This is a genomic window from Streptomyces sp. NPDC057280, from assembly GCF_042668605.1.
Taxonomy (GTDB): Bacteria; Actinomycetota; Actinomycetes; order Streptomycetales; family Streptomycetaceae; genus Streptomyces.
Window position 1 is genome coordinate 1 of the sequence record NZ_JBHUYR010000004.1, and the last position, 56,133, is coordinate 56,133.

A 56,133-nucleotide genomic window follows, 5' to 3' on the forward strand; every position below is an offset into this window, starting at 1 on the left:
AAACGCCCGGTTACATTCCGAACCCGGAAGCTAAGCCTTACAGCGCCGATGGTACTGCAGGGGGGACCCTGTGGGAGAGTAGGACGCCGCCGAACTCCTTTTACAGCTCCGGCTCTTGGGCATATGCCCAAGAGCCGGAGCTTTTTTGTGTTGAGGTAAGGTCAGGGGGCATCGTTGGCACGTTTCCCACAGGAGGCCCCCGGGTGGAGGTCCAGGAGACTCGCGTCCAGACGGATCGAGTCCTCACCATCCCCAACATCCTCAGCATGGCGCGGCTCGTTGGTGTGCCCCTCTTCCTGTGGTTGATCCTCAGGCCTGAGTTCGGAGGCCCCCAGAGTGATGGCTGGGCGCTTCTGGTGCTGGCCTTCAGTGGCGTCAGTGACTACCTGGACGGCAAGCTCGCCCGGCGCTGGAACCAGATCAGCAGCCTCGGCCGGCTTCTGGATCCCGCGGCAGACCGGCTCTACATTCTCTCGACTTTGGTCGGACTGACGTGGCGCGAGATTCTGCCGATCTGGTTGACCGCTGTACTTCTCGCGCGTGAGCTGGTTCTGCTGGTGATGGTGGGTATCCTCAGGCGCCACGGCTATCCGCCACCTCAGGTGAACTTCCTTGGCAAGGCCGCCACGTTCAACCTGATGTATGCCTTCCCCTTGCTGCTGCTCAGTGACGGAACTGGCTGGCTGCCGTCACTCGCTGCTATTTTCGGATGGGCGTTCGCAGGATGGGGTACAACCCTGTATTGGTGGGCAGGAGTCCTCTACGTGGTACAAGTCCGCCGCCTGGTTCGTGCGGACGCCATGGCCGATTGAACTCGCCGATGGGCGCAGTCTTAGTGTGCGATGGCCCGTGCTGGAAAAGTGCGGGACAATCTGGACGGGTGAAGTCGGCTAGACCGTCGTCTCTTGGAGGAGGACGCTTCCGACATGAAGGCCGTCGTGATGGCCGGAGGCGAAGGCACGCGCCTTCGCCCCATGACCTCGAGTATGCCCAAGCCGCTCCTGCCCGTGGCCAACCGCCCGATCATGGAGCACGTTCTGAGGTTGCTCAAAAGGCATGGGCTCAACGAGACCGTCGTTACTGTCCAGTTCCTGGCCTCCTTGGTCAAGAACTACTTCGGTGACGGCGAAGAGCTCGGAATGGAGCTCTCCTATGCCAATGAGGAGAAGCCACTCGGTACCGCCGGAAGCGTCAAGAACGCCGAAGAGGCGTTGAAGGACGATGCCTTCCTTGTCATCTCCGGCGATGCCCTGACGGACTTCGACCTCACCGAGCTGATCAATTTCCACAAGGAGAAGGGCGCGCTGGTCACCGTCTGTCTGACGCGCGTACCCAATCCGCTGGAATTCGGTATCACCATCGTCGACGAGGAAGGAAAGGTCGAGCGCTTCCTCGAGAAGCCGACCTGGGGGCAGGTCTTCTCCGACACGGTGAACACCGGTATCTACGTGATGGAGCCGGAGGTCTTCAACTATGTCGAGGCCGATGTGCCCGTCGACTGGTCCGGTGACGTCTTCCCGCAGCTGATGAAGGAAGGCAAGCCGATCTACGGCTTTGTCGCCGAGGGCTACTGGGAGGACGTCGGTACCCACGAGAGCTATGTGAAGGCCCAGGCCGACGTCCTGGAGGGCAAGGTCGACGTCGAGATCGACGGCTTCGAGCTCTCTCCCGGGGTGTGGGTCGCCGAGGGTGCGGAAGTGCATCCGGACGCCGTACTGCGGGGCCCTCTCTACATCGGGGACTACGCCAAGGTCGAGGCCGGCGTCGAGATCCGTGAGCACACCGTCGTGGGGTCCAACGTCGTCGTGAAGAGCGGGGCCTTCCTGCACAAGGCCGTTGTGCACGACAACGTCTATGTCGGGCAGCACAGCAATCTGCGTGGCTGTGTCGTCGGGAAGAACACCGACATCATGCGCGCGGCCCGGATCGAGGACGGCGCGGTCATCGGCGACGAGTGCCTCATCGGTGAAGAATCGATCGTTCAGGGCAATGTGCGGGTCTATCCGTTCAAGACCATCGAGGCCGGCGCCTTCGTCAACACCTCGGTGATCTGGGAATCCCGAGGGCAGGCGCATCTTTTCGGTGCCCGCGGGGTGTCAGGGATTCTGAACGTGGAGATCACCCCCGAGCTGGCCGTGCGTCTCGCCGGCGCGTATGCGACGACGCTGAAGAAGGGGTCGACGGTCACCACGGCCCGCGACCACTCGCGTGGTGCGCGTGCGCTGAAGAGGGCGGTCATCTCCGCGTTGCAGGCCAGCGCCATCGACGTACGAGATCTGGAGAACGTACCGCTGCCCGTTGCCCGGCAGCAGACCGCGCGGGGCAGTGCGGGCGGGATCATGATCCGGACGACGCCCGGGGTGCCGGATTCCGTCGACATCATGTTCTTCGACGGGCGCGGTGCCGACCTGTCGCAGGGCAGTCAGCGGAAGCTGGACCGGGTGTTCGCGCGGCAGGAGTACCGGCGAGCGTTCCCCGGTGAGATCGGGGATCTGCACTTCCCCGCGAGCGTCTTCGACTCGTACACCGGGTCGTTGCTGCGGAACGTCGACACGACGGGGATCGCCGAGTCGGGGCTGAAGGTCGTCGTCGATGCCTCGAACGGCAGTGCCGGGCTTGTGCTGCCCAGTCTGCTCGGGAAGCTCGGAGTGGACTCGCTGACCATCAACCCGGGGCTCGACGAGTCACGGCCCACGGAGACCGCCGATGTGCGGCGGTCCGGGCTGGTGCGGCTCGGGGAGATCGTGGCGTCGTCGCGGGCCGCGTTCGGGGTGCGGTTCGACCCGGTCGGCGAGCGGTTGTCGCTCGTCGACGAGAAGGGTCGGATCATCGAGGACGACCGGGCGCTGCTCGTCATGCTCGACCTGGTGGCCGCGGAGCGGCGCAGTGGGCGCGTGGCGCTGCCGGTGACCACCACCCGGATCGCCGAGCAGGTGGCGGCGTACCACGGGACGCAGGTGGAGTGGACGACCACGTCGCCCGACGACCTGACGCGGGTCGGGCGCGATGACTCGACCATCTTCGGTGGTGACGGCAAGGGCGCGTTCATCGTGCCAGAGTTCAGCAGTGTCTTCGACGGGACGGCGGCCTTCGTACGGCTGATCGGGCTTGTCGCGCGGACGCAGCTAACGCTCAGCCAGATCGACGCGCGGATTCCGCGGGCGCATGTGCTCAAGCGGGATCTGGCCACTCCCTGGGCGGTCAAGGGGCTCGTGATGCGCCGGGTCGTGGAGGCGGCCGGGGATCGCTTTGTCGACACGACCGACGGAGTGCGGGTCGTGGAGACCGACGGGCGGTGGGTCATGGTGCTGCCCGATCCCGCCGAGGCGGTCACTCATCTGTGGGCGGAAGGGCCCGACGACGCCTCTGCTCAGGCACTGCTGGACGAGTGGGCGGCGGTCGTGGACAGCGCCGGTCGCTGATACAGCCAGCACGCGTGCGTGCCGGACAAGTGTCCCCAAGGGGGCCAGTCCGGCACGCCGGTGGGGCCGTTCGGAGGTACTGGTCGCGACGTGCGACGATGTGCGGCATGCCGCAGCAGCCCCCCGTTCGGAGCACACCTACGCGTCCCTCGCGTCCGGACGCGTCCATGTCGCTGCTCACCAACGTCATGGACCACAGCCTCGACGACGGCTATGCCGAGGCGGCCGCCCGGAAGAAGGCCGCGGGCGAGGGGGGTCTGCCCAAGACGCTGCGGGCGAAGCTCGGGCTTGCCGCCGGCCTGGTGCTGGCGGCGCTCGTCGTGACCGTCGGAGCGGCGCAGGCGCGCGTCGCGGCTCCCGTCGTCGCCAAGGAGCGCGAGGAGCTGATCGACCGCATCGACCAGGAGACGGACGCGGCCGACCAGCTGGAGGGCACGGTCGACGACCTGCGCGACGACGTGAGCGCCATGCAGCGCGCGGCGCTCAGGGACAGCGGCGGCAGTGGGCAGGCGGACCTGGTCGGCATTCTGTCGGGCGCCACGGCCGTGCGCGGACCTGGTGTGAAGCTGGTCGTGGACGACGCCAAGGAGGCCACCACCGGTGGTGACGGCGACCCGCGTGAGACCTCCGGGTTCTCCGACACCGGCCGGGTCCGGGACCGGGACATGCAGCGCGTGGTCAACGGGCTGTGGGAATCGGGCGCGGAGGCCGTCTCCATCAACGGACAGCGGCTGACGGCGCTGTCGGCGATCAGGGCCGCCGGTGACGCGATACTGGTCGACAACAGGCCGCTGGTGCCGCCGTACACGGTGCTCGCGGTGGGGGACGGGCAGCGGCTGAGCACCCGGTTCCAGAACAGCGCCGACGGGCTGTATCTGAACGCCCTGCAGGAGAACTACGGCATCCGGACGGGCATCTCCGTGGAGGGGGATCTCCGGCTGCCCGCAGCAACGAGTGTGATCGTACGTACAGCACAGCCGAGAACTGAGAAGGGCACATCGTGATCGCCGTACTGGGCCTCGTCGTGGGAGTCGTGGCCGGCCTGTTGGTCCGGCCTGAGGTTCCGGCGGTCGTCGAGCCTTATCTGCCGATCGCCGTCGTGGCGGCGCTCGACGCCGTCTTCGGTGGTCTGCGGGCCATGCTCGACGGGATCTTCGACGACAAGGTCTTCGTGGTGTCGTTCCTGTCCAACGTGGTCGTCGCCGCGCTGATCGTGTTCCTGGGCGACAAGTTGGGCGTGGGGGCCCAGCTGTCCACCGGTGTGGTGGTCGTCCTCGGTATCCGCATCTTCTCGAACGCCGCGGCGATCCGCCGGCACGTCTTCCGGGCGTGAGGCCGATGAGCGACCAGGACGGTACGCCGGAGAACAGGCTGCGCAAGGAACTGCCGGAGGAGACGCCCGCGACGGCGCCGGAGGCGGTCCCGACGGCCGAGAAGAGCGAGAAGGCCGAGCAGGACGAGAGGGCCGAGCAGGACGAGAAGCCCGGGGCGACCGGACGCCAGCGGCTCGTCCAGGGGCTGTGGCCGCCGCGTGTCACGCGTGCCCAACTGATCGTCGCCGTGCTGCTGTTCGGCCTCGGATTCGGGCTGGCCGTGCAGGTGGCGTCGAACAGCGACGGCGACAGCGCGCTGCGCGGTGCCCGGCAGGAAGATCTTGTTCGCATTCTCGATGAACTGGATGACCGTACTCAGCGTCTTGAGGACGAGAAGGCGGGCCTCGAGAAGCAGCGTGACGAGTTGGAGAACAGCTCGGACCAGGCGGAGGAGGCCCGCAAGCAGACGCTGGAGAAGGAGCGGCAACTCGGCATCCTGGCGGGCACGGTGGCCGCGCAGGGGCCGGGTATCACGATGACCATCGACGACACGAAGGGGACGGTCGAGGCGGACATGCTGCTCGACGCGATCCAGGAGCTGCGCGCGGCCGGTGCCGAGGCGATCCAGGTGAACGGGGTGCGGGTGGTCGCCGGCACGTATCTGACCGATTCCGGCAACAGCGTGAGCGTCGACGGGAACAAGATCAACGCCCCCTATCGTTTCAAGGTCATCGGCAAGCCGCAGGACCTGGAACCGGCGCTCAACATTCCTGGAGGCGTGGTGCAGACTCTGGAGAAGGAGCAGGCCACGGTCACCGTCGAGCGGTCTACCAAGATCGTCGTGGACGCCTTGCGAGCCGCGAAGCAGCCTGACTACGCTCGGTCGTCCTCCCGGTGAACCGGGGGTGCATGAGGGACGTCCGGCCAGGGCATGAGGTTGCGGGGGGTCGGCGCACCGATTGGGTGGTGCGTGGTGGAAACTGTCTGGTGGATACGGACGTTGTCAGGATGTCCGGGTCGGCCGGTGTATGCAATCAGGGTTCGTCCTGCCCCACGGGCGGGTCTGTTTCGGTCAAGGGGAATCGCCCGTGAAGTTGTTTGCGAAGTTGTTCGGCAAGAGCGCGCGAGAGGGTAGCGACAATGCGAACGCCACCGCTCGTCATCGCGCACAGCCAGACGCGGAGGGCCAGCGCCCCCTGTTCCGGGACCAGGTGGGCGGCGTTCCGGGAGGTCAGGGCGCGCCGTCTGTTGACCCTGCGCAGTCCGGCGGCATAGGTTTCGGGCAACCGTCAACCTCGAGTACGGGTGGAGAGTTTTCCATGTCGGCCCTGGTGTGTACGAGGTGCGGTAACCGCAACGCGGAGAACAGCCGCTTCTGCTCCAACTGCGGTGCGCCGCTGCGCGGTGCGCCCGAGCGTCCGTCCGAGACGACCTCCACCATCTCCATCTCCGGTCTCGAGGCCTACGACGCCGAGGCGACCGGTCAGACGCAGCTGCCGACGCTCTCCCCGGAGGCGCAGGCGGCCGTGGACGCGCTGCCGCAGGGTTCCGCGCTCCTGGTCGTGCGTCGTGGACCGAACTCGGGCAGCCGCTTCCTGCTGGACGGCGATCTGACCACGGCGGGGCGTCATCCGCAGAGCGACATCTTCCTCGACGACGTGACGGTGTCGCGTCGTCATGTGGAGTTCCGTCGACAGCAGGACGGTTCGTTCACGGTGGGTGACGTCGGCAGCCTCAACGGCACGTACGTGAACCGCGAGCGGATCGACACGGTGCCGCTGCACAACGGGGACGAGGTACAGATCGGCAAGTACCGGCTGGTCTTCTACGCGAGCCAGCGGGGCTACTGACCCCGTCAGGGAAGGTCCATGCTTCAAACACCGAGCGGCGGTGCCGGTCATGGCACCGCCGCCGCGGACAGTGGGCTGATGAGCATCGGCACGGTGCTCAATGTGCTGCGCGACGAGTTCCCCGAAGTCACCATCTCCAAGATCCGCTTCCTGGAGTCCGAGGGGCTCATCGAGCCGCAGCGGACCCCCTCGGGGTACCGCAAGTTCAGCGCGGGCGATGTCGAGCGGCTCGGGAATGTGCTGAGGATGCAGCGGGACCACTATCTGCCGCTGAAGGTGATCCGGGAGCATCTGGACGCCATGGAGCGTGGTGAGGCCGTGGCGCTGCCCGTGGTGGGGCGCCAGCGGGACGGAGAAACGCTTCAGGAGCCCTGGGAGGCTCCCACGGCCGCGCGGATCGGCCGGTCCGAGCTGCTGGCCGCCGCCGAGATCGGCGAGCAGGAGCTCGAGGAGTGGGAGTCGTACGGACTCATCGCCCCGCTGCCGGACGGGGCGTACGACGCCGAGGCGGTCACCGTGGCGGCGCTCGTCCTCGAGCTGGGGCGGTTCGGGATCGAGCCGCGGCATCTGCGCGCCATGAAGGCCGCCGCCGATCGTGAGGCGGGGCTGGTGGACCAGGTGGTGGCCCCGCTGAAGCGCCACCGCAATCCGCAGACCCGGGCGCACGCCGAGGCCCGTACGAAGGAACTGGCGGGGCTGACGGTGAAGCTGCACGCGGCCCTGGTGCAGACCGCCCTCGGTGTACGGCTGCCCTGAAGGGCGCGGACGCCGGATCGGGCCCCCGTTTCCTGCCCGACTACCCAAACGTCCCGGGCACGGCCTAGGGTTGCTGTGTGAACGAGCTCGATGTCGTAGGTGTCCGGGTCGAAATGCCCTCCAACCAACCGATCGTGCTCCTGCGCGAAGTGGGAGGCGACCGCTACCTCCCCATCTGGATCGGGCCGGGGGAGGCGACGGCGATCGCTTTCGCCCAGCAGGGCATGGCCCCCGCACGGCCGCTGACCCACGACCTGTTCAAGGACGTGCTGGAGGCGGTCGGCCAGGAGCTCACCGAAGTGCGCATCACGGATCTGCGTGAGGGCGTCTTCTACGCGGAGCTGGTCTTCGCCAGCGGCGTGGAGGTGAGCGCCCGGCCGTCCGATGCCATAGCGCTGGCCCTGCGCACCGGAACGCCGATCTACGGCAGCGACGGTGTGCTCGACGACGCCGGGATCGCGATCCCGGACGAGCAGGAGGACGAGGTGGAGAAGTTCCGCGAGTTCCTCGACCAGATCTCGCCCGAGGACTTCGGCACCAGCAGCCAGTGAGACGGGGCCGGCCCGGCGGACTCGCCGTCCGTGACGGGTCGGCTGTGTCCGGTCACCACGGAAATGCCGGCATTTGCCACCGGCGTGTGAGAGCGTCCTACGGCCCGCCCCGAGCGCATTCGGCTAGCCTTTCCCCGCGGTGGGGTGCGGGAAACCACTCCTAGGGTGATTATCACTCGGCGTGCCGAGTGTGGCGATCGTTGACGCACCCCGGGTGACTGCCTACCGTCGAGAAGGCAGGTCAAGGACGGAGGTCGGCGTGAGAAGCAGCGGCGACGGTACGGCTGGGGGTGCCCCCGGACGGAGTCTCGGGGCTAGCGGTCCGTACCCTCCCCCAAGCTCTCAACTGCGTTCGAGTTGGGGGGACCCCCATCACAGCAACGCGGCCGATCACGCTCCGCAGCGACCGGCGGCCGTGCCGAGCAGCGGAGGGGCGACGTCCATGGCGTCCGAGCAGATCGGCTACCGCGGTCCGACGGCCTGTGCGGCCGCCGGCATCACCTACCGGCAACTCGACTACTGGGCGCGCACCGGGCTCGTCGAGCCGAGCGTGCGGCCCGCCTACGGGTCGGGGACGCAGCGCCTTTACAGCTTCCGGGACGTCGTCGTCCTGAAGGTCGTCAAGCGCTTCCTCGACACCGGTGTGTCGCTCCAGAACATCCGTACCGCCGTGCAGCACCTGCGGGAGAGCGGTTTCCGGGACCTGGAGCGCATGACGCTGATGAGCGACGGCGCCACGGTCTACGAGTGCACCTCGCCCGACGAGGTCCACGCGCTGCTCCAGGGCGGGCAGGGCATCTTCGGGATCGCCGTGGGCGTGGTGTGGCGGGACGTCGAGAGCGCGTTGTCCCAGCTGCACGGGGAGCGGATCGACACCGGGGAGACGCTGGTGGGGCACAACCCGGCCGACGAGCTGGCGCGGCGGCGGGGCAATCGGGCCGTTTGAGGCTTTGCCCGGGGTATCACCGAGGGCATTGTCAGTGGCGTAGGGCAGCATCGGACATGTGAGAACCGCGCCCACGATCCTGCATCTCGACATGGATGCCTTCTTCGCCTCGGCGGAGCAGGCGTCCAAGCCGAGTCTGCGCGGGAAAGCCGTCGTCGTGGGCGGGCTGGGGCCGCGTGGTGTGGTGGCGACCGCGTCCTACGAGGCCCGGGTCTTCGGGGTGCATTCCGCGATGCCGATGGCCCAGGCGCGGCGGCTGGCGCCCAATGCCGCGTATCTCGTGCCGCGCTTCGGGTTCTACCGCGCGATCAGTGAGCAGGTGATGGGGCTGCTGCGGGCGCTGTCGCCGTTGGTGGAGCCGCTGAGCCTCGACGAGGCGTTCGTGGACCTGGAGGCCGGAGACGCGGCCTGGGACGAGGCGTCGGCGCGGCTCGCGGGGGAGAAGCTGCGCGCCGACATACGGGCGGTCACCGGGCTCACGGGGTCGGTGGGGCTCGCGGCGTCCAAGATGCTCGCGAAGATCGCGTCCGAGCAGGCCAAGCCCGACGGTCTGGTGGTGATCGATCCGGGGACCGAGCGGGAGCTGCTCGGGCCGATGTCGGTGCGGATCCTGCCGGGGGTGGGGCCGGCGACGGGAGACCATCTGCGGCGGGCCGGCATCCACACGGTCGACGAGATCGTCGAGGCGGGCGAGGACGAGCTCGTACGGCTGCTCGGCAAGGCGCACGGGCACGGGCTGTACGCCATGGCGTTGGCGCATGACGAGCGGCCCGTGGTGGCGGAGCGGGAGACCAAGTCGGTGTCGGTCGAGGACACCTACGACGTGGACATCCACGACCGGGTGCGGGTGGGGACGGAGGTGCAGCGGCTGGCCGATCGGTGCGTGCTGCGGCTGCGGGGGGCCGGTTTGTCGGGGCGGACGATCGTGCTGAAGGTGCGGCGGTACGACTTCTCCACGCTGACCCGGTCCGAGACGCTGCGGGGGCCGACCGATGATCCGGCGGTGGTGAGGGAGGCCGCGGCTCGGCTGCTGGAGTCCGTCGACACCACGGGGGGTGTGCGGTTGCTGGGGGTGGGGGTCTCCGGGCTGGCCGACTACACGCAGGAGGATCTGTTCGCGCAGGCTGCGGGGGATCCTGGGGAGGTTGCCGAGGAGGACGCCGGGGAGGTGGCCGCCGAGAGGGTGGAGGCGCCTGTCGAGCGGCGGTTCGCAGCGGGGCATGACGTGGTGCATGCCGAGTTCGGGCACGGATGGGTGCAGGGGAGCGGGCTGGGGCGGGTGACCGTGCGGTTCGAGACGCCGGATTCCGAGCCGGGGCGGGTGCGGACGTTTCGGGTGGATGATGAGGCGTTGGCTGTGGCTGAGCCTTTGCCGTTGGTGCCGGTTGAGGGTGGCGCATCCGGCCTTCGGCCGGATTTGGTTTCCCGCCCGCACCACCCGTGACAGTTTCGCTTTCGGGTGCGGGGCCCCTGTGAGGCGCGATCGCGGCGGCTGCGGGACGGTCGTCGGCTCTCGTCAGGCGTCTGCCTCTTCTGTGCCTGCCAGTTTGCCGAAATCCCTGTCGGGGAGGGGCGGGGGTGCGGATACGTCCAGACCGTAGTGGTGGTACAGCTGGAGTTCCTGGTCGGGGGAGAGGTGGCGGCCGACGCCGAAGTCGGGGGCGTCCTTGATCAAGGAGCGGTCGAAGGGGACCTGAAGGGTGCCCTCGATCAGTTCGCTGGGCTCCAGGGGGACGAAGGCGTCCCGGGAGAACAGGCCGGTGCGTATGGCCGCCCATTCCGGCACTCCGGTCGCGTCGTCGAGGTAGACCTCGTCGATCGTGCCGATCTTGGTGCCGTTGCGGTCGAACGCCTTGCGGCCGATCAGATTGCGCGGATCGATGTCGGTCTGCACGGGCCCTCCACTAGGTCGCCACTCGCAACTCATCCGTAAGCACTACAAAAGAGCACATTAGGGCCAGTGGCCACTCGAGGGCTCCTCTAGGGATCGACTATTTGTGCGCTGGTAGGCTGGCAAGCGGCTGTTGACCCTGTGCGGGAGAGTCCTCCGGAGAACGTCCGGGGGCGCCGAAGGAGCAAATCCTCCCCGGAATCTCTCAGGCCCACGTACCGCACGGACGAGGTCACTCTGGAAAGCAGAGCGGGTGTCGACGGCTTCCGCTCTCACCGACGGTGAAAGCCGGGCACCCTCGGGGGTCCGGTGAAGCTCTCAGGTTGAGATGACAGAGGGGGAGGCCGCCGGGACCCGCAGCCGTGGTGTCCCTCGAAGGTCGCGTCAGACCAGGAGGCCTCCGCAATGACCGCCCACCGCACTCCGCTCACCGAACTCGAGCAGGGGATTCCCTTCGAGCAGCGTCACATCGGCCCCGACCACGAGGCCCGGGCCAAGATGCTCGCGCAGGTCGGCTACGGCTCGCTGGACGAGCTCACCGCCGCCGCGGTGCCGGATGTGATCAAGAACGCTGACGCCCTCGATCTGCCGGGCGCGCGGACCGAGGCCGAGGTGCTCGCCGAGCTCCGGTCGCTCGCCGACCAGAACCAGGTCCTCGGGTCCATGATCGGGCTCGGCTACTACGGGACCTTCACCCCGCCCGTCATCCTGCGCAACGTCATGGAGAACCCCGCCTGGTACACGGCGTACACGCCCTACCAGCCCGAGATCTCCCAGGGGCGGCTCGAGGCCCTCCTCAACTTCCAGACCATGGTCGCCGAGCTCACCGGGCTGCCGACCTCCGGTGCCTCGCTGCTCGACGAGGGCACGGCCGCCGCCGAGGCGCTGGCGCTGTCCCGGCGCATGGGCAAGAACAAGAAGGGTCTGTTCCTCGTCGACGCGGACGCGCTGCCGCAGACCATCGCCGTGATCCAGACGCGCGCCGAGCCGACCGGCGTCGAGGTCGTCGTCGCCGACCTCAGCGACGGGATTCCCGCCGACATCGCCGCGCGTGAGATCAACGGCGTGCTGATCCAGTACCCGGGTGCCTCCGGTGCCGTACGCGACATCAAGGCGGTCGTCGACCAGGCGCACGAGCTCGGTGCCCTCGTGACCGTCGCCGCCGACCTGCTCGCGCTGGCGCTGCTGAAGTCGCCCGGGGAGCTCGGGGCCGACATCGCCGTCGGGACCACGCAGCGGTTCGGGGTGCCGATGGGCTTCGGCGGGCCGCACGCCGGTTACATGGCGGTGCACGAGAAGTTCGCGCGCAGCCTGCCCGGGCGGCTCGTGGGCGTGTCCGTGGACGCGGACGGGAACAGGGCCTACCGGCTCGCCCTGCAGACGCGTGAGCAGCACATCCGGCGGGAGAAGGCCACCAGCAACATCTGCACCGCGCAGGTGCTGCTCGCCGTGATGGCGGGGATGTACGCCGTCTACCACGGCCCGGAGGGGCTGAAGGGCATCGCCCGGCGGACCCATCGGTACGCGCGTGTCCTCGCCGCGGGGCTTGCCGCCGGCGGGGTCGAGGTCGTGCACGGGGCCTACTTCGACACCCTGACCGTGCGCGTGCCCGGCAAGGCCGGTGAGGTCGCCGCCGCCGCCGAGGCGAACGGGGTCAACCTGCGTCTCGTCGACGCCGACCACGTCTCCGTCGCCTGCGACGAGACCACCGACCGGGCCCGACTCGGCGCCGTATGGGCCGCGTTCGGGGTCGAGGGGGACGTCGAGGCGCTGGACGCGGTGGCCGAGGACGCGCTGCCGGCGGCGCTGGTGCGCGAGGACGAGTTCCTGACCCACCCCGTCTTCCACCAGTACCGGTCCGAGACCGCGATGCTGCGCTATCTGCGCCGGCTCGCCGACCGGGACTACGCGCTCGACCGCGGCATGATCCCGCTGGGCTCCTGCACCATGAAGCTCAACGCCACCACCGAGATGGAGCCGGTCACCTGGCCCGAGTTCGGGCAGCTGCACCCCTTTGCCCCCGCTGAGCAGGCGGAGGGCTATCTGACGCTCATCCGTGAGCTGGAGGAGCGGCTCGCCGAGGTCACCGGGTACGACAAGGTCTCGCTGCAGCCCAACGCCGGGTCGCAGGGTGAGCTGGCCGGGCTGCTCGCCGTACGCGGGTATCACCGGGCCAACGGCGATGAGCAGCGGACGGTCTGTCTGATTCCGTCCTCCGCGCACGGGACCAATGCCGCGAGCGCTGTCATGGCCGGCATGAAGGTCGTCGTCGTCAAGACCGCCGAGGACGGCGAGATCGACGTCGAGGATCTGCGGGCCAAGATCGAGCAGCACCGGGACGAGCTCGCGGTGCTGATGATCACGTACCCCTCGACGCACGGAGTGTTCGAGGAGCACGTCGCCGACATCTGCGCGCAGGTGCACGAGGCCGGCGGTCAGGTGTACGTCGACGGCGCCAACCTCAACGCGCTGGTCGGGCTTGCCAAGCCGGGCCACTTCGGCGGCGACGTCTCGCACCTGAACCTGCACAAGACCTTCTGCATCCCGCACGGCGGCGGCGGGCCGGGCGTCGGGCCGGTCGGTGTGCGGGCGCACCTGGCGCCGTATCTGCCGAACCACCCGCTGCAGCCCGCGGCCGGGCCCGAGACGGGTGTCGGGCCGATTTCCGCCGCCCCGTGGGGCTCGGCGGGGATTCTGCCGATCTCCTGGGCCTATGTGCGGCTCATGGGCGGGGAAGGGCTGAAGCGGGCCACGCAGGTCGCCGTGCTGAGCGCCAACTACATCGCCAAGCGGCTCGAGCCGCACTATCCCGTGCTCTACACCGGGCCCGGTGGGCTGGTCGCGCACGAGTGCATCATCGACCTGCGGCCGCTGACCAAGGCGACGGGCGTGAGCGTGGACGACGTCGCCAAGCGGCTCATCGACTACGGGTTCCACGCGCCGACCATGTCGTTCCCGGTGGCCGGGACACTGATGATCGAGCCGACCGAGTCCGAGGACCTCGTCGAGCTGGATCGGTTCTGCGACGCGATGATCGCCATTCGCGCGGAGATCGAGAAGGTCGGGGCCGGGGAGTGGCCCGCGGACGACAACCCGCTGCGGAACGCCCCGCACACCGCCGCGGCGCTCGGCGGCGAGTGGGAGCACGCCTACAGCCGTGAGGAGGCCGTGTTCCCGGGCGGGGTCGTGGTCGCCGACAAGTACTGGCCGCCGGTACGGCGGATCGACCAGGCCTTCGGGGACCGGAACCTGGTGTGCTCGTGCCCGCCGCTGGACGCGTACGAGGACTGAGGCCGACCGTGCTTCGGGAGAGGGCCCCGCTTCGGCGGGGCCCGCTCGTTTTACGGGGTGGCGAGGGAGACCTCGGTCGACTTGATCAGGGCCACGACCGGGGTGTCGGCCGCGAGGGCGAGGTCTTCGGCGGCGTCCTTGGTGATGGCCGCGGTGAGTTCGATGTCGTCGAACGCGATCTTCACGGAGGCCATCGCGGCGCCGGTGGTGATGCCGGTGACCGTGCCGGGGAGCTGGTTGCGGATGGAGAGGCCCTCCACCGGGCCGGTGGCGAGGGCCACCTCCGTTGACTTCACCAGGGCGCGGACGGGGGATCCCGGGGCGAGGCCGAGGGCGGTGACGGCTTCCTTGGTGATCGCCGCGGTGAGGTTCTGGCCGCCGGTGAGGCGGATTCCCACGGTGGCCATGACCTCGCCGGAGGTGATGGCGGTGACGGTGCCGGGGAGTTGGTTGCGGATGCTCAGGGTCATGGGCATCAACCGTAGGGGTCTGGGCGGGTTGTGCCCGGTATGAGGGTGTCCGTGGCTTTTCTACGTCCGGTCGATGTGGACGTTCGTCGACTTCACCCGGGCCGTGGCCTCCATGCCCACCTCCAGGCCGAGTTCTTCCACGGCCTCGCGGGTGAGGAGGGAGACGAGGCGGTGCGGGCCGGCCTGGATCTCCACCTGGGCGGCCACGTCGCCGAGTTTGATGGCGGTGACGATGCCGGGGAAGGCGTTGCGGACCGAGGTGTACGACGGCTCGTCGTCGGCCGCGGTGCCCTTGGCCAGCTCCACCGAGAACGCGGCGAGGTCGCGGCCGTCGATGAGGCGGCGACCGCTGTCGTCGCGGTGGGTCGTGACGCGGCCGGCGTCGGCCCAGCGGCGGGCGGTGTCGGGGCTGACGCCGAGCAGGCGGGCCGCCTGGCCGATCGTGTAGGACTGCATGCGGTCACGATAGGGGGAGACGGGAGCGGGGTCGTGGTCGGGCGTCGGCCTGCCGGAAGCCCCGGCTTCAGCCTGTGTGGACCCTTGGACGGCGGGCTCGGTCGGGTTCTGCCTCGCGGAGGACCTCTCGGGTGACGGGGGCCACCTCGCCCTGGCCGAAGAGGAAGAAGCGGAGGAAGTTGGCGAAGGGGTTGCCCTCGGTCCACTCGAAGTAGATGTGCGGGGTGCACCTCGTCATGTCGCGGACGTGGAGGAGCAGCGCGGCCAGGGCGTTGGGGATGGAGGACGACTCCAGGGTCAGGATGCGGTAGCGGTTGTGCAGGACCTCACCGCGGACCGTCAGGCCGGCCTCGAACTCCGAGGGGTCGGTGACCGTCACCTCGACGAAGACGAAGTCCTCCTGGCCGGGGATGTCGTTGTCCTCGCGGATCTGCTCGATCTTGTCGCGGTACTCGGCCTTGTCACGGTTGTCCGGCTCGTTGGCGATGAAGCGGATCTTGCGGCTGGCCATGTCCCGGATGAATCGTTCCGCCATGGGGTCGAGGGTCACGCTGGTGACGCGGAGCTCGAAGGCGCGGGCCAGGCGGGAGAGCAGCGAGACCAGGATGATGCCCGCGATGAAGCAGGCGCCGATCTTGACGCCGTCCGGGCGCTCGATGACGTTGACGACCGTCGTGTACAGGAACACCGCGGAGATGACCGCGAAACCGATCGTCCAGTTGCGCTGGCCCGCCTTGCGCGCCGCGATCGTCACCGCGATCGCCGCCGAGCTGATCAGGACGAGGACGCCGGTGGCGTACGCGCCGCCCTGGGCGTCCACGTCGGCGTCGAAGATCCAGGTGACCAGGAAGGCGATCAGGGTGAAGACGATCACCATGGGGCGTACGGCGCGGGCCCAGTGCGGGGCCATGCCGTAGCGGGGGAGGTAGCGGGGCATCAGGTTGAGCAGGCCCGCCATCGCGGAGGCGCCGGCGAACCACAGGATGGCGATGGTCGAGACGTCGTAGACCGTGCCGAAGGCGCCGCCCAGGTACTCGTGCGAGAGGTAGGCGAGGGCGCGGCCGTTGGCCTGGCCGCCCGACTCGAACTCCTTCTCCGGGATCAGGAGGGTGGTGATGAAGCTGGTCGCGATCAGGAAGCAGCTCATGATGAGCGCGGCCGTGGTCAGGAGCTTCTTCGTGTCCCTGATACGGCCTGCCGGGTTCTCCTCCGTCTCGCCCGGGTCGCCCTTGACGTGTGGCATGACCGCGACGCCGGTCTCGAAGCCGGAGAGGCCGAGGGCGAGCTTCGGGAAGACGACCAGGGCGACGCCGATCATCACGAAGACGTTGCCGTGCTCGGCGGTCAGGGCGCTGGACCAGTCGGTGACCACGTGGCCGGCCGTGATGACGTGCCACAGGCCGACGATCACGACGACGACGTTCAGCGCCAGGTAGAGGCCGACCAGGGCGACCGCGACGCCGATGGCCTCCAGGAAGCCCTTCAGGAACACCGCGCCGAGCAGCGCCACCAGGATGAGGGTGATCAGCATCTGCTGGTCGTGCAGGGCGCTGTTGAGGTGCGGGTTCTCGACGAGGTGGGTGGAGGCGTCCGCGGCGGACAGGGTGATGGTGATCAGGAAGTCCGTCGCGGCGAAGCCGAGCAGGGTCAGGACGAAGAGCTTGCCCTTCCAGAAGGTGAGCAGGCGCTCCAGCATCGCGATCGAGCCCTGGCCGTGGGGGCTCTCCTCGGCGACACGGCGGTACACGGGCAGGGCGCCCGCGAGGGTGACGATCACCAGGACGATCGTCGCGATGGGGGAGAGGAGGCCGGCCGCGAGGGCCGCGATGCCCGGCTGGTAGCCGAGGGTGGAGAAGTAGTCGACGCCGGTGAGGCACATGACCCGGTACCAGGGCTGGCCCTCGTGCTCCGGCGTGGAATCCTTATGCTCCGCCGGCCGGCCCTGGCCCTGGTCCTGGCTTTTGGCCATGTCGGACAGGCCCTCCAGCATCCAGGCGCGCAGGCGACTGGGAGGGGGGTGTTCGGTGGTGGCCATCGGGGGCTCCTGATGTGCGGCTCGGAGTGCGGTTCCGTACGGTTCCGGCCATCACACGGACGGCGGATTCAGCGTAAGCGGAGAGTGACGCATGGGCCCACGGATCAGGGGGTCGGGGGCGTCAAAAGTCCGTTAAGACTGGGGCCGCGGGCCCTTGCCACGCGTCAAGGATGGAGCGTGTGGGGTGGGTGGCCGTCCGTTGCGCTGTCCGGGGGACGGGGTGATGGGCCGGGGCGGGGGTGGACACCCAGCGTCACGCCGGGGCTCGGGCGGGGCTTCGTGGACCGCTGGCGTCAGGGAGGCGTCAAGGGCGGGCCGTGGGCCGTATGGGAGGCGTCAACGGCGGGTGTTCCCGTGCGGTAGCGATGTTTGCTCGGAGTGTCCCTGTTCGAACGAACCTCACTCCAGGAGCTCACGATGGCCGATCTGGCCTTCGTCGTCACCACGATCGCGTGCTTCGCGCTGGTGGCTCTCGTCGCCAAGGGGGTGACGAAGCTGTGACCGCCGAGAACATCGTCGGCCTCGTCGTGGCCGTCGCCCTGCTGGGCTATCTCGTCCTCGCCCTGATCTTCCCGGAGAGGTTCTGAGAGCTGACATGGGTCCCGTCCTCGCAGGCGTCCTCCAACTGCTCGCCCTGACCGGCGCGCTGGCTCTCGCCTACGTCCCCCTCGGCACCTACATGGCCAGGGTCTACTCCTCCGACAAGCACTGGCACGTCGAGAAGTGGATCTACAAGGTCATCGGTGCCAACCCCGACACCGAGATGCGCTGGCCCGCGTACCTGCGCGGAGTTCTCGCCTTCTCGGCGGTCGGTGTCCTGTTCCTCTACCTGATGCAGCGGATACAGGGCGTGCTGCCGGGCTCGCTCGGCTTCTCCTCGATCGACCCGGACCAGGCGTTCAACACCGCCGTGTCGTTCGTGACCAACACCAACTGGCAGTCGTACTACGGCGAGCAGGCCATGGGCCATGTCGTGCAGACCGCCGGTCTGGCCGTCCAGAACTTCGTCTCCGCGGCCGTCGGGATCGCTGTGGCGGTGGCACTCGTGCGCGGGTTCGCCCGGTCGCGGACCGGTGAACTGGGCAACTTCTGGGCCGACTTGGTGCGGGGTGTCGTACGCGTCCTGGTGCCCGGGGCCTTCGTCGCCGCGATCGTGCTCGTCGCCTGCGGTGTCCTCCAGAACTTCTCCGGCATCCACGAGGTCGGCCAGTTCACGGGCGGTTCGCAGCAGTGGAACGGCGGGGCGGTCGCCTCGCAGGAGGCCATCAAGGAACTCGGCACCAACGGCGGCGGTTACTTCAACGCCAACTCCGCTCACCCGTTCGAGAACCCGACGCCCTTCACCAACCTCTTCGAGATCTTCCTGATCCTCGTCATCCCGTTCGCCCTGACCCGCACCTTCGGCATCATGGTCGGCTCGGTCAAGCAGGGCTACGCGATCCTCGCGACCATGGCCACCATCTGGATCGGCTTCACCGCGCTGATGATGTGGACCGAATTCGCCCACCACGGACCGGCGTTCGACATCGCGGGCGGGGCCTACGAGGGCAAGGAGGTCCGTTTCGGGGTCGGCGGCTCGTCGATCTTCGCGACGGCGACCACCCTGACCTCGACCGGTGCCGTGGACTCCTTCCACTCCTCCTTCACCGGCCTCGGCGGCGGCATCACCATGCTCGGCATGATGCTGGGCGAGATCGCCCCCGGCGGTACCGGGTCCGGCCTCTACGGCATGCTCATCATGGCGGTCATCGCGGTGTTCATCGCCGGTCTGATGGTCGGCCGCACGCCCGAGTACCTCGGCAAGAAGATCGGCGCCCGCGAGATCAAGCTGGCCGCCTGCTACATCCTCATCACGCCCGCGCTGGTGCTCGTCTTCACCGCGGCCGCGATGGCCCTGCCGACCCCGGGCCACTCGATGACCAACAGCGGGGCGCACGGCTTCTCCGAGATCCTGTACGCCTACACGTCCGCCTCCAACAACAACGGCTCGGCCTTCGCCGGGCTGAACGCGGACACCCAGTGGTTCAACTCGACGCTCGGCCTGTGCATGCTCCTCGGCCGCTTCGTGCCGATGGTGTTCGTGCTGGCGCTGGCCGGCTCGCTCGCCGGGCAGAAGCCGGTGCCGCAGACCGCGGGCACCCTGCGCACCGAGAAGCCGCTGTTCACCGGGTTGTTGGTGGGCGCGATCCTCATCATCACCGGTCTGACGTACTTCCCCGCGCTCGCGTTGGGGCCGCTGGCCGAGGGGCTGGCGTCATGACCACCCGTATCGAAAGCGACGAGATGTCCACTCCCACCCTCGCGCCCCACCAGGACGCGCCCACCGGGCACCAGGTTCCCGAGGGCCGTGTCGCAGCGGGCCTCTTCGCCCCCAAGCAGCTGCTGAAGTCGCTGCCGGACGCCTTCCGCAAGCTCGACCCGCGGGTGATGGTCAAGTCTCCCGTGATGTTCGTGGTGTGGATCGGGTCCGTGCTGACCACGGCGTTCTCCTTCAAGGACCCCGGCGACTGGTTCGGCTGGACCATCAGCGCCTGGCTCTGGCTGACGGTGATCTTCGCCAACCTGGCGGAGGCCGTCGCCGAGGGCCGGGGCAAGGCGCAGGCCGACACGCTGCGCAAGGCCAAGACCGACACCGTGGCGCGCAAGGCCGACGGGAGCGTGGTCGCCGGTACCGAGCTGAGGATCGGTGACCTGGTCCTCTGCGAGGCCGGCGACATCATCCCGGGCGACGGTGACGTCGTCGAGGGAGTGGCGTCCGTCGACGAGTCGGCCATCACCGGCGAATCCGCCCCCGTCATCCGGGAGTCGGGCGGCGACCGCTCGGCCGTCACCGGCGGTACGAAGGTGCTCTCCGACCGGATCGTCATCAAGATCACGACGAAGCCGGGCGAGACCTTCATCGACCGGATGATCAACCTGGTCGAGGGCGCGGCCCGGCAGAAGACGCCGAACGAGATCGCCCTCAACATCCTGCTCGCCTCGCTGACGATCGTCTTCCTGCTGGCCGTGGCCACGCTGCCGCCGCTCGCCGACTACGCGGGCACGCACCTGACGATGGTCGTGCTGGTCGCGCTGCTGGTCTGCCTCATCCCGACGACCATCGGCGCGCTGCTCTCGGCGATCGGCATCGCCGGCATGGACCGGCTGGTCCAGCGCAACGTCCTCGCCATGTCCGGCCGTGCGGTCGAGGCCGCCGGTGACGTCTCCACGCTGCTGCTCGACAAGACCGGCACCATCACCCTCGGCAACCGCCAGGCCGCCGAGTTCGTGCCGGTGCGCGGGACGACCGAGGCCGAGGTGGCCGACGCCGCCCAGCTGTCGTCGCTGGCCGACGAGACGCCCGAGGGCCGCTCCGTCGTCGTACTGGCGAAGGAGAGGTACGGACTGCGCGAGCGGCACCAGGGGGAGCTCGCCGGGGCCGAGTGGATCGCGTTCACCGCGCAGACCCGGATGTCCGGTGTCGACGTCGACGGGCGCAGGATCCGCAAGGGCGCGGCCGGTTCGGTGATCGCCTGGGTGGCCGAGCAGGGCGGTGAAGTCGCCGCGGACGCACGGCAGGTGACCGACCGGATCGCCGGGGCGGGCGGCACTCCGCTGCTCGTGGCCGTCGAAGACGCCCGAGGCGCCCGGGTGTTGGGGGTCATCCACCTCAAGGACGTCGTCAAGGACGGGATGCGCGAGAGGTTCGAGGAACTCCGGCGCATGGGCATCAAGACCGTCATGATCACGGGCGACAACCCGCTGACCGCCAAGGCGATTGCCGAGGAGGCGGGGGTCGACGACTTCCTCGCCGAGGCCACTCCCGAGGACAAGATGGCGCTCATCAAGCGGGAGCAGGCCGGCGGCAAGCTCGTCGCGATGACCGGTGACGGCACCAACGACGCGCCCGCGCTGGCCCAGGCGGACGTCGGCGTCGCGATGAACACCGGTACGTCGGCCGCCAAGGAGGCCGGCAACATGGTCGACCTCGACTCCAACCCGACCAAGCTCATCGAGATCGTCGAGATCGGCAAGCAACTCCTCATCACCCGGGGTGCGTTGACCACGTTCTCGATCGCCAACGACGTCGCGAAGTACTTCGCGATCATCCCGGCGCTGTTCGCGGCCGTCTACCCGGGCCTGGACAAGCTCAACGTCATGGGCCTGTCCTCGCCGGACTCCGCGATCCTGTCGGCCGTCGTCTTCAACGCGCTGATCATCATCGCGCTGGTGCCGCTGTCCCTGAAGGGCGTGCAGTACCGGCCGGTGAGCGCGGACAAGCTGCTGCGGCGGAACCTCACCCTCTACGGGCTGGGGGGCCTGGTCGCTCCCTTTATCGGCATCAAGCTCATCGACCTGCTCATCTCCCTGATCCCCGGGCTGTAACTATTCAAAGGCGTGTCGACCGTCATGAACAACTCCGTGTCCAACACCGCCCGGTTGCTCGGGGCGGGCCTGCGGGCGCTGCTGGTGCTGACCGTGCTCACGGGCGTCCTCTATCCGCTGGCCGTCACCGGCATCGCACAGGCCGCGTTCCCCCACCAGGCCAACGGCTCCGAGATCAAGGCCGACGGCAAGGTCGTCGGGTCCTCGCTGATCGGCCAGCAGGGGTACAGCCTGGACTACTTCCAGCCCCGTCCGGCCAACGGCCTGGGCGAGAACTCGGTCAACACCCGCTACAAGCTGATCCTGTCCGGCGCCACCAACCGCTCCGGCGACAGCCCCGAGCTGATCCGGTGGGTGAAGGAGGCCAAGGCCAAGGTCGTCAAGGAGAACTCCACCGCCGACTACAAGGTCAAGCCCTCCCAGGTCCCCGCCGACGCGGTCACCTCCTCGGGATCAGGGCTCGACCCGGACATCTCCCCGGCCTACGCCGACCTCCAGGTCCACCGGGTCGCCGAGAGGAACGGCCTCCCCGTGGCCCGGGTGCAGAAGCTGGTCGACGAGCACACCGAGGGCCGCACTCTCGGCTTCATCGGGGAGCCGCGGGTGAACGTCCTGGAGCTCAACATCGCGCTCAGGCGACTGGTCGAGGGCGACTGACCGATGACCCGGGTGCTGGTCGTGGAAGACGACCCCCAGCTGGTACGAGCACTCGTGATCACCATGCGGGCACGCCGGTACGGAGTGGACGCGGCGCCCGACGGTGCCACGGCCCTCCGGCTGGCGGCCGCGCGCCGGCCGGACGTGGTGATGCTCGACCTCGGCCTGCCCGACATGGACGGGGTCGACGTCATCAGGGCGCTGCGCGGCTGGACCCGGGTGCCGATCCTGGTGCTGTCCGCGCGCCAGGGCTCCGCCGAGAAGGTGGCGGCCCTCGACGCGGGTGCCGACGACTACGTCACCAAGCCGTTCAGCATGGACGAGTTGATGGCCCGGCTGCGGGCGGCGGTCCGGCGCGCCGAGGAGTCGGTTCCCATGGCGGGGACGACCCGGGTGGAGACGGCCGGGTTCACCATCGACCTGCTGGCGAAGAGGGTCGTACGCGGTGGTCGCGACGTCCGCCTCACCCCGACCGAATGGCAGCTGCTGGAGATCCTGGTGGCCCGGCCGGGGCACCTGGTCACCCAGCAGCACCTGCTGCGGGAGGTCTGGGGCGTGTCCCGCAGCAACAGGACCAACTACCTGCGCGTCTACATGGCGCAACTGCGCCGCAAGCTGGAGGCGGACCCCGCCCATCCCCGTCACCTCATCACCGAACCCGGCATGGGTTACCGCTTCGAGGCGTGAACAGGGCAGCCGTGCCACCGGTACCTCACAGCCGCGGGACAAGCGCTCTCTTGTTCCCGCCCCGGCATCCTCGTACAGTCCGCTCCGTAATGTTCGCCAACGGGGCCGAATGTTTCGATCGGCCCGCTGGAAGGGCTGACACATATGCGGACGTACGACAACCCCGTCATCGCCGGCTTCCATCCCGACCCGAGTGTGTGCCGGGTCGGTGACGACTACTACCTGGTCTGCTCCAGCTTCGAGTACTTTCCCGGCGTCCCGATCTTCCACAGCCGTGACCTCGTGCACTGGCGGCAGATCGGCAACGTGATCGACCGGCCGGAGCAGCTGGAGTTCTCCGACGACCTCCCGGCCTCCGCGGGGATCTACGCCCCGACCCTGCGCCATCACGACGGCCGCTTCTACATGATCACCACCGCCGTCGGCGCCGGCGAGAACTTCATCGTCACCAGCGAACGGCCCGAGGGGCCGTGGTCCGACCCGGTATGGGTCGACGTGCCCAGCATCGACCCCGACCTGGCCTGGGACGAGGACGGCAACTGCTGGTGCACGGTCGCCGGATGCCGCCTCGCGCGCATCGACCCCGGGACCGGAAAGGTGCTGGAAGGGCCCCTTCCGGTGTGGTCCGGGACGGGGTTGGAGCACCCCGAGGCGCCGCATCTGTACCGCATCGGCGACTGGTGGTACCTGATGCTCGCCGAGGGCGGCACGGCGCAGGGGCACAGTGTGTCGATCGCCCGTGCCCGCTCGCCGCGCGGACCCTGGGAAGGCGCCCCGGACAACCCCGTGCTGAGCCATCGCAGCACCGACCTGCCGATCCAGTGCACCGGCCACGCCGACCTCGTCGAGGCGGCCGACGGCACCTGGTGGATGGTGCTGCTGGCGACCCGTCCACGCGGTTACTTCCCGGGCTTCCACGTCCTCGGCCGGGAGACCTTCCTGACGCCGGTGGAGTGGGTCGACGGCTGGCCGCGGGTGGGGCCGGTGCGGGAGAGCCATGCGGCGCCGGCCGCCTGGCACCCCGTACCGCCGCAGCCGGAGCGGGACGACTTCGACGCCGCCGGCCTCGCCCCGTACTGGATCTCCCCGCGCCGCAGGCCGGCCGGGTCGTGGTCGCTCGTCGAGCGGCCCGGGGCGCTCACCCTGCACGCCACCGGGGACAGTCTCGACCGGCCGGGACACACCTTCGTCGGGCGCCGTCAGCAGCACCCCGAATGCCGGGTGGACGCCCTCCTGGAGCCCGGGCAGGGGCGTGCCGGGCTGTCCGTGCGGATCGACGAGGCCCATCACTACGACCTGGAGATCGCCGGCGGAGAGGCGAGCGTGATCGCCCGGGTCGGACCGGCGCGCAGTCGCGTCGCGCGGCGGGCGGTGGCTGCCGGGCCGCTCACCCTCACCATCGGGGTGCGCACGGAACCCCTGGTCACCGCCACCGGGGAGGACCTGCCCGGGCTGCGGGCCGGCGGGCCCGACGCGATCACTTTCGCCGTCGACGGCGAGCCGCTCGCCGCCCTCGACGGCCGCTATCTGTCCACTCAGGTCGCCGGCGGATTCACCGGCCGGGTGATCGGGATGTACGTCACCGAGGGCAGCGCGGTCTTCGACTGGTTCGCCTACGCGGCCGGGCCTTCGCGGTAGTTCCGGAAGGCTTCGGAAACGTTCGGTCCGGTCGTGGTGGAGGCAAGCCCGGCGGGTGCCGTGGAAGTTGGCCGCAGATTCACCGCGTACAAGGGGTTGCCACCGTTTGGGAGCTGTCTCTAGGGTGCGGCAACAACGAAGCTTTCTGGATCAACTCCGAAACTTTCGGTCCTGAGGACGGTGTAGTGGACACGCCGTCCCGTACCCAAGGAGTGCAAAATGGGCGACCCGGCACTGTCTCGCCGCGGCTTCCTGGCGGCGTCCGCCGCGACCGGTCTGGGCATGACGGCACTGAGCGGCTGCGGTGGCGATTCGGACGGTGGGTCGTCCGACGGAACGACCACGATCGAGTGGTGGAACATCTCCACCACCGAACCCGCCCACACGGTCTGGGCGCAGCTGGCGAAGAAGTTCGAGGCGCAGAACCCCAAGGTCAAGGTAAAGATCGTTCAGATGGAGAACGACGCCTACAAGTCGAAGATGACGGCGCTGATCGCCTCCGGGAAGCTTCCCGACATCTTCCACACCTGGGGCGGCGGTGTCCTCAAGCAGCAGGTCGACGCGGGCCTGGTCGAGGACCTCACCGACAAGACCAAGCCGTGGGCCGACGACCTGCTGAAGGTCTCCAAGGAGGCCTACCTGATCGACGACAAGATCTACGGCATACCGTTCGACATCGGCATGATCGGGTTCTGGTACAACAAGGCGCTCTTCAAGCAGGCCGGCATCACCGAACCCCCCACCACCTGGGCCGCGTTCCTCGACGCCGTCAGCAAGCTGAAGGCGAAGAACATCACGCCCATCGCCCTCGCGGGCAAGGAGAAGTGGCCCGGCATGTACTACTGGGCCTACCTCGCGATGCGCACCGCGGGCGCGAGCGGATTGCAGAAGGCGTACGACGCCAAGGACTTCACCGGCCCTGAGTTCGTCCAGGCGGGCGCGCACCTGAAGGAGCTCGTCGCGCTCCAGCCCTTCCAGAAGGGCTTCCTCAACGCCGCCTACTCCTCGCCGACGGGCCAGGCGGCCAGCGTCGGCAACGGCAAGGCGGCCATGGAGCTCATGGGCCAGTGGGCGCCGCAGGTGGAGGCCGACGCGGGCAAGGGCCTGGGCAAGGACCTCGGCTTCTTCCCGTTCCCGGCGGTCGACGGCGGCAAGGGCGCCATCACCGAGGTCTTCGGCGGCGGCGGTGCGCACGCCCTGCGCCGGGGCGCCCCGCAGGCGGCCGTCGACTTCCTGAAGTTCTTCGCCTCCGAGGCCACCGACCTGGAACTGGTCAAGAAGACCGGCACCCTCCCGGTGGTCCCCGGCGCCGAGAGCGCCGTCTCCGACCCCAATCTCAAGGCCGTACAGGCCCAGTTGAACGCCGCCACCGGCTTCCAGCTCTACCTCGACCAGGCCTACGCCCCCGCCGTCGGCCAGGAGGTCAACGACAGCGTGGCCGCGCTCATCGCCGGCTCCAAGTCCCCCGAGCAGGTCGCCCAGTCGATCACGAAGGTCACGAAGGAAGAGCAGTAACAGGCGATGACCTCCACCCTCGCAGACAAGCGGAGCCGCCCAGGCTCCGAAGCTCCGCCCCCGGACACCGTCAGGGCCCGGGGGCGGGCCCGGCGGCGCGCCCTCAACTGGCTCACCGCGGTGGGCTTCCAGCTGCCCGCGCTGGTCCTGTTCATCGGGCTCGTGCTGCTGCCGATGCTGTTCGCCCTGTACGCCGCCTTCTTCCGCTGGGGCGGCTTCGGGATGCCCGAGGACTACATCGGTCTCGACAACTTCACCGACCTCTTCGACAACCCGGTGTTCATGGGCGACCTGTGGCGCTGCCTCGTCCTGACGCTGCTGACCCTCGCGCTGCAACTGCCCTTCGCGCTCGCCATGGCGGTCCTGCTCAACCAGCGGCTGCGCGGCCGGGCCGTCTACCGGATGCTGTTCTTCGCGCCGTACGTCCTGTCCGAGGCCATCACCGGCGTGCTCTTCAGCATGGTGTTCGCCCCGGACGACGGTCTCGCCGACCATCTCCTCGGCAGCATCGGCCTCGACAGCCTCGGCGGCGAGTGGTTCGCCGACCCGTCGTGGGTCATGGCGACCCTGTTCATCGTCATGACCTGGAAGTACTTCGGCTTCCACATGATGCTCTACCTGGCCGGACTCCAGTCCGTGCCCAGGGAGTTGACCGAGGCGGCGCTCATCGACGGTGCCAACGCCTGGCAGCGCTTCCGCAGCGTCACGCTGCCGCTGCTGATGCCCACCATCCGCATCAGCATCTTCCTCGCGGTCATCGGTTCCATCCAGCTCTTCGACCTGGTGTGGGTGATCACGCAGGGCGGTCCCGACCACCACTCCGAGACCATGGCCGTGACCATGTTCCAGTACGGCTTCAAGCGCTACCAGGTCGGCTACGCCAGCGCGATCAGCGTGGTCATGTTCGGCATCTGCCTCGTCTTCGCCCTCGCCTACCAGCGCTTCGTACTCCGCCGTGACCTCGAAGGGGCGACCACCACGATGAGGGGAGCCGGAAAATGAGCCTCAAGAGCGAGGGCGTGAGCCTCAAGACCGAGCGCGTGAGCCGCAACAGCCGGACCACACGCACGCTGCCGCTGCACGTCATCCTCATCGCCGTCGGCGCGCTCATGGTCGTACCCCTGGTGTACGCCGTCCTGTCCGGCTTCAAGTCGACCGACGAGCTCTCCAGCAACCCCTTCGGGCTGCCCGAGCACTGGCGGACCGGCAACTACACCGGCATCCTCGGCTCCGGAGACTTCTGGCGGCTGCTCGGCAACAGCACCCTGATCGCGGTCGCCACGACCGTGCTGGTGGTCGCGGCGTCGGCGCTCGCGGCCTTCTCCTTCGCCCGGTTCGCCTTCCGGGGGCGGGAGGCGCTGTTCACGCTGTTCACGATGGGGCTGATGTTCCCCTTCGCGGTCGCCGCACTGCCGCTGTTCCTGCTGCTGCGCTACCTCGACCTGCTGGACAACCCGCTGGGCGTGATCCTGCCGCAGGCCGCGTTCGGGCTGCCGATGACCATCATCATCCTGCGGGCCTTCTTCCGGGAGATCCCCGGCGAGCTGGAGGAGGCGGCCACCCTCGACGGGTGCACCCCCTTCGGGTTCTTCTGGCGGGTGCTGCTGCCGATGGCCCGGCCCGCGCTCGGCACGGTCTCGGTGCTCGCCGTCGTGACCAGCTGGAACAACTTCATGCTGCCGCTGCTGGTGTTCACCGACAACACCTGGTGGACCCTGCCCATCGGCGTCCAGCAGTTCCAGGGCCAGTACTCCTCCGACTACGCCCGTGTCTTCGCCTATCTCGTCCTGGCGATGGTTCCCGCCCTCGCCTTCTACTCGGTCGCCGAGCGCCAGCTCGTCGGCGGCCTCACCGCCGGCGCCACCAAGGGCTGACGGCGGCAGTACGGCCCCCACCCCCGCACGTGAGGAGTCGCACCACCATGCACAAGAACCGTCTCAGACTCGTCGGCGTCCTGGCCGCGGTCCTGGTCGCCGGCGGAATGGCGGCGCCCGCCCAGGCGCACGGCAAGCACGCCACCCTCGCCGACCTGGCCCAGCGCCACGGCCGCTACTTCGGCAGCGCCACCGACAACCCCGAACTCGTCGACGAGCCCTACAAGGCCGTCCTCGGCAGCGAGTTCGACCAGATCACGCCCGGCAACGGCATGAAGTGGTACGCCACCGAGCCCCAGCAGGGCGTCTTCGACTGGACCGCCGGCGACGAGATCGTGAACCTCGCCCGCGCCCACCACCAGAAGGTGCGCGGCCACACCCTCGTCTGGCACAGCCAGCTGCCCGACTGGCTGACGAGCAGGGAATGGACGGCCAAGGAGCTGCGGGCCGTGCTGAAGAACCACATCCAGACCGAGGTACGGCACTACCGCGGCAAGGTGTTCGCCTGGGACGTCGTCAACGAGGCGTTCAACGAGGACGGCACGTACCGCGAGACGATCTTCTACAAGACGCTCGGCCCCGGCTACATCGCCGACGCCCTGCGCTGGGCCCACCAGGCCGACCCGAAGGTCAAGCTCTATCTGAACGACTACAACATCGAGGCGGTCGGGCCGAAGAGCGACGCCTACTACCAGCTCGCCAAGGAGCTGAAGGCCAAGAAGGTCCCGTTGAACGGCATCGGCCTGCAGACCCACCTCGCGCTCCAGTACGGCTATCCGACCACGCTGGAGGACAACCTCCGCCGGTTCTCCAAGCTCGGGCTCGACACCGCGCTCACCGAGGTCGACATCCGGATGATCCTGCCGGCGACCGAGGAGAAGCTCGCCGAGCAGGCCAAGTGGTACGGGGACCTGACCGACGCCTGCCTGGCGGTGCGCAGGTGCGTCGGCATCACGATCTGGGACTACACCGACAAGTACAGCTGGATACCGGCGTTCTTCGAGGGCGAGGGTGCGGCCCTGCCGTACGACGAGCAACTCCAGCCGAAGCCCGCGTACTTCGCGATCAGGGACGCGCTGAAGTAGCGGCGCGTTCCCAGGACACCCGGCGGCTGGGCAAGGAGGGGAGTCCGCCGGGGTGCGGCCCGGCCCTGCGGTGCGTCCCACCGCAGGGCCGGTGCCGTTTCAGGGGCCAGGGGCGCTCTGGCGGCTTCAGCGGGTCAGAGGCGCGGTGCCGGCTCTGGCCTTCAGCGGGTCAGAGGCGCCGTGCTGGCTCTGACGACGAGTTCCGTGCCCAGCTCCACCCGGGGCGAGTCCGGCTGCTCGTCGCGGGCCAGCCTGAGCACCGTACGCACCGCCAACTTGCCCATGTCCGCGAGAGGTTGCCGGACGGTGGTGAGGGGCGGGGCGGACCAGCGCACTTCCGGAAGGTCGTCGAAACCGACCAGGCTCATGTCCTGCGGCACCCGCAGTCCGCGTTGCCTGAGCGCCTCGATCGCGCCGAGCGCCATCTGGTCGCTGGCCGCGAAGATCGCGGTCGGCGGCTCCGGCAGGTCCAGCAGGGCGTTGCAGCCCGCGAAGCCGGACTCGGGGTGGAAGTCGCCGGGGACGACGAGGGAGTCGTCGACGCCGAGCCCGGCGCCCTCCAGGGCCGCGCGGTAGCCGTCGAACCGGGCCCGGGAGCACAGCAGCCGGGGCGGCCCCGCGATCAGGGCGATCCTGCGGTGCCCGAGGGAGAGCAGATGCTCGGTGGCCGCCATCCCGCCCGACCAGTTGGCGGCGCCGATGGTGGGGGCGTCCAGCGCGGGGGAGCCCGCCGGGTCGACGACCACCAGAGGGACGCCGAGGATGCGCAACTCCTCGTGCAGCAACGGCTCCAGGTCCGAGGTGACCAGGATGACGCCGTCGGAGGCGCGGGCCCGCAGATTGCGCATCCACTCGCGGGCGTCGCCGGAGCGGCCGTGGATCGCCGAGACGACCGTGCCGACGCCGGTCGCGTGGGCGATCTCCTCGACCCCGCGGATGATCTCCACCGCCCAGGGGCTGTCGAGGTCGTTGAAGACCAGGTCGAGCAGGGCCGCGCCGGTCCCGGAGGACGTGGGGCGCTTGCGGTAGCCGTGCTGCTGGAGCAGTTCCTCGACCCGTGCCCGGGTCTTGGGGGACACGTCGGAACGGCCGTTGACGACCCGGGACACGGTCGGCACGGAGACGCCGGCCTGCCGGGCGATCTCGGTGATCGTGATCCGGCTCCCGGGCGCGGCCGGCCCGCCGGCGCCGACCTCGTGTGCTGCCAACTCCCCACCTCCGTGGCTGTGTCGAAACTTCCAGGAGTCTTCCGGAAAACGGGCACGGATGGGAAGAGGGGACTGGAAGGCAGTACGAGGATCAGCGGATTCCGCATGCGGGGCTACGGGGAGTGAGCGGCACCGGACATGCGTCGGGGCCGGTTCGCAGCGTGTGTCTGCGGGCCGGCCCCTCTGGATCTGCGGGCGGTGCGCCGGCCGCCCGCGGGTGGCTCAGGCGGCGGTCATCACCTTGTCGGTGCCCAGCGGGCGGTGCGGGGCGATGATCTGGCCGTCGGGCAGGAGCTCGCCGGTGTCCTCGAAGAGCAGGACGCCGTTGCACAGCAGGCTCCAGCCCTGCTCCGGGTGGTGCGCCACGAGGCGGGCGGATTCCCGGTCGGCGGAGTCGGCGGTCGGGCACGGCGGCTGGTGCTGGCACATGGGTGGGATCTTTCGCTTTGTCGTGGTGTTCATCGCTGCCCCCGTTGTGATAAGTCGGTCGGAACCAGTGTTGCCCCACGGGCCTCGATCCGCAGGGATTTGGCAGCACCGCTACTCACAGGTTCATGACGCGTCACCCGCGCGGACGGTTCATCCCAACTGCACTGTCTCTTCGGGTGGTTCGCGATGGCCGGATGGGGCTAGTCCGGACGGGTGCGGGCACGAAAGAGGCTCGTACGAGCCGTGTTCCGCTCGTACGAGCCGCAGTCGGGGGCGCCGCTTCAGGCCGGTTGGCTCAGCAGAGGTGCCGGCTTCGGTGTCACCCGATGGGTCAGCACCGGAAGCAGCTCGGCGACCCGGTGCGGCCGGTGGGCGGCGATACCGGGCGGCGCGGGCGCGAGCGGGACGAGCAGATCGGTGGCGGCGGGATGGCCGCCGGCCCCGTCCGCGGTGCAGTCGCCGTGCAGCCACAGCGTCAGCATGTACAGGCCCGGCACCGACAACAGGCGGGGCTGGTAGGACTGTTGCATCGTCTCGGCCTGGCGCAGCGCGCGCTCGGTGGAGGCGACGTACGGGCCCTCGAAGAAGTGCGAGAAGGCCCAGCCGTCGGGCGTCAGCCGGGTCTCGGCCGCGGCCACGGCGCGGTCGCCGCACCGGATCAGGAAGCGCCACCCGGCCAGCCGGGTCGCGGCCGCGCCCGCGGCGGTGAGGTCGTCGAGGACATGGAGGGGCAGCGGGAGTTCCGGGGTCGCGGGCCCCTGGGCGGTACGCAGTGACGGTGTTCGGGCCTCGCGGACCGCGGTGGGCGAACCGAGCGCAGTGAGGACGGAGCGAAGGGCGGGCGCGGGGGCCGGGGGCACATGCAGCGGCATGGTGGGTCGCCTCTCATTCGACAGGCACGGTGGCGCGAGGGCGTGGGCGGACGGCGCTGTCAGCTCGCGGGGCCAGAGAGGCGGGGGCCGGGTCATGAGTGCGCGTGATGAGGGTGAGGCCTGCCTACGTCACCTCGACGGCAGGATCGTTCGACCGGGGGCGCCAACCTTCTGCCTCGTTCGCGGAGTTTATACGACACGTGTTCAGACGATGTTTCGTCTAGCCGTTTCCGAGGTGAACGGCAAGGTTTCATCCGGTCGTCGATACGTGGGAATCATCCCGATTCCGCGTCGCCCGTACGGCGATGACCTCGGTGAATGCCGCGGAAGTGGACGGCCAATTCTCGTCGGCGTTTTTCACGAGTTGTTCAGGGCACTCGAAACTGCAAAGTGCCGCATGCCCGGTGAATGTGCCCCCGGTCGTCTGCGCCAGAGTAGCGGGCGCCGGGCCCGCGCGGGACGTTATCGATCGCATCCGCTGGGCATCATCCCACGTGACCCGGGACGCCCGGCGGCCGATCTACGGCACGCCCATCCGAGGAGGGATGCTGCGATGGGGGAGAAGGTCGTGGCAGGTCGGTTCGATCTGTCCGATCGCCAGCACTACCGCGACAAGCTCCGGCAGTGTCTGGCGGGCCTGGAGCGGCTGCTGGAGGAGAAGCGGTTCGACCGGCCGAAGAACCTCATGGGGCTGGAGATCGAGCTGAATCTCACCGGCCCCGACGGGATGCCGAAAATGTTGAACGCGCAGGTGCTCGAGCGGATCGCGAGCCGAGATTTCCAAACAGAACTCGCCATGTTCAATCTGGAAGTCAACATAGCCCCACACCCGTTGGGCGGTCGCGTATTCGACCGGCTCGCCGAGGAAATACGTACCTCGCTGGCATATGCGGACCGAAAAGCGGGAGAGCTCGACGCCGGGATCGTGATGATCGGCATTCTGCCGACGCTCGACCGGGACGACCTCGTCTCCTCCAACCTTTCCGACGTCGACCGCTACACCCTGCTGAACGATCAGATCGTGGCCGCCCGCGGTGAGGACTTCGCCCTCGACATCGACGGCGTGGAACGACTGAGCTGCACCTCGAAGTCCATCGCCCCCGAGGCCGCCTGCACCTCCGTGCAACTGCACCTCCAGGTCACCCCGGGGCGCTTCGCGGACGTGTGGAACGCCGCGCAGGCCGTCGCCGCCGCGCAGATCGCCGTCGGGGCCAACTCGCCGTTCCTGTTCGGCAAGGAGCTGTGGCACGAGTCCCGGCCCCCGCTGTTCCAGCAGTCCACCGACACGCGTCCGCCCGAGCTCCAGGCGCAGGGGGTACGGCCGCGCACCTGGTTCGGGGAGCGGTGGATCTCCTCCGCGTACGACCTCTTCGAGGAGAACCTGCGCTACTACCCCGCCCTGCTGCCGATCTGCGACGACGAGGACCCGCTGAAGGTGCTCGACGAGGGCGGCGTTCCCAGCCTCGCCGAGCTCGTCCTGCACAACGGCACCGTGTACCGCTGGAACCGCCCGGTCTACGGCATCGCCGACGGCGTCCCGCACCTGCGCGTCGAGAACCGGGTGCTCCCGGCCGGGCCCACCGTCACCGACGTCATCGCCAACGCCGCGTTCTACTACGGCGTCGTCCGCGCCCTCGCCGAGGAGTCGCGGCCGGTGTGGACGCGGCTGCCCTTCGAGTCGGCCGCGGCCAACTTCGACGCGGCCTGCCGACACGGGATCGACGCCCGCTTCGACTGGCCGCGGCGCGGCCGCTACGGCGGGCTGGCCCAGGTCGACGCCGTCACCCTCGTACGCGACGAGCTGCTGCCGCTGGCCGAGGCCGGACTGGACGCGTGGGGCGTGGAACCCGCCGACCGGGACTTCTACCTCGGCGTCATCGACGAACGCTGCCGACGCCGGGCCAACGGCGCGACCTGGCAGTCCGCGACCTTCCACCGGGCCCTGGAGAAGGGCCTCGCCCGCGACGCCGCGTTCGCCGCGCTGACCCGGCGCTACCGCGAGCTGATGCTCGTCGGGGACCCGGTGCACACGTGGCCGGTGGGGTTGCCGGAGCCGGTGCCGCTGGGGTGACGGGGCGCGGCCGCTGGGGTGGAGGGGTGTGGCCCCTGGGGTGACAGGGCGTGCCCGTTGGGATGGCGGGGCGTGGTCGTCGGGATGGCGGTGGCGCGGCCGCTGGGGTGACAGGGCCTGCCCGTTGGGATGGCGGTGGCGTGGCCGGTCCGGTTGGGCACCGCCGGGCCGCGCCGTGGTGGCTGGGCGCCGTTGCGGCGGGGGGTGAGGACCGGCGCGGAAAGCGGGGCCGGTGTGATCAGGGACGGCGGGCCTGGGAGGGGCCGGCGTGATCAGAGGGGGCGGGCCTGGGAGGGGCCGGCGTGATCAGAGGGGGCGGGCCTGGGAGGGGCCGGCAAGGGGCGGGGGTCGGCAGGGCGGCTGGGCGGGGACGGGTAGCCGGGCGGCGGAGGTGGGCGGGGTGGTGGGGGTGTGTCCTTCGGTGGCTCAGGGTGTGCCGTGGTTCTCTGCTCAGTTTGTGTCGCTTCTCCTGCTCACCCGCTCAGTTCGTGTCGCTTCCCTGCTCACCCGCTCGGTTCGTGTCGCGTCTCCTGCTCACCCGCTCAGTTCGTGTCGCTTCCCTGCTCACCCTGCTCAGTCCGTGCCGCTTCCCCTGCTCACCCCTTCCCGCTTCCCTCCGCCCCCGCCGCCACGATCGCCTTCAGGATCACCTCGTGGATCTGGGACGGGTCGGTGACCTCCTGGCCGGAGCCGCCCGTGGCCGTGGCTATTTGGGTGGCCTCCGTGCGGTCCGCGTCGGGGCCGACGGCGATCATGATGAGGGGGACCGGGCGGTCGGGGTCGGTGAGCTGGCGGAGGCGGTTGATCAGGGCGCCGCGGGAGATGCTGCCGGGGTCCTGGTTGACGCCGTCGGTGAGGACGACCAGGGCGTTGAACTTGCCCTTGGCGTAGGAGGACACCGCCGATCTGTAGGCGGCGAGGGTGGTGTCGTACAGCCCTGTCGCGCCGTTCGGGACCGGCGTCAGGCCGCTGAACGCCGCTGTGAGACGGTCGCGTTGGGTGCCGTTGCCCTGGGCGGAGCCCAGGCGTTCGGTCGGCACCAGGACGCGGTAGTCCTTGTCGCCGTCCAGCTTGGTGGAGAAGTCCCACAGGCCGATCTCGTCGTCCGGTGTGAACGTGGCGAGGGCCTGGAGGAGGGACGCTTTGGTGACGTCCATCCGGGACTGGCCGTCGCTCGTGACCTCCTCGGACATCGAGGAGGACGCGTCCACGACCGTGGTGATGCGAGCGCTCTGCACCGTGATCGTCCAGGTGCCGAGGGCTTCCTGGAGCGCCGTCTCGGACGCCGGGCGTACGGCGGCCTTCGCGTACGGCTGCGGCCTGCTGCCGCCGGCCCCGGTGACGACCGACGCCTCCACCTCGTCGTCGGAGGTGCGGAAGCCGTACTTGTGGAGCAGCTTCCGCTGTCCCGGCTTGCGCAGATAGTTCACGAACCGCAGGGCCGCCCGGCTCTCGTCGGTGGTCAGCACCGCCTGGTCGACCAGTGTGTAGGGGAAGTCGAGCCGCGGTGAGCCGTCCTTCGGATAGAAGAGGTCGAGACCCTCGCCCCCGTCCGCGGTGTTGTACGCGAACGCCGCCTGCTCGCTGAGGATCAGCGCCTGGTTGCGCTTGGGGTTGCCCTGCTCGGTGCCGGAGGCGTCGCGCGGGAGGGTGTCCAGGACCTGTGTGTCGCTGTCGGAGGTGCGCTGCGACAGCGTCTTCATCATGGCCGCGGCCTGGGTGTCCCCGCCCTCGATCGCGCCGGCTGCCGTGGTCAGCCGGGTGAGTGCCAGCAGCCCTGTCGCACTGCGCGCCGGGTCGGCCGCGCCGAGCCTGAGGGCGTCGTCCCGCATGGTGGCGCCGGCCAGTTCGATCCAGCTGTACGTCTTGCGCGGCCACCCCAGCGACTTCGCCGCCTGCGGCACCACCGCCACGCCCACCGGTGAGGACGCGAAGCTGCCGACCGGCGTCACCTCCGTCGCCCCCGTGTCCGCCGCGACCCGCTCCACCCACACCCGCGAGTCCGGCACCCACACCTGCGCATCGGTCTTCCGGCCGGCCAGCAGGGTGTCCGCGACCTTGGAGGAGTCCTGCGCGGTGACCGTGACGTCCACGCAGCGGCCGTCGGAGGTGAGGCTGTCGTCACGGGCCCGCTCCGCGGCCGCGCGCAGCGCCGGGACCACGTCGGGAGAGGCCGCGACCTTGAGCCGTACCGCGTCCTCCTGGCAGGACGCGCCGAAGGAGAGCAGTCCGCTCTGGACGGCCGCCGCCGTCCCGCCGGCGACGGTGAGGACGAGTACGGTCGCGATGGCCACCGAGCGGCGCCGGGCGCGTGGGCGGGGGTCGCTGCCGCCCGCCCCATACTGATCGGGCAAGCTGTGACGTCCCATGACGGTGGTGCCCCTCCCTGTCAGACCTTCTGCCGGTTTTCGGCCGCATGTCGGGCAAAGGGGGAGGTGCGCCCCGTACGGTGTCCGTCCCCCAACGGCCTGTCTCGCACGATCGTCGTAAGTTCTCACGATCTTCGTAAGTTCTTTCGAGGACCCTAGCGGGGCATCGCGGGGGATGAGACGGGATTACTGAATTGGAGTCAGGTGTGCAGGCAGAGGCGGGTGCGGTGGCTGATTCTTTTCCGCCGGAGCGGTCCTCGCGACGGATTCTCCGGGACGAGACCCTGCTCGTTCTGGGGCTCTCCCTCGGTGCGAGCGGTGTGTCCGCCCTGATCAGCTTTGTCGGATCGGTCACCAAACCAGGCGGCCTCAAGGACCAGGCGGCCACCCTCAACGCCTCCGCCGCGCCCGGCCGTCCCTGGCTCGATCTCGCCTGGCAGCTCTTCGGGATCGCCTCGTCGCTCGTGCCCGTCGCCCTCGTCGCGCACCTGCTGCTGCGCGAGGGGAGCAGCCTGCGCGTCCTCGGCTTCGACCGCACCAGGCCCTGGTTCGACCTGGCCCGCGGCGCGGCGATCGCGGCGGTGATCGGCAGCACCGGAATCGCCTTCTACCTGGCCGCACGCGGCCTCGGTTTCAACCTCACCGTCGTGCCGGAGGCACTGCCCGAGGTGTGGTGGAAGTACCCGGTGCTGGTGCTGTCCGCGCTGCAGAACGCGATCCTCGAAGAGGTCATCGTCGTCGGCTATCTGCTGCGCCGGCTCGGCCAGTTGGGCTGGACGCCGGGGACCGCGCTGGTGGCCAGTTCCGTGCTGCGCGGGTCGTACCACCTCTACCAGGGCATCGGCGGGTTCCTCGGCAACATGGCGATGGGGGTGGTGTTCGTCTGGCTCTACCGCCGTTGGGGCCGGGTGGGCCCCCTGGTGGTGGCGCATTCGCTGCTCGACATCGGCGCGTTCGTCGGGTACGCGCTGCTGGCCGGGAAGGTGGGCTGGCTCCCCACGGCCTGAGGCGTCAGACGAGCAGTTCCCCCTCGATCGTGATGACCGCGCGGCCCGTCAGGAGCGTGCGGTCGCCGCGCAGTTCGGTGCGGACGCGGCCGGAGCGCCGGGAGGCCTGGAGGCCGGTCAGCCCGGTGCGGCCGAGGCGCTCGGCCCAGAACGGGGCCAGCGCGGTGTGGGCGCTGCCGGTGACCGGGTCCTCGTCGATACCGACGTTCGGGAAGAAGCAGCGCGAGACGAAGTCGTAGCCCCGGGACGGGTCCTCGGCGCGGGCGGTCGCGATGATGCCGCGCTCGGAGAAGGCACCGAGTGCCTTGTGGTCGGGGGCGAGGGCATGGACCGTCTTCTCGTCGGCGAGTTCGAGGATCAGGTCGCCGACGTTCGGGCCGGTGTCGAAGGCGGAGAGCGGCTCCGCCCCCAGCGCCGTGGCGACCCCGTCCGGCACCTCGGTCCGGGTGAGCGGCGCGGTCGGGAAGTCCAGGGTGATCGAACCGTCCTCGCCCGGCGTCGCGATGAGCACCCCGCTGCGGGTGGCGAACCGCACCGGGCCCTCGTGCGCGCCGGTCGTGTGCAGGACATGGGCGGTCGCCAGTGTGGCGTGGCCGCACATGTTCACCTCGGCGGCCGGCGTGAACCAGCGCAGCGCCCAGTCGGCGTCCCCGCCCCCGGGCAGGCGGTGCGCGAAGGCCGTCTCGGCGTGGTTGACCTCGACGGCCACGTTCTGGAGCCACGCGTCGTCCGGGAAGGAGTCGAGGAGGAGGACCCCGGCGGGGTTGCCCGCGAAGGGACGGTCGGTGAAGGCGTCGACGATTCGGATGCGCATGGTCTCGACGCTAGAGGGGCGTGGCAGGCCGGACCAAGGCCAATCCGGGGTCACTGGCCTGATTTCGAACTTCGGGAGTGGTGTCTGGACGCGTCGCCTCGGCGGTGCGACTGTCGTCAACGCGTCAGCCACTCACGACAGTTCAGGAGGCCGCCATGTCCGAGCCGTCCGTTCTCCGAGCCCTGCTGGCCGGGTTGCGCGGTGGTGCGATCGAGGTCGTCGATCTGACGGCGCCGCTGTCCTCCGCGACACCGGTGATCCAGCTGCCGGAGCCGTTCGGGCAGACGCAGGTGTTCGAGCTGGAGGAGATCAGCCGGTACGACGACCGGGGGCCGGCCTGGTACTGGAACAACTTCCGTACGGGTGAGCACACCGGCACCCACTTCGACGCCCCCAACCACTGGGTCACCGGCAAGGACCTCGCCGATGTGGCCTCCGTGCCGGTGAGCCGGCTGATCGCGCCCGCGGTCGTGCTGGACTTCTCCGCCGCGGCGGCCGAGGACTCCGACTTCCTGGTCGAGGTGGACCACATCAAGTCGTGGGAGGCCGAGAACGGTCCGCTGCCCGACGGGGGCTGGCTGCTGCTGCGCACCGGCTGGGACGCCCGCGCCGCATCCCAGCGGGAGTTCCTGAACGCCGACGAGAACGGCCCGCACACGCCGGGCCTGTCACCGGAGTGCGCCCGCTGGGTCGCCGAGGAGTCCCCGGTGATCGGGCTCGGCACCGAGACGGTGGGCACCGACGCGGGGGCGGCCCACTCCTTCGACCCGGTCTTCCCCTGCCACTCGTACCTCATGGGCAACGACAAGTACGGGCTGACGCAGCTCCAGAACCTCGGCCGGCTGCCCGCCACCGGAGCCGTGGTCGTCGCGGGACCGTTGCCGATCGTCCAGGGCTCGGGCTCCCCGGCCCGCGTCCTCGCGCTGGTGGAGCGCTCGTGAAGGTCGCCGAGGCCGTCGGCCGGGCGCTGACCGCTGCCGGTGTGCACCAGGTGTTCGGCGTGGTCGGCTCCGGCAACTTCCACGTCACCAACGCGATGGTCGCGGCCGGCTCCCGTTTCGTCGCCGCCCGGCACGAGGGCGGAGCGGCCACCATGGCCGACGCCTTCGCCCGCATCAGCGGCACGGTCGCGGCCCTCAGCGTGCACCAGGGGCCCGGGCTGACCAACGCCCTCACCGGCATCGCCGAGGCCGCGAAGAGCCGCACCCCGCTGCTCGTCGTGGCCGCGGAGGCGACCCTGCCGACCTCCAACTTCCACGTCGACCAGGAGGCGTTGGCGCGGGCGGTGGGCGCGGTCGCGGCACGGGTGACGTCCCCGCACACCGCCGTGGAGGAGGCCCTCGGCGCCGTCCGCCGCGCCCTGCACGAGCGCCGCACCGTCGTCCTCAACCTCCCGCTGGACGTGCAGGCGCTGGACGTCCCCGACGCCGCCACCGTCGCCGTCGTACCGCCACCGCCGCGGGCCGCCGTCGAACCGTCGGCGTCCGAGGTCTCGGCCCTCGTGACCGCCCTCGCCCGGTCCCGGCGCCCGGTCTTCGTGGCCGGCCGGGGCGCGCGGTCGCCGGCGGCGCGGGACGCCCTCCGGGCGCTCGCCGACCACCACGGCGCCCTCCTCGCGACCTCCGCCGTCGCCCACGGGCTGTTCCACGACGACCCCTGGTCGCTCGGCATCTCGGGAGGCTTCGCGACGCCCCTGTCCACGGAACTGATCCAGGGCGCCGACCTGATCGTGGGCTGGGGCTGCGGGCTCACCATGTGGACCACGCGGCACGGCACGCTCATCGGCCCGGACACCGTCGTCGTCCAGGTCGACGACGACGCGTCCGCGCTCGGCGCGCACCGCGAGGTCCGCCTCGGCGTCACGGGCGACGTCGCCGTCACGGCCCGGCAGACGCTCGCCGCAGGTGGCGAACGGCGCCAGGGGTATCGCACCGACGACATCGCGCGGGCCCTGCGCACCCGCGGGCGATGGCGGGACGTGCCGTACGACGACGAGAGCACCCGGGACCGCATCGACCCGCGCACCCTGAGCGCGGCGCTCGACGACCTCCTCCCGGCGGAGCGGGTCGTCGGCGTCGACTCGGGCAATTTCATGGGCTACCCGAGCGCCTACCTCTCCGTCCCCGACCACCACGGCTTCTGCTTCACCCAGGCCTTCCAGTCGATCGGCCTGGGCCTCGCCACGACGATCGGCGCCGCCCTGGCCCGGCCGGACCGGCTGCCCGTCGCGGCGCTGGGCGACGGCGGCGCGCTGATGGGCGTGGCCGAGCTGGACACCGTACGACGACTCGGGCTGCCCATGGTCGTGATCGTCTACGACGACGAGGCCTACGGAGCCGAGGTCCACCACTTCGGCCCCGACGGCTTCCCCCTGGACACGGTCACCTTCCCGCCGACGGACATCGCCGCCGTCGCCCGCGGCCACGGCTTCGAGACGGTGACCGTGCGGGAGCGCGCCGACCTGAAGGCGGTGGCCGACTGGGTGGCGGGGCCGCGCTCGGCGCCCCTGCTGGTGGACGCCAAGGTGACGAGGGAGCACGGCGCCTGGTGGCTGGAGGAGGCGTTCCGGGGGCACTGAGCGCGCTGGCGTGCTGTTTTCTTCGGGTTTCTGGCGGGCCTTGTCATGCGAAGTATTCCGATATATCGTTGACGCATCGCGACAGATCAACGATGGATGGAGTGATGGCGATGCGTTCCCATGGATTCGAACGTGGACACGGTGGACACGGCCCGCGTGGGGGCCGAGGTGGTTTCGACGGACGGCGTGGTGCCTTCGGTCCCTTCGGGCCGGGCGGCCCGGGTGGTCCCGGCTTCGGCGGACCCGGCTTCGGTCCGGGCCCCTGGGGCCCACGAGGGCGCGGCGGACCCCGGGGGAGGGCACGGCGCGGCGACGTACGCGCGTCGATCCTCGCCCTGCTCAGGGACCGGCCCATGCACGGGTACGAGATGATCCAGGAGATCGCCGAGCGCAGCGGCGGGGCGTGGAAGCCCAGCCCCGGCTCGGTGTACCCGACCCTTCAGCTGCTGGAGGACGAGGGCCTGATCGCCAGCGAGAGCGAAGGCGGCAAGAAGCTGTTCTCGCTCACCGAGGCGGGCCGCACCGCGGCCGAGGAAGGCCCCGACGCGCCCTGGGAGGAAGCGTCCCGTGGCGTGGACTTCGAGGCACTGGGTGAGATCCGGCAGGCCGGCTTCGGTCTGATGGAGGCCTTCGGGCAGGTCTGGAAGACCGGCAGCAAGGAGCAGCGCGAGAAGGCGGTCGGCGTCATCAACGAAGCCCGCAAGAAGCTGTACCTGATCCTCGCCGAAGAGGACTGACCGGCGGCCGTACGGCTGTAGAGGGGCGCCCCGTGGTTCATTTCCGCGGGGCGCCTTCCCGTGCCCCGGCGCTCAGGCCACCAGCCCCGCCAGCTTGCGCAGCGACTCGTTCAGCGCGGCCGTCGCGGAGTCCCTGAGCTTGCCCGCCATCAGCGACACCGCCGCGCCCGTGAACTCGCTGTCGATCCGGACCGTCGTGGCGTCGCCGTCCGGGACGAGCGTGTAGCGGTTGACCAGGCTCACCGCCATGGGCCCCTTGCCCTTGGTGGCGAACACCCGGGCCGGTTCCAGCTCGTCGATGGTCCACTCGACCTCGGCCGGGAAGCCCATCAGCTTCATGTTCTCCTGGTACGTCCCGCCCACTTCGAGGCTCTTCGGGCCGCCCTCGGGGAAGCTGGTGTGGGTGGCGTTCCACTCGCCGTACGACGACCAGTCCGTGAGCCGGCCCCACACCTTCTCGGCCGGCGCCTCGATCCGTGCCTCCGCGCTGACTTCGGCCATGCGACCACCCCTTCGTCTCCGGCTACGGTGTCGCGGAACGTAGCCGCAGGGCCCACAACATTCAATGCTGATGGACCGTCAGAAAATGTGGAGAGGCGCCGGGTCCGGCGACCGGTCAGGCGACCAGCCGTATCACCGCCGCGTCGAACACGTCCCATGCCCGCGGGAACGCGCTCTCGTCGTGGCAGTGCCACGCCTCCCAGAACAGGTCGGCGAGCAGCGCGTCCTCCGGGGCGTACACCCGGTACACGTACTGCATCCCGTCGACGGCCGGCAGCGCCACCAGCCAGCACCTGCTTTCCATGTCCCTGTGGGACGAGCGAGGGAACACGGCGGTTGCGTACCGGGCGCGAAGCAAAGCGGCGCGCGCCCCCGCCCGAAGAAGGGCCTGATCTCATCCGCAAGGAGGAGATTCCGGTCGCCCGGGTCCACTCCGCGTGGGACGCGAAGATGGTTCCCGCCGGGGATGACGCGGTCCGGCGGGACTGATGGGGTGGGGGATGTGCAACCCCGTATACCCCGGCAGTCGGTGAGCGAGCCGGGAGGTCATCGCGCGGACCACGATGTCCGGCTCGGCGAGGAGCTGGCAGCGGTGGTCTCCGGCGCGCGCCGGCGTGCGGTCAGGGACGGGGACCGGCAGATCGACACGGCTCATCTGCTGCACTCCCTCCTCGAGCACGACCCCGAGGTGCGGGCCGTCTTCGAGGGCGGACCGCAGCTCGCCCGGCTGCTCGCCTATCTCGTGCAGCGCAGCATCGGCTACGGGCTGCGCTGGCAGGGAAGTGTCGAGGACTCCGGGGCGGTGCCCGTGGTGGGGGAGGCGGACGGTCTCTCGCCGCTGGCGGCGGGCGCGATGGAGTACGCCCACGAGCGCGCCGCCGGTCGCGGCGCGGGCCGGGCGAGCGGCCTCGACCTGCTCGCGGCGGTCGTCAGCGATCCCGACGCCCGCGCCGTCGAGGTACTGACCCGGGCCGGCATCGACGCGGAAGCACTGCGGACCGGACTCGAGAGCCGCGTACCGCACAGCCACTAGCCGACCGCAGGACCCCTGACCGGACGGACCTCGTCCCGGCCCACCGCTCGCCCTACGGCCACCGCCCCGCACGGTCACCGGCCCGCACGGCCACCGGCCCGAACGGCCACCGCCCCGCACGGCCACCGGCTCGGATAGCCGTCGGCCGCCTCCAGGCCCGTGACGGAGAGCCGCCGCCCCGGACTGCTCGGTGCCGGACATTCGCCGGCCCGGATAGTCGCCGTCCCCGTCCAGGCCCGTGCCGGAGAGCCGCTGCCCCGGGCTGCTCGGTGCCGGACGTTCGCCGGCCCGGATAGTCGCCGTCCCCGTCCAGGCCCGTGCCGGAGAGCCGCCGCCCCGGGCTGCTCGGTGCCGGACATTCGCCGGCCCGGATAGTCGCCGTCCCCGTCCACGCCCGTGACGGAGAGTCGCCGCCCCGGACTGCTCCGCGCCGGACATTCGCCGGCCCGCGCACGTTGCCCGCCCCGTCCAGGCCCGCGCAGACAGCCATCGCCCCCCTCCACGGGCCGCACGCCAGGCGGTCGCCGCGCCGAGCGCCTGTCTCGTCCAATCGTTGAGACAGGTGTCAACGGGGGTGACGGTCATGTCATCGCCTGTCATCATGTGCCGGTGCAGACGATTGACAGCAGTGCCGGTCACCGCGGCCGAGGGGTCGGGCTCGGGCTCGCCCTCGCGTCGGCGGTCGCCTTCGGAGGTTCCGGTGTCGCGGCCAAGCCGCTGATCGAGGCCGGCCTCGACCCGCTTCACGTGGTGTGGCTCCGGGTGGCCAGCGCGGCCCTCGTGATGCTGCCGCTCGCCGTGCGCCACCGCGCCCTGCTGCGCCGCCGCCCCGCCCTGCTCGCCGGGTTCGGACTGCTCGGCGTGGCCGGGGTGCAGGCGTTCTACTTCGCCTCGATCTCCCGGTTGCCGGTGGGAGTCGCCCTGCTGATCGAGTACCTCGCGCCCGCCCTTGTCCTCGGCTGGGTGCGGTTCGTGCAGCGGCGGCCGGTCACGCGTGCCGCGGCGGTCGGCGTCGTCCTCGCCGTCGGTGGCCTCGCCTGTGTCGTCGAGGTGTGGTCGGGACTGAGCATCGACGCGGTCGGCCTGCTGCTCGCGCTGGGCGCGGCCTGCTGCCAGGTCGGCTACTTCGTCCTGTCCGACCAGGGCACCGACTCCGGCGCCGACACCCCCGACCCGCTCGGGGTCATCGCGTACGGCCTCCTCGTCGGCGCCGCCGTCCTCACGGTCGTGGCGCGACCCTGGTCGATGGACTGGTCCGTGCTCGGCGGCACCGCGGACATGAACGGCACCTCCGTCGCGGCCGCCCTGCTGCTGTCCTGGATCGTGCTCGTCGCCACGGTCGTCGCCTACGTCACCGGCGTGGTCTCCGTACGCCGGCTCTCCCCGCAGGTCGCCACGGTCGTCGCCTGTCTCGAAGCGGTCGTCGCGACCGTGCTGGCCTGGGTCCTGCTCGGCGAGCACCTGTCCGCCCCGCAGATCCTCGGCGGCGTGATCGTCCTGCTCGGCGCGTTCATCGCGCAGTCCTCGACCCCGGTCAAGCCGTCCCCGGAACCGGTGGCGAGCGGTGGTCCGGAAAGGGAGTTGTCCCGCCGTTCGACGGCTGCCTAGGCTGCCGATCATGCATACGCACTACGTCATCGCACCGCCGGCCGCCTGAGGCGGGCCCTCCGGTCATTCCCGCCCTGCCGTACGCAGGGCGGAACGGTGCTGCCCGCAGACGAAGTCCACGGACCCCGCTGAGCCGGGTTCCCCGCTTCTCCATGTCTGCGGAGACGACAAGTGTCGAATGCTTCTGCTGGTTCTTCCGGCCTGCCCGTCGGGCGAGGCCTGCTGTATCTGATCGTCGCCGGTGTCGCCTGGGGCACCGCGGGCGCGGTCGCCGCACTGGCCTACGGGGTCAGCGATCTGGGGCCCGTCGCCCTGTCCTTCTGGCGCTGCGCGTCCGGGCTCGTCCTGCTGGCCGCCGTACGCCTGCTGCGCCCCCGGACCCGCACCGCCGCGCGCGGACCGCTCGGCCGCACGGTGTGGCGGGCGGGGGCCACGGGCCTGGGGCTCGCCGTGTTCCAGACCGGCTACTTCGCGGCCGTACGCTCCACCGGACTCGCCGTGGCCACCGTCGTCACGCTGGGCGCCGGGCCCGTGCTCGTCGCGCTCGGCGCCCGGCTGACGCTCGGGGAGCGGCTCGGGCGCGGTGGCGCGGTCGCCGTCGCCGGGGCGCTCGCCGGCCTGGGGGTGCTGACCCTCGGGGGCGGGGGTTCGGCCGTACGCCCCTGGGGGGTGCTGTGCGGGCTGGCGTCGGCGGCCGGTGGGTCCGCGATGACCCTGCTCACCCGTCGCTGGGGCCGTGCCGGCGAGGCGGACGCGGCCGCCACGTCCGTCGGGGTGTTCGCCGTCACCAGCGCGCTGCTGCTGCCGTTCGCGCTGGCCGAGGGCCTGGTCCCGCACACCGTCGAACCGGGCCTGCTGCTCTGGCTGCTGGCCTACCTCGCCGCCGTCCCCACGGCCCTCGCCTACGCCCTCTACTTCGCGGGCGCGGCGGCCGTACGGTCGGCGACGGTGTCCGTGATCATGCTCCTGGAGCCGGTCAGCGCGGCGGTGCTCGCCGTGGTCCTGCTCGGCGAGCACCTGACGGCGCCGACCCTGCTCGGCACCCTGCTGATGCTGGGTTCGGTCACGGGTCTCGCGGTGGCCGAGACCCGTGCCGTGCGACGCGGCGCACCGCTGCCGGCGTAGGGGTTCAGCCGACGCGGCGGCGCAGTATGTGCGCACGCGCCGCCGCGTCCCGCGGACCGGCCCGCTCCGCCAGGCGTACGGCGATCGAGTCCTGGACGTCCTCGCTCCGTCGCCCCCCGAACTTGAACTTCGCCCGTACGCCGGTGACTTCGAGCCGCACCCCGCGCAGGCCCGACAGCAGCCGGCCGAACGGCACCTCCCCGGAGGCCACTTCGGCCGTACCGCCCTCCGGCTGGAAGTGGCCGACCTGCCGGTTGAGCAGCGCGGCCTTCTCGGCCGGGTCGTCCACCACATGGGCCCGGCAGCGGAGTTGGACGGCCGCGTAGAAGCTGGTCGGTGTGCCGTGCTCGGCCGGGCCCTCCGGGTCGGCCTGCCAGGGGCCGGGGACGTACACGTAGTCGTCGACCACGCTCAGGACGACGTCGGGGTGCACCGACAGCGCCGCCCACAGGGGGTTGGGGCGGGCCAGGTGGGTGAGGACCTCGCCGCGCTCGGCGTCGTACAGGAAGTGCAGCGGCTGGGCGTACGGCGGCTCGCCGTCGAGTCCGTTGACGACGAGCGTGCCGAAGTCCCGTACCGCGAGCCACTGTTGCCACTCGGCGTCGGCGCGCGGCGCGTCCCACGGGTGGACCAGCATCACAGGGTCGCGAGGTAGTCGGGGAGTCCGGTGCCGGGAGCCAGGTCGGGGTCGCCGACCGGGGTGTCGTAGCCCTTGCGCAGCGGGACGACGCCGGCCCAGTGGGGGAGGGCGAGGTCCTCGGGCTCGTCGTTCACGCCGCCGGTGCGCATCTTCGCGGAGACCTCGTCGAGGTCGAGGCGGATGACAGCGGTGGCGGCCAGCTCCTTCTTGTTCGCGGGCCGCGAGTCCTTGGACCGGCCCGCCACGACGTGGTCGACGAGCGCGTCCAGGGCGAGCCGCTTCTCCTCCGGGTCCGTCACGTCGTACGCGGTGCCGTGCACCACCACGGACCGGTAGTTGATCGAGTGGTGGAAGGCCGAGCGGGCCAGGATCAGCGCGTCGACGTGCGTGACCGTCAGGCACACCGGGAGACCGGGGTCGGCCTGGCCGGTCATCCGCAGCGGGCGCGAGCCGGTCGAGCCGTGGACGTAGAGGCGCGAGCCGACCCGGGCGAAGAGCGTCGGCAGCACGACCGGGGCGCTGTCGCGGACGAAGCCGAGGTGGCAGACGTAGGCCTCGTCGAGTATCGCGTGCACGACGTCCTTGTCGTACGAGGCGCGGTCCGCGGAGCGGGTGGGCACCGTGCGGTCGGTCGCCGGGTAGGCGGCGGGCTGTGGTGTCGTCGGCTGCGTGGTCCCCTGCATGGCGGTCTCCATAGCGGTACGAGTGGCAACAGTGGTGCGGGTTGCAACGCCTATTGCACTAGTGCATAATCTGCTTTGTGCTAGGAGGATATCGGATCGAAGGGCGGGGCGCAGCCGAGATCGCGGCGAGCGTCGAGCGTGCGGTGGGTGCCGGTGAGCTGGAGCCGGGGCAACTCCTGCCGCCCATGCGGGAGTTGGCCGGCGAGCTCGGGGTGAACCCGAACACGGTCGCGGCGGCGTACCGCGTCCTGCGCGAGCGCGGGGTGATCGAGACGGCGGGACGCCGGGGCAGCCGGGTCCGGCCCAAGCCGGCCACGACCGCGCGGGAGTCGATCCGGGTGGAGGTGCCGGAGGGCGTACGGGACGTGGCGAGCGGCAACCCCGACCCGGAGCTGCTGCCCGCCCTCGCGGGAGCGTTCGCGGCGGCGGCCGGGCACAACGACCGGGCACCGGTGCTGTACGGGGAGGCGGCCGTGGACCCGGAGCTGGCCCGGCTCGCGCGTGCCGCGCTGGACGTCGACGGCGTCCCGGACGGGCCTCTCGCGGTGGCGTCCGGCTCGCTCGACGCGATCGAACGCGTCCTGGCGGCCCACCTCAGGCCGGGCGACACGGTCGCCGTCGAGGACCCGGGCTGGGGCAGCCTCCTGGACCTGATCCCGGCCGTCGGACTGCGTACGGCTCCGGTCGGGCTGGACGACGAGGGTCCGCTGCCGGACGACGTCCGCCGGGCGCTGCGGTCGGGTGCGCGCGCCCTGATCGTCACCGACCGGGCCCAGAACCCGACCGGAGCCGCCGTGACCGCCGCACGCGCGCGTGCCCTGCGTGCCGTGCTGAAGGAGCACCCGGACACCCTCCTCATCGAGGACGACCACGGCCACGACATCGTCGACCTGCCGCTGCATCCCCTGGCCGGCGCCACCCGCAGCTGGGCGTTCGTCCGCTCGGCCGCCAAAGCCTACGGCCCCGACCTGCGGCTCGCCGTCTTCACGGGCGACCCCGTCACGGTCGACCGGGTCCGCGGGCGGCAGCGTCTCGGACCCGGCTGGGTCAGCAGGATCACGCAGGGGGCGGTGGCCCGGCTGTGGGCCGAGGGGGCGATCGACCCGAAGGCGGTGGCGGCCGCGTACGCCGCCCGCCGGGGCGCCCTGATCGCGGAACTGGCGAAGCGCGGTGTCGCGGCGCACGGCCGCAGCGGCCTCAACGTCTGGATCCCGGTCCCCGACGAGACGGGCGCGGTCTCCCGCCTCCTGCACGCGGGCTGGGCGGTGGCCCCGGGAGCGCGCTTCCGGCTGGACGCGGCCCCCGGCATCCGTGTCACGGTCGCGCGCCTCAACGAATCGGAGGCGGCACCGCTGGCCGAGACGATCGCGGCGGCGGTGGGGCCTGGGCCGGGGCGGGGGTATGTGTGACGCCGTCGGTCGGGGCCGGGGGGAGGGGTGGCGCCGTGGGGTGGGGCGGTGTGTGGCTTGCCTGGTCGGTGGGGGCGTGGGTGTGGCTTGCCCGGTTGGTGGGGGCGGGGGGAGGGGTGGCGCCGTGGGGTGGGGCGGTGTGTGCCTTGCCTGGTCGGTGGGGGCGTGGGTGTGGCTTGCCCGGTTGGTGGGGGCGAGGGGAGAGGGGACGCCGTGGGGTCGGGTGGCGTCCGGCTCGCCTGGTCGGTGCTGTCGGGGGTGTGGCTTGCCCGGTCGGTTGAGGCGGGGCGAGGGGTGGCGCCGTCGGGTGGGGCGGGGTGTGGCCGCCTCTTCAGCGCGGGCGCGGGTGCGTGTCGCCCGGTGGGCGGGGGTGGGGACGCCTAAGACGCCGTTGGTGAGGTGGGGATGGGTGTGACGCTGCTGTCGGCGGGGGTGTGACTCGCCTGGTCGGCCGGGGCTGGGGTAGTGGTCGCCTAGTCGGCCGCTGCTGGGCTGCGGGTCGCCGTGTCGGTGCTGTCGGAGGGGCGTCTCATCTGGTCGGCGGGCTCGGAGGGGCGGCCAGCGCGGGCTGCGGGGCTGGGGGTGATGGTGCCGTTGTCCACCGGAGTGGGGACGCGGGCGGCGCCGGTGGTCGGGGCGGGGGTGTGCGGCGTGCTGTCGGAGGGCGTCGGCTGTTGCACCTGGAGCCGCGTCGGCTGCTGAACCTGGGGCCGCGTCGGGTGCTGAACCTGGGGCCGCGTCGGCCGTCGCACCTGGAGCCACATCGGCTGCCGCACCCGGGGCCGCGTCGCCACGCTGTCGGCCCGCGGACCCGGCTTCGCCTGGGTCAGTGCCGCCCCCGCCAGCACGATCGCCGCCCCCACCGGCGTCGACCAGCTCAGCGGCTCCCCGAGGATCGCGACGCCCGCTGCCGTGGCGATGACGGGGATGAAGTACGTGACCATCTGGGCGGTCGTGGGGCCGACTTCGGCGACCAGGCCGTACTGGACGAGGAGGGCCAGCCCGGTGCCGAGCGACCCCAGCGCGGCGATCGCCAGCAGCGGCACGCCCGCGAAGCGCGTCGGGGCGGACGTGAACAGCGGCGTCACGACAGCCAGTTGCAGCGTCGCCAACAGCAACTGGGCCCCCGTCATGGAGAGAGGGGAGTGACCCGACCCGGCCAGTGTGCGGCGGAGGTAGATCCAGCCGATCGGGTAGCTCAGTGAGGCCAGCAGTGCCATCGCCGTGCCCCCGGCGTCCAGGCCGTGGAAGCCCTGCCAGGCGCCCAGCACCGTCAGCACCCCGAGGAACCCGATCCCGAGCCCGGCCACCCGGACCCGCGTGGGCCGGTCCTCGGAGAGGGCGACCACGGACAGGGCCATCCCCCACAGCGGCGAGGTCGCGTTGCAGATGCCCGCCAGCGTGGACGGAATGGTCAGCTCCGCGTAGGCGAAGAGCGAGAACGGCAGGGCGTTGAGGAGGAGGGCGGCCATCGCCAGATGCCCCCAGGTCCGGGCCCTGCGCGGCAACCGCTCCCGCTTCACCACCATCGCGGCCGCCAGCACGAGCGTCCCGAACAGCAGCCGTCCGAAGGCGACCTGGAAGGGGGCGTACCCCTCCGTACCCACCTTGATGAGCAGGAAGCTGAAACCCCAGATCAGGGACAGCGCGGCGAAACGCAGTCGCCAGTCGAGGGAAGGAGGGCGGGTGGGGGAGGTGGTGGTCATGGGGACCACGATGACGCCCAAAATCTCGTAGCACAATCGAGATGTTCAACGTGATATCTCGTAGCATTGCTTACATGTTGAACCTGGAGCGCCTGCGCACCCTCGACGCCCTCGCCCGGCACGGCTCGGTGAGCGGCGCCGCCGAGGGGCTGCACATCACGACGTCCGCCGTCTCCCAGCAGATGTCCAAGCTGGAGCGGGAGGTCGGCCAGCAGCTCCTGGCCAAGAACGGCCGGGGGGTGCGGCTCACGGACGCCGGCCGGCTGCTCGCCGAGCACGCGGCCCGCATCCTGTCGCAGGTCGCCCTCGCCCAGTCCGACCTGGAGGCCCAACGCGGCCAGGTGGTGGGCGAGTTGCGCATCTCCGCGTTCCCCACCGCCGCGCGCGGGCTCTTCCCGGCCGCGCTCTCCGCACTGGTCGCCGCCCACCCGTCCCTGCGGGTCCGCTCGTGCGAGCTCGAGCCGGAACTCGGCATCAGGGGCGTGGTCCGCGGCGATCTCGACCTGGCGGTGGTCCTGGACTGGTACAACAAGCCGATGCCGCTCCCGGACGGCCTGGTCAAGGCCTCCGTCCTGGACGACCCGGCGGACGTGGCGCTGCCGGTCGGGCACCGGCTCGCCGACCGCGACGAGGTGGACCTCGCCGAGTTCGCGGGGGACGAGTGGATCACCTGGGGGCAGGGCGAGTTCTGTCACGAATGGCTGATGTTCACCCTGCGCTCCAAGGGCATCGAGCCCATCGTCGGCCACCGCGCCGCCGAGACCCACACCCAACTCGGGCTCGTGGCAGCCGGATTGGGTGTCTGCATCGCGCCGCTGCTGGGACGGCACCCGATGCCCGAAGGCGTCGTCACCGTCCCGCTGAAGCAGCGGGTCCGGCGCCATGTGTACGTCGTCTGGCGCGCGGACGCGGACCGCCGCCCGTCGATCAGGGCGGCGGTCGAGGCACTGAGGGAAGCCGCGGCGAAACTGGGCTGAACTTCCCTGTCCGGGCTGAACTTCCCTATACCGGAGCCAGCTTGCGGAAGTCCCACGACACGATCTTGCCCGGCGTCAGCCGCACCCACGCGTGCCGTCCGTCGTGCGGCATCTCGTCGAGGCCGAAGTTCTTGCGGGCGAACAGCGTCTCGGGGACGTCGAGTTCGGCGTACAGATCCCCGACCCTGGGCGCCTCGCCCACGAACTCCACGGCACCCGTCAGTTCCACGCCGCGCAGCTCGTCGTACTCCTCGCCCGTGTCGATCACGATCGCGACCCGCGGATCGCGGCGCAGATCGGTCCACCGCTTGCTCTTGACCACCGAGTACAGCCACAACGAGGTGCCGTCCCAGGCGAACCAGAGCGTGCTCACATGCGGAGCGCCGCCCGTGGACACGGTGGCGACCCGGCAGGTGCGCTGGCTGGTCAGGAACTCGTCCAGCTCGCCCGGCGTCATCATGATCTTCCGGCCCCGACGCTGAGTGACGGTCATCCGCCCCCTCTTTCCTGCTCGGTTTCTGACGATGCGTCAGAAAACAATGCGGTGTCTTCCCTCAACACGCAATGGTGGTTACGCTCGCCCGCCCACACCGTCGGCGACAAGGGGGCAGAACGTGCCGTCGCACGAGCAGTTGAGCGAACTCCTCGACCCGGCGACCACCGTGCTGCTCACGGTCGAGTGCCAGCAGGGCGTCGTCGGCCCGGACAGCGCGCTCCCCGAACTCGCCAAGGAGGCACGGTCGTCGGGTGCCCTCGCCAACGTGGCCCGGCTGGTCGCGGCCGCCCACGCCGGCGGCGTCCAGGTCGTCCACGCGATCGCCGAACGCCGCCCCGACGGCCGCGGCGCCAACCGCAACGCCCGCCTCTTCCGCGCCGCCGAACGCCTCCCCGTCCAGCAGCTGTCCGGCACCAGTGCGGTCCGGGTCGCGGCCCCGATCGAGGTCTCCGAGGAGGACTTCGTCGTCCGGCGGCTGCACGGACTGTCGCCGATCCAGGGCACGGACGTCGACCCGCTGCTGCGCAACCTGGGCTGCCGCACCCTCGTCGTCACCGGCGTCTCGGCCAACGTGGCGATCCCCAACGCGGTGTTCGACGCGGTCAACCGCGGCTACACCGCCGTCGTGCCCACGGACGCCATCGCCGGGGTGCCCTCCGACTACACCCCGGTGATGATCCGCAACACCCTCGCCCTGGTGGCCACCCTCACGACGACGGCCGACCTCGTGCCCTGCCTGAACCGGCGCCGACGCGGGTGACCCTCAGGCCAGGGTGATCGAGTCCCCGCTCACGGTGATCTTCTCCTCCGGCAGCGGCTGCGTGGCCGGCCCCTTCTTCACGCTGCCGTCGGCCACGGAGAACTCGCTCTTGTGGCACGGGCAGGTGATCACCCCGTCGGCGATCCCCGTCACCGCGCAGCCCTGATGCGTGCACTTGGACGAGAACGCCTTGTACGTGCCCGCCGTCGGCTGGGTCACCACCACGCCCTCGTCCGCGAAGATCTTGCCGCCGCCCTCCGGGATGTCCGAGGTCTTCCCGAGCGCGGTGCCGGCCGCGGCGGTCGACCCCTCGTCGTCCGAGCTGCACGCGTTCAGCGTGATGGCGAGCCCTGCCGCCCCCACCGCCGCCACGACCGTACGGCGGCTCGGTGCCGAAGCGGGATGAAGCGATTCGCTGGCCATGCTGACGTCCCTTCCGCGGATACCTCGTGAACTGCCCTGAGGTACGGGCCCGGAGTGCGGGTTGTTCAGCGCAGCCCCAGTAACCTGGGGCGATGCTCAAGGAAGCCATCGCGACCCGCTACATCACGCCCCTGCGTGAGGGCGGCTCGCTGCCGGGACTCGTCGAGGCCGACGACCTCGGCACGTACGTCATGAAGTTCACCGGCGCCGGACAGGGCCGCAAGACGCTGGTCGCCGAGGTCGTCTGCGGTGAGCTGGCCCGGCGGCTCGGGTTCCGGGTGCCACGGCTCGTGACGCTCGACCTGGACCCAGTGCTCGGACTCGGCGAGCCCGAGCAGCAGGTGCAGGATCTGCTGCGGGCCAGCGGCGGCACCAACCTCGGGATGGACTTCCTCTCCGGCGCGCTCGGCTTCGACCCGCTCGCCTTCGAGGTGGACGCGGCCGAGGCCGGGCGGATCGTCTGGTTCGACGCGCTGATCAACAACGTCGACCGCTCCTGGCGCAACCCCAACCTGCTGATGTGGCACGGCGAGCTGTGGCTCATCGACCACGGCGCCACCATGATCTGGCACCACAACTGGCCCGGCGCCGAGGCCTCCGCGGCCCGCCCCTACGACGCCGCCGACCACGCCCTCGCCCGCTTCGCCCCCGACCTCGCGAGCGCCGCCGCCGACCTGGCCCCGCGCGTCACCGAGGACCTCCTCGCCGAGGTCACCGCCGAGATCCCGGACGCCTGGCTGGCCGGCGAACCCGGCTTCGACACCCCGGACGACCTGCGCCGTGCCTACGCGCGGCCGCTGCTGGCCCGGGCCGCCGTCATCCACGACCGCATTCAGGGGATCAAATGAGCGAGCGCCACATCCACATGGCCGGCAGCGTGGTCGAGCGCCACATCATCAAGGGCGGCGAGGGCAACGACCGGGACGTCTTCGAGTACGTCCTGCTGCGCGTCGTCCCGCGCGTGGAGCGCGGCGAGTGCATCAACGCCGGGGTGCTCGTCTACTGCCGCGCGAAGGGGTACGTCGGCGCCCGCACGCACCTCGACGAGACCCGCCTGCGCGCCCTGGACCCGGCGGCCGACGTGGCCGGCATCAGGGCGGCGCTGAGCGCCGTCGAGCGGGTCTGCGGGGGCGGCGACGGCGCCGGGCAGGCGGGCTCCGACGACGCCGGGCGGCGTTTCCGCTGGCTGATCGCGCCCCGCTCCACCGTCGTCCAGCCGGGTCCCGTGCACACCGGGCTCACGCTGGATCCGGCGGCCGAGACCGAGCGGTTGCTGGACCTCCTGGTCAGGTAATGGATCACACCCGGGCCGCGTGGCGTTGACACCGGGTGCCAGGCCTTCTAGCGTCACGTCTGCCGAAGGTACTAAGCGGTCGCTCACCGACCGGGCCGCACATTCTTCAAGGGCGAGGAGAAGCAGCAATGTCCACCACTGAGCAGCGGGTAGCCATCGTCACCGGCGCCGCGCGCGGCATCGGTGCCGCCACCGCCGTACGACTGGCCGCCGAGGGCCGCGCGGTCGCCGTGATCGACCTCGACGAGGCCGCCTGCAAGGACACCGTCGAGAAGATCACCGCGGCGGGCGGCAAGGCGATCGCCGTCGGTGCCGACGTCTCCGACGAGGCGCAGGTCGAGGCCGCGGTCGCGCGGGTCGTCGAGGAGCTGGGCGCCCCGACCATCCTCGTCAACAACGCGGGCGTGCTCCGCGACAACCTGCTGTTCAAGATGAGTGCCTCGGACTGGGACACCGTCCTCAACGTGCACCTGCGCGGCTCCTTCCTGATGACGAAGTACGTCCAGAAGCACATGGTCGACGCCGGCTTCGGCCGCGTGGTCAACCTGTCCTCGTCCTCCGCGCTCGGCAACCGCGGCCAGGCCAACTACTCCGCCGCCAAGGCCGGTCTGCAGGGCTTCACCAAGACCCTCGCCATCGAGCTCGGCAAGTTCGGCATCACCGCCAACGCCGTCGCCCCCGGCTTCATCGCCACCGACATGACCGCAGCCACCGCGGCCCGCGTCGGCATGGGCTTCGAGGAGTTCAAGGCGGCCGCCGCCACCCAGATCCCGGTGGCCCGCGTCGGCGAGCCCGACGACATCGCCAACGCCATCGCCTTCTTCACGAACGAGGCCGCCGGCTTCGTCTCCGGCCAGGTGCTGTACGTGGCCGGCGGACCGCTCGACTAGGGGAACAGGAACATGACTTCGGTGGAACTCCCCGAACTCTCCGGCAAGGTCGCCCTCGTCACGGGCGCCAGCCGCGGCATCGGCTACGGCGTCGCGGAGGCGCTCGTCGCCCGCGGTGACCGGGTCGTCATCACCGGCCGCAACGAGGACGCCCTCAAGGAGGCCGTCGAGCAGCTCGGCGCCGACCGCGTCATCGGCGTCGCAGGCAAGGCCCACGACGAGACCCACCAGGCCGTCGCCGTCGAGCGCGCGATGGAGGCCTTCGGCCGCGTCGACTTCCTGGTCAACAACGCCGGTACGAACCCGGTGTTCGGCCCGATCGCCGACCTCGACCTGAACGTGGCCCGCAAGGTGTTCGAGACCAACGTGATCTCGGCGCTCGGCTTCGCGCAGAAGACCTGGCACGCCTGGCAGAAGGACAACGGCGGCGCGATCGTCAACATCGCCTCCGTCGCGGGCATCGCGCCCTCGCCCTTCATCGCCGCCTACGGCGTCAGCAAGGCCGCGATGATCAACCTGACCCAGCAGCTCGCCCACGAGTTCGCGCCCAAGGTGCGGGTCAACGCGATCGCCCCGGCCGTGGTGAAGACCAAGTTCGCCCAGGCCCTGTACGAGGGCCGGGAGGAGGAGGCCGCGGCCGCCTACCCGCTCGCCCGGCTCGGTGTGCCCTCCGACATCGGCGGCGCCGCGGAGTTCCTCACCTCCGAGCAGTCCGCCTGGATCACCGGCCAGACCCTCGTCGTCGACGGCGGCATCTTCCTCAACGCCGGCGTCGGCTGACCCACGACGTACGACCGGCACGGGCGCCGCTCGACAGAAACGGCGCCCGTGTCGACGTACAAACGGCCCATAGGGAGACGTACAACAACCGCACAGCTTCCTGACAGCGTTGCCACCATCTCAGCGGTCGAGAACCAGCCGGATGACCCGGTTCGGCTCGCCCGAGGCTGCGGTATGGTCTGCCAACCCTTGGCATGGCAGATCGAGGAGCGTGCGCGTGTTCAACCGGAACCGAGGCCTTCGTCGGATGGCGGCCTTCGCGTCCATATCGTCGCTGGTGGCCGGGTGCGGTGTCCTGTCGTCGGACTCCTCCGACGACCAGGGGCCGATCGTCGTCGGGACCACCAGCGCCCCCAGCACCCTGGACCCCGCCGCCTCCTGGGACAGCTCCTGGGAGCTGTTCCGCAACATCTACCAGACCCTCCTCAGCTACCCCTCGGGCGCCACCACGCCCCAGCCCGACGCCGCCGAGAGCTGTGGGTTCACCGACACCTCGAGCCGGATCTACCGCTGCAAGCTGCGCGCGGGGCTGAAGTTCTCCAACGGCGACACGCTCGACGCCAAGGCCGTCAAGCACTCCATCGACCGGATCGGGAAGATCAACGTCAACGGCGGCCCCGCCGGTCTGCTCGGCAGCCTCGAACGCGTGCAGGCACTCGGCGAGCGCGAGGTCGTCTTCCACCTCAACAAGCCCGACGCGACCTTCCCGTTCGTCCTCGCCACCCCGGCCATGTCGATCGTCGACCCCGACGAGTACCCGGCCAACGCGCTGCGCAAGGGCGACAGCATCGTGGGCTCAGGGCCGTACACCCTCAAGTCGTACAGCGAGGACAAGGCCGAACTCGTCAAGTACGGCGACTACGACGGGTACGCCAAGCGCAAGAACGACGCGGTGACCATCCGCTACTTCAAGGACTCCGC

At 70.4% G+C, this 56,133-nt stretch carries 53 protein-coding genes, 1 rRNA gene, 1 pseudogene and 1 riboswitch (1 of these 56 only partly in view); of the genes and pseudogenes, 39 read left to right on the plus strand and 16 right to left on the minus strand.

Annotation, left to right across the window (positions count from 1 at the left end):
• From rrf to ACFUO4_RS23870, 11 genes are all read left to right on the plus strand, one after another.
• A 5S ribosomal RNA gene (gene rrf, locus ACFUO4_RS23820) occupies window positions 1-95 on the plus strand; the annotation flags it as partial.
• Window positions 96-203: 108 nt separating this feature from the next.
• Window positions 204-812, plus strand: a complete 609-nt coding sequence (locus ACFUO4_RS23825) for a CDP-alcohol phosphatidyltransferase family protein (RefSeq protein WP_079310593.1) — start codon at window positions 204-206, stop codon at window positions 810-812.
• Between the two features lie 114 nt (window positions 813-926).
• Window positions 927-3,422: a sugar phosphate nucleotidyltransferase gene (locus ACFUO4_RS23830; RefSeq protein ID WP_383487960.1), complete on the plus strand. Its 2,496-nt coding sequence runs from the start codon at window positions 927-929 to the stop codon at window positions 3,420-3,422.
• 167 nt (window positions 3,423-3,589) lie between these two features.
• Window positions 3,590-4,426 carry a DUF881 domain-containing protein gene (locus tag ACFUO4_RS23835; RefSeq protein ID WP_383487963.1) on the plus strand — a complete coding sequence of 279 codons (837 nt, stop codon included), beginning with the start codon at window positions 3,590-3,592 and terminating at the stop codon, window positions 4,424-4,426.
• A complete protein-coding gene (locus ACFUO4_RS23840) occupies window positions 4,423-4,755 on the plus strand; it encodes a small basic family protein (RefSeq protein WP_003988855.1) in 333 nt (110 codons plus the stop codon). Before ACFUO4_RS23835 ends, ACFUO4_RS23840 begins: the two co-directional genes overlap by 4 nt.
• A gap of 5 nt (window positions 4,756-4,760) precedes the next feature.
• On the plus strand, window positions 4,761-5,633 hold the full coding sequence (locus ACFUO4_RS23845) for a DUF881 domain-containing protein (protein ID WP_383487966.1): 873 nt from the start codon (window positions 4,761-4,763) through the stop codon (window positions 5,631-5,633).
• Window positions 5,634-5,694: 61 nt separating this feature from the next.
• Complete coding sequence (locus ACFUO4_RS23850) at window positions 5,695-6,585, plus strand: FHA domain-containing protein (RefSeq protein WP_383487969.1); 891 nt, start codon at window positions 5,695-5,697, stop codon at window positions 6,583-6,585.
• A gap of 18 nt (window positions 6,586-6,603) precedes the next feature.
• Window positions 6,604-7,341: a MerR family transcriptional regulator gene (locus tag ACFUO4_RS23855; RefSeq protein ID WP_383487972.1), complete on the plus strand. Its 738-nt coding sequence runs from the start codon at window positions 6,604-6,606 to the stop codon at window positions 7,339-7,341.
• A 77-nt stretch (window positions 7,342-7,418) separates the two neighbouring features.
• Entirely contained in the window at window positions 7,419-7,892 is a 474-nt protein-coding gene (locus ACFUO4_RS23860; protein WP_004002801.1) for a bifunctional nuclease family protein, read from the plus strand.
• 259 nt (window positions 7,893-8,151) lie between these two features.
• Entirely contained in the window at window positions 8,152-8,838 is a 687-nt protein-coding gene (locus tag ACFUO4_RS23865; protein ID WP_383487975.1) for a MerR family transcriptional regulator, read from the plus strand.
• Window positions 8,839-8,896: 58 nt separating this feature from the next.
• A complete protein-coding gene (locus ACFUO4_RS23870) occupies window positions 8,897-10,282 on the plus strand; it encodes a DNA polymerase IV (RefSeq protein ID WP_383487977.1) in 1,386 nt (461 codons plus the stop codon).
• A gap of 72 nt (window positions 10,283-10,354) precedes the next feature.
• Here the strand turns inward: ACFUO4_RS23870 and ACFUO4_RS23875 are convergent, their stop codons facing one another.
• On the minus strand, window positions 10,355-10,732 hold the full coding sequence (locus ACFUO4_RS23875; protein WP_079310599.1) for a PRC-barrel domain-containing protein: 378 nt from the start codon (window positions 10,730-10,732) through the stop codon (window positions 10,355-10,357).
• Window positions 10,733-10,863: 131 nt separating this feature from the next.
• A riboswitch (glycine riboswitch) is annotated at window positions 10,864-10,960 on the plus strand.
• 174 nt (window positions 10,961-11,134) lie between these two features.
• Between ACFUO4_RS23875 and gcvP the strand changes: the two genes are divergently transcribed.
• On the plus strand, window positions 11,135-14,020 hold the full coding sequence (gene gcvP, locus ACFUO4_RS23880) for an aminomethyl-transferring glycine dehydrogenase (RefSeq protein WP_383487980.1): 2,886 nt from the start codon (window positions 11,135-11,137) through the stop codon (window positions 14,018-14,020).
• Window positions 14,021-14,070: 50 nt separating this feature from the next.
• Here the strand turns inward: gcvP and ACFUO4_RS23885 are convergent, their stop codons facing one another.
• From ACFUO4_RS23885 to ACFUO4_RS23895, 3 genes are all read right to left on the minus strand, one after another.
• Window positions 14,071-14,490, minus strand: coding sequence for a molybdopterin-binding protein (locus ACFUO4_RS23885; protein ID WP_383487983.1), 420 nt, complete (start codon window positions 14,488-14,490; stop codon window positions 14,071-14,073).
• Between the two features lie 60 nt (window positions 14,491-14,550).
• Window positions 14,551-14,946: a molybdopterin-binding protein gene (locus ACFUO4_RS23890; protein WP_079310601.1), complete on the minus strand. Its 396-nt coding sequence runs from the start codon at window positions 14,944-14,946 to the stop codon at window positions 14,551-14,553.
• Window positions 14,947-15,013: 67 nt separating this feature from the next.
• The gene (locus ACFUO4_RS23895) at window positions 15,014-16,981 is read right to left on the minus strand and encodes an APC family permease (protein ID WP_383487986.1); all 1,968 of its coding nucleotides are present in this window, start codon (window positions 16,979-16,981) and stop codon (window positions 15,014-15,016) included.
• Window positions 16,982-17,359: 378 nt separating this feature from the next.
• Here ACFUO4_RS23895 and ACFUO4_RS23900 point away from each other — a divergent pair, with 378 nt between their 5' ends.
• The 11 genes from ACFUO4_RS23900 (at window position 17,360) to ACFUO4_RS23950 (ending at window position 28,802) form a co-directional block, all read left to right on the plus strand.
• Window positions 17,360-17,482, plus strand: a complete 123-nt coding sequence (locus ACFUO4_RS23900) for a hypothetical protein (RefSeq protein WP_383487989.1) — start codon at window positions 17,360-17,362, stop codon at window positions 17,480-17,482.
• Window positions 17,479-17,568 (plus strand): K(+)-transporting ATPase subunit F, encoded by a 90-nt coding sequence (gene kdpF, locus ACFUO4_RS23905; protein ID WP_016434100.1) that lies wholly within the window; start codon window positions 17,479-17,481, stop codon window positions 17,566-17,568. The genes ACFUO4_RS23900 and kdpF overlap by 4 nt, the downstream gene beginning before the upstream one ends.
• Window positions 17,569-17,576: 8 nt before the next feature.
• A complete protein-coding gene (gene kdpA, locus ACFUO4_RS23910; RefSeq protein WP_383487992.1) occupies window positions 17,577-19,241 on the plus strand; it encodes a potassium-transporting ATPase subunit KdpA in 1,665 nt (554 codons plus the stop codon).
• On the plus strand, window positions 19,238-21,346 hold the full coding sequence (gene kdpB, locus ACFUO4_RS23915) for a potassium-transporting ATPase subunit KdpB (RefSeq protein ID WP_383487995.1): 2,109 nt from the start codon (window positions 19,238-19,240) through the stop codon (window positions 21,344-21,346). Before kdpA ends, kdpB begins: the two co-directional genes overlap by 4 nt.
• 24 nt (window positions 21,347-21,370) lie before the next feature.
• Window positions 21,371-22,003: a potassium-transporting ATPase subunit C gene (locus ACFUO4_RS23920; protein ID WP_383487998.1), complete on the plus strand. Its 633-nt coding sequence runs from the start codon at window positions 21,371-21,373 to the stop codon at window positions 22,001-22,003.
• 3 nt (window positions 22,004-22,006) lie between these two features.
• Window positions 22,007-22,690 carry a response regulator gene (locus tag ACFUO4_RS23925; protein WP_383488001.1) on the plus strand — a complete coding sequence of 228 codons (684 nt, stop codon included), beginning with the start codon at window positions 22,007-22,009 and terminating at the stop codon, window positions 22,688-22,690.
• A gap of 144 nt (window positions 22,691-22,834) precedes the next feature.
• Window positions 22,835-24,328 carry a glycoside hydrolase family 43 protein gene (locus ACFUO4_RS23930; RefSeq protein ID WP_383488003.1) on the plus strand — a complete coding sequence of 498 codons (1,494 nt, stop codon included), beginning with the start codon at window positions 22,835-22,837 and terminating at the stop codon, window positions 24,326-24,328.
• Window positions 24,329-24,547: 219 nt separating this feature from the next.
• Window positions 24,548-25,843: an extracellular solute-binding protein gene (locus ACFUO4_RS23935; RefSeq protein ID WP_079310605.1), complete on the plus strand. Its 1,296-nt coding sequence runs from the start codon at window positions 24,548-24,550 to the stop codon at window positions 25,841-25,843.
• Window positions 25,844-25,849: 6 nt separating this feature from the next.
• Complete coding sequence (locus tag ACFUO4_RS23940) at window positions 25,850-26,845, plus strand: carbohydrate ABC transporter permease (protein WP_079310606.1); 996 nt, start codon at window positions 25,850-25,852, stop codon at window positions 26,843-26,845.
• 107 nt (window positions 26,846-26,952) lie between these two features.
• A complete protein-coding gene (locus ACFUO4_RS23945; protein ID WP_383489740.1) occupies window positions 26,953-27,717 on the plus strand; it encodes a carbohydrate ABC transporter permease in 765 nt (254 codons plus the stop codon).
• Between the two features lie 47 nt (window positions 27,718-27,764).
• On the plus strand, window positions 27,765-28,802 hold the full coding sequence (locus tag ACFUO4_RS23950; protein WP_079310608.1) for an endo-1,4-beta-xylanase: 1,038 nt from the start codon (window positions 27,765-27,767) through the stop codon (window positions 28,800-28,802).
• 161 nt (window positions 28,803-28,963) lie between these two features.
• Here ACFUO4_RS23950 and ACFUO4_RS23955 read toward each other — a convergent pair whose 3' ends face one another.
• The 3 genes from ACFUO4_RS23955 to ACFUO4_RS23965 form a co-directional block, all read right to left on the minus strand.
• The gene (locus ACFUO4_RS23955; RefSeq protein WP_383488008.1) at window positions 28,964-30,010 is read right to left on the minus strand and encodes a LacI family DNA-binding transcriptional regulator; all 1,047 of its coding nucleotides are present in this window, start codon (window positions 30,008-30,010) and stop codon (window positions 28,964-28,966) included.
• Window positions 30,011-30,232: 222 nt separating this feature from the next.
• Window positions 30,233-30,439 (minus strand): DUF5999 family protein, encoded by a 207-nt coding sequence (locus ACFUO4_RS23960; protein WP_079310610.1) that lies wholly within the window; start codon window positions 30,437-30,439, stop codon window positions 30,233-30,235.
• A 281-nt stretch (window positions 30,440-30,720) separates the two neighbouring features.
• On the minus strand, window positions 30,721-31,311 hold the full coding sequence (locus tag ACFUO4_RS23965; RefSeq protein ID WP_383488011.1) for a hypothetical protein: 591 nt from the start codon (window positions 31,309-31,311) through the stop codon (window positions 30,721-30,723).
• Window positions 31,312-31,864: 553 nt separating this feature from the next.
• On the opposite strand from ACFUO4_RS23965, the gene ACFUO4_RS23970 reads away from it, so the two are divergent.
• The gene (locus tag ACFUO4_RS23970; RefSeq protein ID WP_079310612.1) at window positions 31,865-33,382 is read left to right on the plus strand and encodes a glutamate-cysteine ligase family protein; all 1,518 of its coding nucleotides are present in this window, start codon (window positions 31,865-31,867) and stop codon (window positions 33,380-33,382) included.
• Window positions 33,383-33,978: 596 nt separating this feature from the next.
• Here the strand turns inward: ACFUO4_RS23970 and ACFUO4_RS23975 are convergent.
• Complete coding sequence (locus tag ACFUO4_RS23975; protein WP_079310613.1) at window positions 33,979-35,751, minus strand: substrate-binding and VWA domain-containing protein; 1,773 nt, start codon at window positions 35,749-35,751, stop codon at window positions 33,979-33,981.
• A 206-nt stretch (window positions 35,752-35,957) separates the two neighbouring features.
• On the opposite strand from ACFUO4_RS23975, the gene ACFUO4_RS23980 reads away from it, so the two are divergent.
• Window positions 35,958-36,758, plus strand: coding sequence for a CPBP family intramembrane glutamic endopeptidase (locus tag ACFUO4_RS23980; RefSeq protein ID WP_383488015.1), 801 nt, complete (start codon window positions 35,958-35,960; stop codon window positions 36,756-36,758).
• A 4-nt stretch (window positions 36,759-36,762) separates the two neighbouring features.
• Here ACFUO4_RS23980 and ACFUO4_RS23985 read toward each other — a convergent pair whose 3' ends face one another.
• Window positions 36,763-37,572, minus strand: a complete 810-nt coding sequence (locus ACFUO4_RS23985) for a PhzF family phenazine biosynthesis protein (RefSeq protein WP_383488018.1) — start codon at window positions 37,570-37,572, stop codon at window positions 36,763-36,765.
• Between the two features lie 155 nt (window positions 37,573-37,727).
• Here ACFUO4_RS23985 and ACFUO4_RS23990 point away from each other — a divergent pair, with 155 nt between their 5' ends.
• The 3 genes from ACFUO4_RS23990 to ACFUO4_RS24000 all read left to right on the plus strand — a co-directional run bounded on the left by ACFUO4_RS23990 (window position 37,728) and on the right by ACFUO4_RS24000 (window position 40,887).
• Entirely contained in the window at window positions 37,728-38,513 is a 786-nt protein-coding gene (locus tag ACFUO4_RS23990; RefSeq protein ID WP_383488021.1) for a cyclase family protein, read from the plus strand.
• Window positions 38,510-40,150, plus strand: coding sequence for a thiamine pyrophosphate-binding protein (locus ACFUO4_RS23995; RefSeq protein ID WP_383488024.1), 1,641 nt, complete (start codon window positions 38,510-38,512; stop codon window positions 40,148-40,150). Before ACFUO4_RS23990 ends, ACFUO4_RS23995 begins: the two co-directional genes overlap by 4 nt.
• A 110-nt stretch (window positions 40,151-40,260) precedes the next feature.
• A complete protein-coding gene (locus ACFUO4_RS24000) occupies window positions 40,261-40,887 on the plus strand; it encodes a PadR family transcriptional regulator (protein ID WP_383488027.1) in 627 nt (208 codons plus the stop codon).
• 72 nt (window positions 40,888-40,959) lie between these two features.
• Here the strand turns inward: ACFUO4_RS24000 and ACFUO4_RS24005 are convergent, their stop codons facing one another.
• Window positions 40,960-41,388 (minus strand): SRPBCC family protein, encoded by a 429-nt coding sequence (locus ACFUO4_RS24005; RefSeq protein WP_079310617.1) that lies wholly within the window; start codon window positions 41,386-41,388, stop codon window positions 40,960-40,962.
• Window positions 41,389-41,503: 115 nt separating this feature from the next.
• Window positions 41,504-41,692, minus strand: coding sequence for a hypothetical protein (locus ACFUO4_RS24010; RefSeq protein ID WP_169808055.1), 189 nt, complete (start codon window positions 41,690-41,692; stop codon window positions 41,504-41,506).
• A 198-nt stretch (window positions 41,693-41,890) separates the two neighbouring features.
• Here ACFUO4_RS24010 and ACFUO4_RS24015 point away from each other — a divergent pair, with 198 nt between their 5' ends.
• The 3 genes from ACFUO4_RS24015 to ACFUO4_RS24025 all read left to right on the plus strand — a co-directional run bounded on the left by ACFUO4_RS24015 (window position 41,891) and on the right by ACFUO4_RS24025 (window position 45,154).
• Complete coding sequence (locus ACFUO4_RS24015) at window positions 41,891-42,421, plus strand: Clp protease N-terminal domain-containing protein (RefSeq protein WP_383488030.1); 531 nt, start codon at window positions 41,891-41,893, stop codon at window positions 42,419-42,421.
• A gap of 603 nt (window positions 42,422-43,024) precedes the next feature.
• Window positions 43,025-44,029 (plus strand): DMT family transporter, encoded by a 1,005-nt coding sequence (locus ACFUO4_RS24020; RefSeq protein ID WP_383488033.1) that lies wholly within the window; start codon window positions 43,025-43,027, stop codon window positions 44,027-44,029.
• 171 nt (window positions 44,030-44,200) lie between these two features.
• Entirely contained in the window at window positions 44,201-45,154 is a 954-nt protein-coding gene (locus ACFUO4_RS24025; protein WP_383488036.1) for a DMT family transporter, read from the plus strand.
• Between the two features lie 4 nt (window positions 45,155-45,158).
• Here the strand turns inward: ACFUO4_RS24025 and ACFUO4_RS24030 are convergent, their stop codons facing one another.
• Together ACFUO4_RS24030 and ACFUO4_RS24035 are read right to left on the minus strand one after the other, a co-directional pair.
• Window positions 45,159-45,791 carry an FMN-binding negative transcriptional regulator gene (locus ACFUO4_RS24030; RefSeq protein WP_383488038.1) on the minus strand — a complete coding sequence of 211 codons (633 nt, stop codon included), beginning with the start codon at window positions 45,789-45,791 and terminating at the stop codon, window positions 45,159-45,161.
• Window positions 45,791-46,477 carry a pyridoxamine 5'-phosphate oxidase family protein gene (locus ACFUO4_RS24035; RefSeq protein WP_383488041.1) on the minus strand — a complete coding sequence of 229 codons (687 nt, stop codon included), beginning with the start codon at window positions 46,475-46,477 and terminating at the stop codon, window positions 45,791-45,793. Before ACFUO4_RS24035 ends, ACFUO4_RS24030 begins: the two co-directional genes overlap by 1 nt.
• A 77-nt stretch (window positions 46,478-46,554) precedes the next feature.
• On the opposite strand from ACFUO4_RS24035, the gene ACFUO4_RS24040 reads away from it, so the two are divergent.
• The gene (locus ACFUO4_RS24040; protein WP_383488044.1) at window positions 46,555-47,886 is read left to right on the plus strand and encodes an aminotransferase class I/II-fold pyridoxal phosphate-dependent enzyme; all 1,332 of its coding nucleotides are present in this window, start codon (window positions 46,555-46,557) and stop codon (window positions 47,884-47,886) included.
• Window positions 47,887-48,698: 812 nt separating this feature from the next.
• On the opposite strand, the pseudogene ACFUO4_RS24045 reads toward ACFUO4_RS24040, so the two are convergent.
• Window positions 48,699-49,592, minus strand: a pseudogene (locus ACFUO4_RS24045) (DMT family transporter); the annotation flags it as partial.
• A 74-nt stretch (window positions 49,593-49,666) separates the two neighbouring features.
• Here ACFUO4_RS24045 and ACFUO4_RS24050 point away from each other — a divergent pair.
• A complete protein-coding gene (locus tag ACFUO4_RS24050; RefSeq protein ID WP_079311505.1) occupies window positions 49,667-50,569 on the plus strand; it encodes a LysR family transcriptional regulator in 903 nt (300 codons plus the stop codon).
• Between the two features lie 25 nt (window positions 50,570-50,594).
• Here ACFUO4_RS24050 and ACFUO4_RS24055 read toward each other — a convergent pair whose 3' ends face one another.
• Window positions 50,595-51,062, minus strand: a complete 468-nt coding sequence (locus ACFUO4_RS24055) for a pyridoxamine 5'-phosphate oxidase family protein (protein ID WP_383488047.1) — start codon at window positions 51,060-51,062, stop codon at window positions 50,595-50,597.
• A gap of 121 nt (window positions 51,063-51,183) precedes the next feature.
• Between ACFUO4_RS24055 and ACFUO4_RS24060 the strand changes: the two genes are divergently transcribed.
• A complete protein-coding gene (locus ACFUO4_RS24060) occupies window positions 51,184-51,825 on the plus strand; it encodes a cysteine hydrolase (RefSeq protein WP_079311507.1) in 642 nt (213 codons plus the stop codon).
• Window positions 51,826-51,828: 3 nt separating this feature from the next.
• Here ACFUO4_RS24060 and ACFUO4_RS24065 read toward each other — a convergent pair whose 3' ends face one another.
• Complete coding sequence (locus ACFUO4_RS24065; RefSeq protein WP_079311508.1) at window positions 51,829-52,248, minus strand: Rieske (2Fe-2S) protein; 420 nt, start codon at window positions 52,246-52,248, stop codon at window positions 51,829-51,831.
• Window positions 52,249-52,340: 92 nt separating this feature from the next.
• Here ACFUO4_RS24065 and ACFUO4_RS24070 point away from each other — a divergent pair, with 92 nt between their 5' ends.
• The 5 genes from ACFUO4_RS24070 to ACFUO4_RS24090 all read left to right on the plus strand — a co-directional run.
• Complete coding sequence (locus ACFUO4_RS24070; protein ID WP_383488051.1) at window positions 52,341-53,096, plus strand: HipA family kinase; 756 nt, start codon at window positions 52,341-52,343, stop codon at window positions 53,094-53,096.
• The gene (locus ACFUO4_RS24075; protein WP_383488054.1) at window positions 53,093-53,542 is read left to right on the plus strand and encodes a DUF3037 domain-containing protein; all 450 of its coding nucleotides are present in this window, start codon (window positions 53,093-53,095) and stop codon (window positions 53,540-53,542) included. Before ACFUO4_RS24070 ends, ACFUO4_RS24075 begins: the two co-directional genes overlap by 4 nt.
• 128 nt (window positions 53,543-53,670) lie before the next feature.
• Complete coding sequence (fabG, locus tag ACFUO4_RS24080) at window positions 53,671-54,432, plus strand: 3-oxoacyl-ACP reductase FabG (RefSeq protein WP_059198243.1); 762 nt, start codon at window positions 53,671-53,673, stop codon at window positions 54,430-54,432.
• Window positions 54,433-54,444: 12 nt separating this feature from the next.
• Window positions 54,445-55,212, plus strand: a complete 768-nt coding sequence (locus ACFUO4_RS24085; RefSeq protein WP_079311512.1) for an SDR family oxidoreductase — start codon at window positions 54,445-54,447, stop codon at window positions 55,210-55,212.
• A gap of 217 nt (window positions 55,213-55,429) precedes the next feature.
• Window positions 55,430-56,133: the beginning of an ABC transporter substrate-binding protein gene (locus ACFUO4_RS24090; protein ID WP_383488058.1), read on the plus strand. It continues 877 nt past the right edge of the window; the window shows 704 of its 1,581 coding nt (coding positions 1-704); it begins with the start codon at window positions 55,430-55,432; the stop codon falls past the right edge of the window.

Bases quoted from the DNA above. Each gene is read 5' to 3' on its own strand.
- ACFUO4_RS23845 (WP_383487966.1), top strand. From the start codon at position 4,761: ATGAGCGACCAGGACGGTACGCCGGAGAACAGGCTGCGCAAGGAACTG.
- ACFUO4_RS23855 (WP_383487972.1), top strand. From the start codon at position 6,604: ATGCTTCAAACACCGAGCGGCGGTGCCGGTCATGGCACCGCCGCCGCG.
- ACFUO4_RS23925 (WP_383488001.1), top strand. From the start codon at position 22,007: ATGACCCGGGTGCTGGTCGTGGAAGACGACCCCCAGCTGGTACGAGCA.
- fabG (WP_059198243.1), top strand. From the start codon at position 53,671: ATGTCCACCACTGAGCAGCGGGTAGCCATCGTCACCGGCGCCGCGCGC.
- ACFUO4_RS24075 (WP_383488054.1), top strand. From the start codon at position 53,093: ATGAGCGAGCGCCACATCCACATGGCCGGCAGCGTGGTCGAGCGCCAC.
- ACFUO4_RS23985 (WP_383488018.1), bottom strand. From the start codon at position 37,572: ATGCGCATCCGAATCGTCGACGCCTTCACCGACCGTCCCTTCGCGGGC.
- ACFUO4_RS23940 (WP_079310606.1), top strand. From the start codon at position 25,850: ATGACCTCCACCCTCGCAGACAAGCGGAGCCGCCCAGGCTCCGAAGCT.
- ACFUO4_RS23960 (WP_079310610.1), bottom strand. From the start codon at position 30,439: ATGTGCCAGCACCAGCCGCCGTGCCCGACCGCCGACTCCGCCGACCGG.
- ACFUO4_RS24000 (WP_383488027.1), top strand. From the start codon at position 40,261: ATGCGTTCCCATGGATTCGAACGTGGACACGGTGGACACGGCCCGCGT.
- ACFUO4_RS23990 (WP_383488021.1), top strand. From the start codon at position 37,728: ATGTCCGAGCCGTCCGTTCTCCGAGCCCTGCTGGCCGGGTTGCGCGGT.
- ACFUO4_RS24030 (WP_383488038.1), bottom strand. From the start codon at position 45,791: ATGCTGGTCCACCCGTGGGACGCGCCGCGCGCCGACGCCGAGTGGCAA.
- ACFUO4_RS24070 (WP_383488051.1), top strand. From the start codon at position 52,341: ATGCTCAAGGAAGCCATCGCGACCCGCTACATCACGCCCCTGCGTGAG.
- ACFUO4_RS23935 (WP_079310605.1), top strand. From the start codon at position 24,548: ATGGGCGACCCGGCACTGTCTCGCCGCGGCTTCCTGGCGGCGTCCGCC.
- ACFUO4_RS23890 (WP_079310601.1), bottom strand. From the start codon at position 14,946: ATGCAGTCCTACACGATCGGCCAGGCGGCCCGCCTGCTCGGCGTCAGC.
- gcvP (WP_383487980.1), top strand. From the start codon at position 11,135: ATGACCGCCCACCGCACTCCGCTCACCGAACTCGAGCAGGGGATTCCC.
- ACFUO4_RS23945 (WP_383489740.1), top strand. From the start codon at position 26,953: ATGGTCGTACCCCTGGTGTACGCCGTCCTGTCCGGCTTCAAGTCGACC.
- ACFUO4_RS23830 (WP_383487960.1), top strand. From the start codon at position 927: ATGAAGGCCGTCGTGATGGCCGGAGGCGAAGGCACGCGCCTTCGCCCC.
- ACFUO4_RS24010 (WP_169808055.1), bottom strand. From the start codon at position 41,692: ATGGAAAGCAGGTGCTGGCTGGTGGCGCTGCCGGCCGTCGACGGGATG.
- ACFUO4_RS24035 (WP_383488041.1), bottom strand. From the start codon at position 46,477: ATGCAGGGGACCACGCAGCCGACGACACCACAGCCCGCCGCCTACCCG.
- ACFUO4_RS23895 (WP_383487986.1), bottom strand. From the start codon at position 16,981: ATGGCCACCACCGAACACCCCCCTCCCAGTCGCCTGCGCGCCTGGATG.
- ACFUO4_RS23930 (WP_383488003.1), top strand. From the start codon at position 22,835: ATGCGGACGTACGACAACCCCGTCATCGCCGGCTTCCATCCCGACCCG.
- ACFUO4_RS24065 (WP_079311508.1), bottom strand. From the start codon at position 52,248: ATGGCCAGCGAATCGCTTCATCCCGCTTCGGCACCGAGCCGCCGTACG.
- ACFUO4_RS23920 (WP_383487998.1), top strand. From the start codon at position 21,371: ATGAACAACTCCGTGTCCAACACCGCCCGGTTGCTCGGGGCGGGCCTG.
- kdpA (WP_383487992.1), top strand. From the start codon at position 17,577: ATGGGTCCCGTCCTCGCAGGCGTCCTCCAACTGCTCGCCCTGACCGGC.
- ACFUO4_RS23950 (WP_079310608.1), top strand. From the start codon at position 27,765: ATGCACAAGAACCGTCTCAGACTCGTCGGCGTCCTGGCCGCGGTCCTG.
- ACFUO4_RS24055 (WP_383488047.1), bottom strand. From the start codon at position 51,062: ATGACCGTCACTCAGCGTCGGGGCCGGAAGATCATGATGACGCCGGGC.
- ACFUO4_RS24005 (WP_079310617.1), bottom strand. From the start codon at position 41,388: ATGGCCGAAGTCAGCGCGGAGGCACGGATCGAGGCGCCGGCCGAGAAG.
- ACFUO4_RS23970 (WP_079310612.1), top strand. From the start codon at position 31,865: ATGGGGGAGAAGGTCGTGGCAGGTCGGTTCGATCTGTCCGATCGCCAG.
- ACFUO4_RS23965 (WP_383488011.1), bottom strand. From the start codon at position 31,311: ATGCCGCTGCATGTGCCCCCGGCCCCCGCGCCCGCCCTTCGCTCCGTC.
- ACFUO4_RS23885 (WP_383487983.1), bottom strand. From the start codon at position 14,490: ATGACCCTGAGCATCCGCAACCAACTCCCCGGCACCGTCACCGCCATC.
- ACFUO4_RS24085 (WP_079311512.1), top strand. From the start codon at position 54,445: ATGACTTCGGTGGAACTCCCCGAACTCTCCGGCAAGGTCGCCCTCGTC.
- ACFUO4_RS24050 (WP_079311505.1), top strand. From the start codon at position 49,667: ATGTTGAACCTGGAGCGCCTGCGCACCCTCGACGCCCTCGCCCGGCAC.
- kdpB (WP_383487995.1), top strand. From the start codon at position 19,238: ATGACCACCCGTATCGAAAGCGACGAGATGTCCACTCCCACCCTCGCG.
- ACFUO4_RS23835 (WP_383487963.1), top strand. From the start codon at position 3,590: ATGTCGCTGCTCACCAACGTCATGGACCACAGCCTCGACGACGGCTAT.
- ACFUO4_RS23975 (WP_079310613.1), bottom strand. From the start codon at position 35,751: ATGGGACGTCACAGCTTGCCCGATCAGTATGGGGCGGGCGGCAGCGAC.